The organism is Pseudarthrobacter cellobiosi (assembly GCF_023913755.1).
GTDB lineage: Bacteria > Actinomycetota > Actinomycetes > Actinomycetales > Micrococcaceae > Arthrobacter > Arthrobacter cellobiosi.
This window is the reverse complement of record NZ_JAMXBJ010000042.1, coordinates 1-55,701: the sequence shown is the minus strand read 5'-3', so window position 1 is coordinate 55,701 and position 55,701 is coordinate 1. Positions and strand designations below refer to the sequence as shown.

The following is a 55,701-nucleotide window of genomic DNA, read 5'->3' as shown; positions in this document are numbered from 1 at the left end:
TGACGATCCGCACGATGGCGTCGGTCGGATTCTGGATGACGGGGTCGGGCACATTCTCCACGCGCACGTCGCCGGCGCCATACATGATGGTTGCTCGCATTTTCGTTTCCTCATCACTTCGTCAGGGGCAGGAGCCCGGGTGTTCCTTCAATAGCCAACCGCACATTCCGCAAGTGTGGGAGTGGCTGTTGATACAGGTACCCGCAGTGCCTCCCAACTCAGACTTGCAGCTCAAACTCCGTGTGCCCGTGCCGGATCCCATTGATTTGCAGCTCCAGGGCGTGGACCCCCGCGCGGTGCACCCGGGTGGTCATCTGCCGGAAGGCATGACGCTTCGAGAGTGTGCGGGTCTCACCGGCGGCGAGGGTGAGCGCCGCGATCTTGAAGACCTTGGCCGATTGCGTGCCGTTGGCTTTGACGTAGTGGACCACGTAGTCCACCGCGAGGCGCGCATTGTAGTTCCCGGTGTTGGCGATCGCGAAGTCGAAAGCCAGTTCACCCGGTATGGCCACCGAGTTCCGGTCCAGCCGGGGCCCCGTGACAGCCACCGACGCCGGCGTGAACCCCTGCAGCGCGAGCGCACCGGGGTGGGCCTTCTTGATCAGGGTCCGCAGGCCATGCCTGACCACCCATGCGGTGTTGGCGTCCGGGGCGGCCAGCCAGCGAGCCGCCGTTGCCACCACCAGAGCGGGCGCGTGCCGCGCCACGTCGTTGAGGTGGTTCGCCACCGAGCGCCGCACGTACTCCGAAGGGTCCCGGTACAGGGCGTCCAGAATCGGGAGGGACGCCTCCGGATGAAGGACGACGGCGGGTACCCGCACCGCCCACGGGAGGTACGCCCGCGTCCCCTCGCTGGCCAGCCGACGGACATGCTCGTCCGGATGCCCGGTCCAGCCCTGGATGATCTTGAGGGAACGCTCCAGGTCCGCGGCCAGCAGCCGGCGGATGGCGAACTCGCCGGTGAGCCTCGGGGTCAGTTCGGCCAGGAGGGCCAGGCAGTCGTCAAAGTCAGGCGCGGCGCCAGATTCGAGGGCCAGCGTGACGGCCGTTTCGGATACCGGCCAGAGGATCCAACCTGTGAAACCGGCGCCGGAAAGTGCGCTCCGGAAGATGCGCGCCGCCGTCGGATATCCCGGATCCGGAAGTTGCCGCACATCCGCCAGCAGGGCGCTGCTCACCGCATCCGTCCGGCCGCGCAGGCTCAAGTCGTCCAACTGTGCGGCGGCAGCAGCGACGTGCGGCCAGTCCGATCCGGGAGCGGCCTCAGCCAGGATCCGGGCCAGTGTTTCCACGCCCTGCCGGTTGATCAGCTCATTCATCGCGCCCATTGAGTCAGGCTACCCCGGCGGGCTGACATGCCCGGCGGCAGGGGCCAACACCGCCCAGAAGGGATAATCTTCACCCTAAGCACTCTCCTTTACGGCGCACGGACGGAATCACAATGGCAGAGCAGGCACGCAAGAACAGTCTTTGGCGGACCTTCCATGACAAGTTCGTGGTGGAGGAACGCTTCATGGAACCGGCCGCGCGCAAAGCCCTGTACCGGACGGCGATGGTCCTTATCGCCGTGGGAGCCCTGCTGTTTATCGCCACGCTGGTGGGCGTCCTGCAGAGCAACACCGGCCCGTGGGGTCTCGACGAATCCATCCGCGACTGGCTGCTCTCGCTTCGGTCAGAGTCCCTCACCGCGGTGATGATCTTCCTCGCGGTGGTCTTCGGTCCCGTCGCCCTGCCCATCATCGTGCTGGTGGTGACGGTGGTCTGGGGGGTCGCGGCGAAACACGCCTGGCGGCCCATCGTGCTCGCCGCCGCGATGCTCACAGGCGTCGTGATATCGCAGATCATCCTGGCGATCGTCCAGCGCTCGCGGCCCCCGGTGGAACTGATGCTGTTCGGCGCCGACCACACGTTCTCGTTTCCGTCCGGCCATGTGCTGGGTGCCTGCGACTTCCTGCTGGTGACAACCTTCCTGGTGTTCTCGCGGCGGAAAAACCGGAGGACGGCCGCCATCGGCTTCGTTGGCGCGGGCATCGGCGTTGTTCTAGCTGCGCTGAGCCGCCTGTACCTCGGCTACCACTGGCTCAGCGACGCCATGGCCTCGGTCTCCCTCTCGCTGCTGATCCTCGGTGCCGTCATCGCCCTGGATACGTGGCGGACCGCCCGGATCCCCGGCGAACGGATCACCGGCGAGCTCTCCAAAGCGGACGCGCCGGGGGATTAGCCGCGATGGCAACCGAGGACGATGTGCGGCGGATGTGCCTGCCGCTGCCCGGTGTCACCGAACGCAGCAGCTGGGACCAGCCCGCGTGGTTCGCGAAGGCCCTGATGGCGCGCATGTGGGAGGACGGCGTGCTGACGGTGAAGACAACCGAGCGGGAGGCGCTGGCCGGTACGGAACCCGAGACGTATTCCTGGACTCCGCACCATGAGCGATCGCCGCAGCTGGTGCTGGTCCGGCTGGCCCGCATCGGCCGACGAACTCGGAGAACTGCTGGAGGATTCCTACCGGCTGGCGGGCGGTCTGGGGTCCGGACCAGCCGCAGGACACTAGAGCTCGGGGAGTGACCGCGCACGCTTGAGGGCACGGTGCAGCCTGGCGTTGGTGGCCTCAAGTTCCAGGACTTTTGCGATGCCGGCCAGGTTGAGTCCTTGCTCCAGCAGTTCCCCGATGTGCAGGAGTACGGCGATATCGGCATCACTGTACTGGCGGGTACCACCTGAGGTTCGGGCGGGCGTGAGCAGGCCCCGTGTCTCGTAGAGCCGGATGTTCTGCTGGCCTGTGCCCGTTAGCTGGGCCGCCACGGAGATGGCATACAGTGCCCGTCCGGCCGTGGGCAACGGTTCATGCCCTGAAGTGGGCCCTGTCACGTCAGCTCCAAATTTCCTCCAAAGTTGTCTTGCTTCAGCTTCCCACGAGTGCTATAAAAAATCTATATCCACCACCATAGATAAGTGGAGCGGTGGGTAATGCGATCAAAATCAACAACTTCACGCTGAAGGAGTGGGAAATGATGTTAATGCGCACGGATCCGTTCCGTGAGCTGGACCGGCTCACCCAGCAGGTCTTTGGAACGGCGGCACGGCCGGCAGCCATGCCCATGGACGCCTGGCAGGAAGACGGCGAATTCGTGGTCGCGTTCGACCTTCCGGGTGTCAAGGTGGACACCGTGGACCTGAACGTCGAGCGCAATGTCCTGACGGTCCGGGCGGAGCGCCTCGATCCGACCCAGCCCAACATTGAACTGGTGGCCTCCGAACGTCCCCGCGGGGTGTTCAGCCGCCAATTGATCCTGGGCGACACCCTGGACACGGACCACATCAAGGCCAGCTACGACCAGGGGGTCCTGACCCTGCGGATCCCGGTGGCGGAGCAGGCCAAGCCGCGCAAGATCGAGATCGAAACAAAGGGCCAGCTGCACGAAATCGGAGGCTAGCCCTTCCCCGGGGCGCCGGCAGCCTGCTACCGGCGCCCCGCGCCCATACCCATGAGTATTCCCGGAAGCCACCATGACCAGCCAGGCGGACTACTACGACGTGCTGCGGGTGGAGCCCGCTGCCAGCCAGCAGGAGATCTCCCGCGCCTATCGGGCGCTCATGCGCACCCATCATCCGGACCTTGGCGGCGGCGCACCAGACGGCGCAAAAGCTGGCGGCGACCTGTCCCGTGGCGAGCTGCTGCAGATCATGCAGGCATTCTTCGTCCTGCGCGACCCGGCGCGGCGCGCAGCCTACGACCGGAGCTGCACTGGCATAAGCGCGAGGGGCGCTGGTCCGATCGTAATCCCCGTCCGAAAGGTCAATAGCAGGGATGTTCCGGCTGGCAACACCATAAGAATCACGCCCGTGCGCTGGGAAAGCGGTCCGTGGACGTAGGCCCGAAAGACGACAGCCATCAACCGCGAGGAGGCGGACAACAATGACCGAGTGGCGCCGCTACGATTCCCACCTGATCCCCGCGTTCCACGAACGCTTCGAGCAACGCTGGGGCAAGGGCACCGCGCCGTTCCTGAACCCTGAAGCCCACGAAGAGCCGTTGCCCAGGGCCCAATGGATCAACCCCGTCACCGGCGCGGCCCTGGCCGTTGTGCCCGTGTGGACCGCAGAAGAGGAACAGCAGCGGTCCTTCGGAGTGTTCTACCTTCCGCCCGCCGGCGATATCTGGGTGCTCCGGCCCGGATACACCGGCTACCTGGAGCCGGCCGAAGACGACACGGAGCAACTCGTCACGCTCCGGAACGATGCCTACCGGAAGGCTGTTGCCCACGCCAAGGAATTTCTGTTCGGCTCACAATGAGTCGGCTCATCCTGCGAGGCCTGGTCCCGGGATGCCGGACGTTGGCATACCAGGCCCGGGAAACCCGGCCCTGGAAATCCGGGCCCCGGGAATCCCGGCGAACCGGCCGCGTCCGTGCCGCTGCCCAGCAGGCTGCGGGTGAGGGTTTCGGCGTCGGCCATCAGGTCCTCCACGGCGGCCGCCAGGTGCGAATCGGACACCGGCGCGTCATCCAGCGCCGCAGCCACCACGGCCCGCCGGACCAGTTCCCGGGCGAAGGATGCGGTGGTTCCCGCCGTCCGTTCCGCGGCGGCATCAAATGCCGCCGGGCTGAACGCCACCAGGCGGCCGTACAGTCCCAGCAGCCTGACCCGCTCGGCATGGGCCGGCAGCGGGATCTCCACCGCGAGGTCCACCCGGCCCGGGCGCTGCGCCAGCGCCCGCTCCAGCATGTCCGGCCGGTTGGTGGTGAGCACGAACGCGACGTCGGCGTCGTTATCCAGGCCATCCATGGCGTCGAGCACCTCAAACAGCAGCGGCTGCGGCCCGTGCCCGAAACTCCGGTCCTCGGCGATGAGATCGCAATCCTCCAGCACTACGATCGAGGGCTGCAGCGCCCGCGCCATGCGTGCCGCCTCCGAGATCCTGGCGAGGGAACCGCCCGAGAGGAGGATCGCCGTCGAACCTTCACTCTGGCTCAGCAGGTGGCGCACGGTGTGCGTCTTGCCGGTCCCCGGCCGGCCGTACAGCAGGATGCCGCGTTTGAGGTGCTGGCCGTGCTGTTTGAGGGACGCCCGGTGCGTGGCGATGCCCACGGTGTGGTCCGCGACCTTCTGCAGCAGGCCGTCGGGCATGATCACGTCCGACGCCGGGAGGCTGGGGCGGTGGTGGAACGTCACCCCCGCGGTGCTCGGCCCGTACTCGGACATGACTAAGGAGATGACCTGTCCCTTGAGGACGCTGTTGTTGTCCATCCGGAGGCGGAACTCGGCCAGGAATCCGGTGGCTGCTTCCGGCCGGGCGGCCAGCACTTCCAAAGTGGCGGACTGACGCCCGGTATACGGGGCCGCGTCGCGCTGCAATACGGCCAGCCTGTGCCCTTCGCGGCTGAAGAGCCAGAGCCCTATGGCCACCGCTTGGCGCTGCTGGTCAGGCCCCACGGCAAGGTTCGTGTACTCGGGCTGGGACAGGGGAAACTGGGGAAACAGCTGCGAGTGCTGCACCATGTCGCTGAGCGACTGGTGGTGCCGCTGGCCGCCGCCGCCGATGCCCACCAGCCGGCTGTCCGGATCCTGACCGGCAAACTCCGCCATCAGGATGTCCGCGTCCACAAACCGGTGCGGCAGGATGTTCTCCACAACCACGGAGAGGCCTTCAGCCGACTCACCCGGGTGCTCCGTCAGCGCCTCAAGCAGCCGCTTGCCCGCCTGCTGCCGGTGGTTTCCGGCCTGCGTCAGCTGGACCAGCTCGGAAAAATCGTCGATGAACTTCCCCAGTTTTTCATCATGCTCAGATCTAGCAGCGACGCTCGTCAGCAGCCCTGCCGTGTGCCATTCTGGGACGTACCCGTTCCACGCTTTCTCGGTCATGAAGGACTGAATCCATGCACATTTCCGCCAAGGACCTGGCCGCCCTCATCCCTGCGGACTTCACGCTGGGCGTGGCCACGGCGGCCTTCCAGATCGAGGGAGCCCTTACTGAAGACGGCAGGGGCACGGCGGGCTGGGACGTGTTTTCGGCCAAGGAAGGTGCCATCGTGGGCGGGCACAGCCCGGCCGTAGCCTGCGACCACTACCACCGCATGCCCGGCGATGTTGCCCTTATGAAGCAGCTGGGTGTCGACTCGTACCGGTTCTCACTGTCCTGGCCCCGGATCCAGCCCAACGGCAGCGGCCCGGTGAACCCTGCCGGGCTGGCGTTCTATGACCGGCTTCTGGACGAACTCCTGGCCAACGGGATTTCGCCCATGGTCACCCTCTATCACTGGGACACTCCGCTGGCACTGGACGACGCCGGCGGCTGGATGAATCGCGATACCGCCTACCGCCTGGGGGAGTTCGCCGCGATTGCCGCTGCTGCGTACGGCGACCGCGTTGCCCGATGGGTCACCATCAACGAGCCCGCCACGGTCAGCACCAACGGCTACACCATGGGCCTGCACTCACCGGGCGAAGCACTTATGGTCAACGCGTTGCCTACCGTGCACCACCAGCTTCTGGGCCACGGGCTCGCGATGCAGGCATTGCGGGCGGCGGGGGTCCCAGGCGAGATCGGGATGACCAACGTGTACTCGCCTATGGTCCCGAACTCCATCAACCCCCTGGACTGGATGAGTGCGGGCCTGATGGACATCGCCCAGAACCGGCTGTACGCGGACCCCGTCCTCACTGGCCAATATCCGGATATCATCCGCGCCGCGAAGTTCTTCGGCTCATTCGAACATCCGGACGAGGACATGGAGATCATCTCCCAGCCGCTGGATTTCTACGGCCTGAACTACTACATGCCCACGAAGGTGGCTTTCGGTCCTGGTGAAGGGGCTGTGCCGGCGAGCATGGCGGAGGCCATGGGCAGTGACTTGAGTGCGGCAGGCAACGGCTCCACGCCGTTCCACGTCGAGGCCTGGCCCGAAGCGGACATCACCTCCTACGGCTGGCCGGTGAAGCCCGAGTACATGGGGGTGGCGTTGAAAGAGATGGCAGAGCGGTACCCGCATCTGCCGCCGGTGATCATCACCGAGGGCGGGGCGAGTTTCGAGGACATCATCGTCCGTGACAAGTCCACCAACACCACCTTCATCCCGGACGAGCGGCGGCTGAAATACCTGTCGGACCACATCGAGTCAGCGCTGAAGGCCACGGCCCCGGGCGGTGACGCAGAGGGCATCGACCTGCGGGGCTACTACGTGTGGTCGCTCCTGGACAATTTCGAATGGTCGGCAGGCTACAACCAGCCGTTCGGCCTGCTGCATGTTGATTTCGAGACCCTGGAGCGCACGCCGAAGGCGTCCTACTTCTGGCTTCAGGAGCTCATCGAGGAGCGGAACCTTGCCGCGACGGCGGGTGCCGCCGTCGCGCAGGCCGCCAGTGAGGAACCGGACACTGCCGCTGATCCCGAAACGGCGGTATCTCCCGACGACGGCGTGACCACCTCAGGTGCCACCGCCTAGTGTCCTGGGAACCTAGCCGGCGTGGTGCGCGTCCTCCGGGTCCTCGGGTGAGTCATCGCGACGTTCCTTCACCAGCTTGCTGGCACTCACCAGCCGTAGCGCGGTCACCAGCAGGACCCCGCCAAGCACATTAAAGACCACTACATAGGAAAACCAGCCGAGCCATTGAAGGTAGTTGATGTCAGCACCCGTGTGGATGGCACCGAAGATCAGCAGCGAGTCCAGGATCGAGTGGAAGAGCTGCAGCCCGTAGAGCAGGAAAGCGCCAACGACGGCGGCCGCGATCTTGCCGGTGACGCTGTCCGTCCCGTGCTGCATGCGGGTCATCAACGTGATGGTGCTCCCCGCCAACACGGCAAGACACACGGTTTTCCAGTTAAACCCGGCGTCGAGATAGTGGGTGGCTTCCTTCGTGATGGTCTCGCTCCACTGCGGGAACGCTGTCATGATCAATGCCATGAACAGCCAACCGCCCACCAGGTTAGCGATGAGTGTGCCGCCCCAGAGCTTCCCGAGCTGCGCGTAGCTTGCCTCCCGTGCGACGACCGCGGCAATGGGCACCAGGAAGCCTTCCGTGAACAGCTCGCTCTTGGCCAGCAGGAGGGCGATGAGGCCTGCACTGAACGCCAATCCCGCGAGAAGGTGGTTCTCGGTCTCATATAGAACGCCGAGGTACGCCATAATGCCAACGCCTATTTCAAACCCGCCGAACAAGCCGGTGATGAGCACGTCCCGAAAGGAGCGGTTCAGCCGCTGCGCGCCTTCCTCAACCGTGCGGTCGAAGGATTCCTCCACCTCCTCCTCAACCGGGCCTGGATTGTCGCCAAGTTCCCGCCGCCGCGCATCGCCGTCGGTGTCGCTCATGCGTGTCGCCTATCCGCCTGAAAGTGTGTGGTGATTGATCTAGAGGAGGTCCAGGACCTTGAGCTGCTTGGCCATCCCCGCGCCGTCCGGCGAATAGATCCAGGGCACCACAGAGGTGGTGTGGTCGCCGTTCTCGGAGTGCCCGCCGGCGAAGACGGACTCGCTGACGGAGAGCTGCCGGATGGCGATCGCGGCCACCTTGTCGGCGTTTTCCTGGGCGAAGCCTGAGTAGATCTGTTCGTCATGCTGGCCGTTGTCGCCGATCAGGAGCCACCGCATGTCCGGGAATTCCTTGGCGAGGCGCTCCAGGTTGCGGTGCTTATGCTCCTGCCCGCTGCGGAACCAGCGGTCCTGGGTCAGGCCCCAGTCGGTGAGCAGGAGGGCGCCGGATGGATACATGTTCCGGCCCAGGAACCGCGCCAGGGTGGGGGCAGCATTCCACGGACCCGTGGACAGGTAGATAACGGGCGCGTCCGGGTGTTCAATGGTGAGCCTTTCCAGCAGGACCGCCATCCCCGGCGTCGCCATCCGGGCCCGTTCGCTGAGGACAAACGTGTTCCACAGGGCCAGGAATGGCCTCGGCAGGGCGGTGACCATCACGGTGTCGTCGATGTCGGACACGATGCCGAACTTCGCATCGGCATCGATCACCTGGATCAGCGTCTCCACGGGTTCGGTCCCGTCAGCCTGCAGGATGGCGGTGTGCCAGCCCGGCGGGAGCTGCACGTCCACCACGGTGTCGATCAGGCCGCCCCGGTCCGCCCGGACCCGGGTGGTGACGCCGCCGATGGTAATTTCCACCTCGATGAACTGCAGGGGGACGCTGGTGAAGGCCCGCCAGCCGCGGACGTTTTGCGTGCCGTTGCGGGCCGCCTGCTCGGCCCGGCTGCCCGGGGCCGGATTCTTGGTCAACAGGACGCGGCCGAGCACGCGTACCCAGCCGGTTGAACCGTAGCCCTGGTACGCGATGGTCTTCGGTGCGAAATTCCAGCCCTTGGCGAGCTGGATTCGGACGGCGTTGACGACGGCGGAGATCCGGTGCGCCAGGCGTAAAAGCTGGGTGCCGGACAGCGGTGCGGGGTGCGGAGTGTTCTGCGGTGAATTCTGAGGAGCCCTGTCCATGTCTCCACTCTGCCACAGCGCAGCCGCTCGCCCGGCACGTCCGGCGGTCCCGCCGTCGTACGTGACGTCAGCCCTCAATCAGGAACCCGGAGTGCCCACCCAACCCCGTCGGCAATCCTTGTGGCAGTGTATGGGAATGGCGCGCATTGAAGATTATGCAGTAGTTGGCGACCTCCACACCGGCGCCCTGGTCAGCACCGAGGGCTCCATCGACTGGCTTTGCCTGCCGCGCTTCGACTCCCCGGCATGTTTCAACGCGCTCCTGGATACGCCGGAGGCCGGACGCTGGCTACTGGCACCCGAGAGCGGCGGCACCTGCACCAGGCGCGGCTACCGGGAGGGGACCCTGATCCTGGAAACAGAATGGGAAACCCCGGAGGGCACCGTCAGGGTTATTGACTTTATGCCACCACGTGATGAGGTGGCGGACATCGTGCGGATCGTCGAGGGCGTGAGCGGAAGCGTCAGGATGCACGGCGAACTGGCGCTGAGGTTCGACTACGGGCATATCGTTCCCTGGGTGCGGCGCGACAGGCACGGCCTGCATGCCATCGCCGGCCCGGACTCCGTCTACTTCGTCACCAAGGCGCCGCTTCACGGCGAGAACATGCACTCCGTCAGTGACTTCACAGTCCACGCGGGGGAGCGCATCCCCTTTGTCCTGACGTGGGCGCCCAGCCACGTTCCCCGCCCGCACACGGTGGACGCCGAGGTAGTGCTGGGCACCACCCTGGCCTTCTGGCGCGGCTGGGCTTCCCAATTCACCGTCCAAGGCAAGTACCAGGACGCCGTGCTCCGTTCACTGGTGACCCTGAAAGCCCTGACCTACGCTCCCACCGGCGGCATCGTCGCGGCCGTGACAACGTCCCTCCCGGAACAGCTCGGCGGTCCTCGCAACTGGGATTACCGCTACTGCTGGCTGCGGGACGCCACCATGACGCTGCAGGCGCTGCTGGCCGCCGGCTATACCACCGAGGCAGCCGCCTGGCGTGACTGGCTCCTCCGCGCAGTGGCGGGCGATCCGGCCGACCTGCAGATCATGTACGGGATCCACGGCGAACGCAGGCTTCCGGAGATGGAACTGCCTTGGCTTGCGGGCTATGAGAATTCCAAACCCGTGCGGACCGGCAACGGCGCGGCGGAGCAGCTTCAGCTGGACGTCTGGGGCGAGGTGCTGGATTGCCTTGCGCTGACCAGGAACTCCCTGCTGAAGCACACGGACGAATCCTGGGATGTGCAGGTTGCCCTGATGCAGCACTTGGAGACCATCTGGGACCAGCCGGACAACGGACTCTGGGAGATGCGCGGGCCGCGGCGTCATTTCACCCATTCCAAGGTGATGGCTTGGGTGGCCGCAGACCGGATGGTTAAGGGTGTCCGCGATTTCGGCCTGCCCGGCCCCGTGGAACGCTGGGAGGCCCTTCGCGACACCATCCACCGGGACGTCATGGCCAACGGCTTCGACCCCGTCCGCAACACTTTTGTGCAGGCGTATGGCAGGCCCGAACTGGATGCCAGCCTGCTGTTGATCCCGCGGGTGGGCTTCCTGTCGCCGGATGATCCCCGGGTGCTGGGGACCATTGACGCGATCCAGCGGGAGCTCACCGAAGACGGTTTTGTGCTCCGCTACCGTCCCGCCGACAGCGACGACGGCCTCCCGGGAGACGAAGGGGTGTTCCTGGCCTGCTCGTTCTGGTTGGTGGAGGCCCTGCTGGGCGCGGGACGCACCGAGGAGTCCACCGAACTCTTCGAGCGGTTGCTCGAACTCCGCAACGATGTGGGCCTGCTCAGCGAGGAATGGGGCGTCAGGGCAGGGCGGCAGCTGGGCAATACGCCCCAGGCCTTCAGTCACTTCGCGCTTGTGACAAGCGCTCTTGAGCTTCATCAGGATACGGTTCGCCGCAGTGACACACCTATTCCCCCGGAGACAGACAGGTAGGGCAATGAGGGCCTGAGGGCCTGCCCCGCTCTTCACGTCCGGGAGAAAGGTAAGTATACTTACTAGACTTGCGGAGCGCTCCTAATGGGGCTCAGCGCCGCGACTGAACGAGGGGTGGTTGTAATGGCCGGACATTTTGAGCTGGTGGATGCGCCTGACGGCGGCTACAGGGTACGGATGTTGGATGGTTCAGGAAGCCTGATGGCTATCTCGGTGACCTTCCCAACGAAGCGCGCAGCGGTGGCCGGCATTGCGATGGCCCGCGAGATTGCCGGCACAGGCCTGATCAGGGACTTCAGCAACAACGGTGCCGGAACCGTGATCCGGGATCGGATTGGCCCCACGTCATCCCCGAAGGATAGCGCCGCCCGCGGCAAGAAGCTGTCCGGGGCCGCTCGCGCTGTAGTCGGGTGATCACCCAGAGCCACGCCCTGGTCCGCGGGCGGCGATGGGGCGTCTTGTTTGACGTTGATGGGACCCTGGTGGACTCCGCCTACATCCACACGCTCGCGTGGTGGCAGGCGTTCCGACAGCACCAGCATGACGTCCCCATGGCCGCCATTCACCGGTGCGTCGGGATGGGTGGCGATCGTTTGGTGGACACGCTTCTTCCTGCTGGCCGGGACCGCGAGGCCGACGCCGACATCCTGGCCAGCCATGCGGCAGTCTTCGCGCAGAGCTGGCCGTCGCTGCGACCGTTCGACGGCGCCAAGGAGCTGCTTGCGCAGTGTCACGCCGGGGGACTCGCCGTCGCCCTGGCATCATCGGCACGAACGCAGGATCTGAAGGCCACCCGCAAAGCCCTTGGTGCGGACTCGTTCATCCATGCCGCCACCAGCGCGGACGATGCGAAGGCAAGCAAGCCGGCCCCGGACATCCTCGTGGCCGCGCTTGAAGCTGTTGGTGTGGCCGCGGCCGGAGCAGTCTATGTGGGGGATGCGGTGTGGGACATGCAAGCTGCTGCCGCGTTGGGAATCCCTGCCATCGGCGTCACCTGCGGCGGGACCAGCGCCGCCGAACTACGCGAGGCAGGCGCGGCCGAGGTCTACGACGGCCCCCGGGACCTCCTGGACAACCTGCAGGCAAGCGCCATCGGCAGGCTGCTGACGCTGGAATCGAACCCCGCTGGCGCCCAGTAGCGCGAGGGGACACTTGTGGCCCTCCGCGCGGGGGCTTAACTGTCCGTTCGCGCTGGTGCCGGGGCCGGTGGAGGGGTTAGAGGGGCAACAGGGCTGAGAGGTCCGCGCGCAGTCCGGAGGCGGACACTCTGCTCGCCGCGACAGCGTCCGTCCAGCTCAACTGGCCAGTCACCATGCCGAGCCAGGTGGCGGCGTCGCACTCGATCACGTTGGGCGGGGTTCCGCGGGTGTGCCGCGGTCCCTCCACGCACTGGGTGACGCCGAACGGCGGCACCCGCACTTCCACCGAGTTCCCCGGTGCCCGCGCGGTTACCTCCTCCAGCGTGTACCGCACGGCCGTTGCGGTGACGTTGCGGGGGAGCGGAACGTCCGACGGCGACGCGGCGGCTTCCTGCCATGCGGCCAGCGCCGCTGTGCCTTCCTCAATGCCGATCCGACGGCGCGCTACAGCCATGTCAGTCCAGGAGGGCGGACACGGCCGGACCCAGACGGATCTTGCCCACCTCGTGGCTGCCGCCCATCACCGGGGCAACCACTTTTTCGAGAACGCTTGAGACGCCGGGGATATCCACGGCGCCAACCGCGGCGAGGAGGGTCAGTCCCACCAGCGAAGTGGCGCGCAGGTTCCCGTCCAGCATCTTGATGGCCACCGAGACACCCTGGGGTGTGGCCATGGCCAGGACTCCCTCGGCGCCGATCTTGGCGATGATGCCCAGCTCGTCCATCACGATGGTGTTGGCCTCGCCGCGGCCCTGGACGGCCCACGGGTAGTCGAGCATGGAGGTGGTGATGGTGGCAGCGCGGGCGTTGGAGTTCTTGTCGCCAGGGGCCTTGGCCAGCATCGAATAGGCGCGGGCCAGCCCGGTCAGCGAAATAGCAGCAACTGGGGCACCGCAGCCGTCAATGCCCAGATGGGCGATGTGCTCGCCGCTGTATTCCTCGATCACGCTGCGGATGCGCTGCTGCAGGGGATGGTTGGGCTCGAGGTAGCTGTGGGTGTCCCAGCCGTTTTCCGTGCAGGCCCACAGGAAAGCGGCGTGCTTCCCGGAGCAGTTGAAGGCTAGCTTCGATTTGCCCTTTTCGGAACGGACCAGCCAGTTACGGGCCGTCTCGTCCTGCGGCCAGGCGGCGGGGCACTGGAGCTGGTCCTCCCGGACGCCGGCGGCCTTGAGCATCCCCTCCACCACATCCATATGGTCCAGGGAACCGACGTGGCTGCCGCAGGCCACTGCAACCTGCGCGCCGCGCAGGGGTACGCCGGACTGCATGGACGCCAGGGCCTGCAGCGGTTTGAGCGCGGAACGTGCGTACAGGGGAGTCCGGATGTCGCCGAGTTCGGTGACGACGGACCCGTCGGAGGACAGTACGACGGCGGAGCCAATATGCCGGGACTCCACAAAACCGCTTCGTTCAACAACGGCGAGTTCGACGGCGGAGTCCACGGTGAACGTGGCATGCGGGTTGTGCGGCATGTTGCCAGTCTAGGGGCGGAATCGTCGAATGCCGGGCTACTCCACGGTGACCATGACGGACTGCCAGCCGGAGGCGCCGTCGGGCACCGGATCGGCCCGCTGATCGGTCTGGACCTCGCCTGTTCCGTCGGTGGCGCGGACCTTGATGTAGTGCGGTCCGGGTGTGGCTTCCCAGTCGAAGGACCACTGGCGCCACGTGATGAGGGACGCCTCGGTGGACAGGACGGCCTCGGTCCAGGGGTTGTTGTCGATCTGGACTTCCACCTTGGTGATGCCGCGGGTCTGCGCCCATGCCGTGCCGCCGATCGCCACCCGGCCGGCGGGGACCTTGGCGAAGGACTTCGGGACTTCCACCCGGGCCATGGTCTTGATGGGGCCGCGCTCGGACCAGCCGCGCTGGGTCCAGTAGGCCTTGCTGTCCGCAAACCGCGTCACTTCCAGGTCCACCACCCACTTGGTGGCGGAGACAAAACCGTACAGCCCGGGCACCACCATCCGGACCGGATAGCCGTGCTCCAGCGGCAGGGGCTCACCGTTCATGCCGATCGCCAGCATGGCGTCGCGGTCATCCTGCAGGACCTCCAGCGGCGTGGAGGCGCTGAAGCCATCGATCGACGTCGACAGCACCATGTCCGCGCCGTCCTTGGGACGTGCCCTCTTGAGGACCTCGCGAATGGGAAGGCCGAGCCAGCGTGCGTTCCCGGCGAGGTTTCCGCCCACGGGATTGGAGACACAGGTGAGGGTCACGTGCGATTCGATGAGGTCGGCGTCGAGCAGGTCCTGGAACGTGAGACGGACTTCTTCCTCCACCAGCCCGTGCACGCGGAGCTCCCAGTCATCGGCATTGATTTCGGGGACGCTGAGGGCGGTATCGATCCGGTAGAAGTCCCCGTTGGGCGTGATCCAGGGTGTCACGCCGGCAGCGGGGGACTGGACGCCGGCGGGCACAGCCGCGGCGGCCTTTGCCGGGGCGGGCAGTTGCAGGGCATCGCGGGCCTTGGAGACGTTGCTGCGCGCGGCACTGAGCAGGCGTCCGCCCGTGGCCGCGATCCCGGCGCCGATCACGGTGATCCCGGCGGCGGCGAAGAAGCGGCGGCGGCTGGTGGCGGGACGGTCAGGTTCCTCAGCGCCCGTGTCGGCAGGCGCCTCAGGCCAGGACTTCAGCCGCCAGAGCGGGACGATCAGCAGCCGCAGCACTACCAGCCCGGCAATTGTGCCCAGCACGGTGGGGATGGCATCCAACGGCTTCACGCTGGCCCGCGTCACCACGCTGGCCACGATCACCGCGCCCATAAGCAGCACACCGGCCACGCCTAGCGCCCACTTGCGGTAGGCCACCACACCAAGCACGCAAGCCAGCAGGAAAATGGTCAGGCCCATCCCCACAAACAGCGCGGCTTTGTCATTGGTGCCAAACGTGGCGATGGCAAAGTCCTTCATCCACGGCGGTGTGAAGTCGATGAACGTGGACCCCAACGCGATCACCGGGGTTGCCCGGGCGGTAAAGAACGCTCCGATCAGCTCCGCAACGGAAAGTACGACGGCGGCAGCCGCCACGCCTGCCAGCGCGGCCATTGCGGCGGGACCCTTGAGCCACTTCAGAAGCTTCTTCATGCCTTGGATTCGTTGCGGCGGGCCGCAGGGATGGCCGGACGGGGACACTGCTTAGGAACACCCTTAGGAAACGGCAGGGTGCACAAAGTACCCTTGGGGACTGTGAAGGTACTCGTCATTGGCCCTGGAGGCCGCGAACACGCCATTGTCCGCTCCCTGCTCGCCGACCCCAACGTTTCCGAGGTCCATGCAGCTCCCGGCAACGCCGGCATCAGCAAACTGGTCCCCACCCACAACATTGACGGGAATGATCCCGACGCCGTCGCGGCACTGGCCACCAAGCTCGGCGTGGACCTCGTCGTGGTGGGCCCCGAGGCGCCGCTGGCTGCCGGGGTATCCGACGCCGTCCGCGACGCCGGCATTCCGGTCTTTGGCCCCAGCAAGGCCGCGGCCCAGCTGGAAGCCTCCAAAGCGTTCGCCAAGGAAGTCATGGCCGAAGCGGGAGTCCCCACAGCCATGGCGATGGTGGCCACAAACGCCGAGGAAGCCGCCGCGGCCCTCGACACCTTCGGCGCCCCCTACGTGGTGAAGGACGACGGCCTCGCGGCCGGCAAGGGCGTAGTGGTCACCAACAACCGCGACGAAGCCCTGGCCCACGCGCAGACGTGCTTCGACGCCGCCGGCACCGTGGTGATCGAGGAATTCCTCGATGGCCCCGAGGTGTCCGTTTTTGTCCTGTGCGACGGCCGCAACACCGTGGCGCTGTCCCCGGCGCAGGACTTCAAGCGCATCTTCGACAACGACGAAGGCCCCAACACCGGCGGCATGGGTGCCTACACGCCGCTGGAATGGGCTCCCGCCGGACTGGTCCAGGAAGTCATCGACCGGGTGGCCCAGCCCACGGTCAACGAGATGGCGAACCGCGGCACCCCGTTCGTGGGTGTGCTATTTGTTGGCTTGGCGCTGACTACGCGCGGCACCCGCGTCATCGAATTCAACGTCCGCTTCGGCGACCCCGAGACGCAGGCCGTGCTGGCCCGGCTCAAAACCCCCCTGGGTGCGCTGCTGCTGGCAGCCGCCAAGGGCGAACTGGACAAGGCAGACGAGCTGCGCTGGTCCAAGGAGACTGCCGTCGCCGTCGTCGTCGCGTCCGAAAACTACCCGGACTCCCCGCGCACCGGTGACCGCATCCGCGGACTCAAGAAGGTGGATGAGCTCGACGGCGTGCACGTGATCCACGCAGGCACCGCGCTCGACGACGACGGCAAGGTTATCTCCGCCGGCGGCCGGGTGCTCGCCGTCGTTGCTCTCGGCAGCGACCTGGTGGAGGCCCGGGAACGGGCCTACGACGGCGTGGAGCTGGTTCAGCTGGAAGGCTCCCAGTTCCGGACGGACATCGGCCGCAAGGCCGCCCGCGGCGAAATCAAGGTAACGGCCTTGGCCACCGGATCTGCCACCGGATCGCTCCCTGTCACGAAGGCGAAGGCGAAGGCATAACATGACCGAGAATTCCGCCCAGGAACCACAGCAGCCCCGCGGCTTCAGCACCGAAACCCTGGACCTGCCGGGCTGGACGCACGTTTACTCCGGCAAGGTCCGCGACCTCTACGAACCGGCGGACGAAGCCATCCGCCAGCAGGTGGGACAGGACTGCGTCCTGGTGGTGGCAAGCGACCGCATCAGCGCCTTCGACCACGTGCTGGCCAGCGAAATCCCGGACAAGGGCCGCATCCTCACGCAGTTGAGCCTGTGGTGGTTCGACCAGCTTGACGTGGTCCACCACGTGCTGGCATCCACCGTGGAAGACGGCGTTCCCGCGGCCGTGGAAGGCCGCGCGATGATCTGCAGGAAGCTGGACATGTTCCCCGTGGAATGCATCGCCCGCGGCTACCTCACCGGCACGGGACTGCTGGAGTACAAGGCCAGGGGGACCGTCTGCGAGATTCCGCTGCCGCCGGGCCTGGTGGACGGGTCCCGGCTGGAACAGGCCATCTTCACACCGTCTGCCAAGGCCGAAGTGGGCGAGCATGACGAGAACATCTCCTACAACGATGTTGTGGCCATGGTGGGGGACGACATCGCCGCACGCCTGAGCGAGCTGACCCTCAAGATCTACACCGGCGCCGAGAAGATCGCCCGCGAACGCGGCATCATCCTCGCCGACACCAAGGTGGAGTTCGGCTACGATGCCGTGTCCGGGGCCATCACCCTGGGCGATGAGGTCCTGACGCCGGATTCCTCGCGTTTCTGGGATGCGGCCACGTATGAGCCGGGCAAGGCGCAGCCTTCCTATGACAAGCAGTATGTGCGCGACTGGCTCACGTCGGCCGAATCCGGCTGGGACAAGAACTCCGACGAGGCACCGCCCGCCCTGCCGGCGGACGTCGTGGCCCGGACGCGCAGCCGCTACGTCGAGGCCTACGAGAAGATCACCGGCAGGACGTTCGCCTAGCACACCTTTGACGGGCCCGGCTTCCGGCAGGGCCCGGTCCTAGCTTGCCTTGGAGTTCTTCGCTGCTGCGGTGGCCCGCTGCTGGGCAAGCCTGATCTCAAGGACCGCGTCCAGTGCCTGCTGGACGCGGTCCGAGGCTCCCGCGGCACTGAAGGCCTTCTGCGCCTCTTCGAGGTAGACCAGGGCTTCGTCGGACTCGCCGGCGGCCTTCAGGGACTTCCCAAGCAGGAGTGAAACTTCGCCTGCCGTGTGCTTGGCCAGAGCCCCTACTTCCGAGTGGATCTCGCGGAGCTTGTTGATGGCAGCCACGATGTCGCCCGTGAGATACAGCCAGCGGGCGCGGATGAATGCAACTTCCAGCTGGTCGCTCTTGTTGCCGCCCACAATGGACAGTGCCAGTTCGGCACGCTCGATGCTGGAGAGTGTTTCCGGCTCTACGATTCCGGAGGACAGCCGGACAGCGGCCGAGGCTTTGTTGAAACGGGCCCACAGATCAATGTCGTTGGCGGGGGACAGCATCCTGGCGGCGCGCTCGTGGTACTTGATGCCCTCGGGGTAGTCGTGCCGCATAAAGGCCACGTTGCCGATCACCCAGGCAACCTCACCGGCGAGCTGGGACATGGAGTGCTCGTCCATCTGGTCATTCATGGCCTGGCAGTATTTCCAGGCCTCGTCCAGGCGGCCGCTTTCCGCCAGCGCCCCGATCAGGGCGCGGTAGGCGCCGATGATCAGGGTGGATCCGTTGGGCAGCTGGCCGCAGAGTTGTACGGCCGCCAGCGCATGTTCCACGGCATTGCTTAGCTGGCCCTGTCCCTGGCAGATAGCGGCGAGCATCTGACGGGCACGGACGGCGAGGCCGGCAGATTCCGTGGCCATCGGGTGCTCCAGGAGGTGCTGCATGATCTTTTGGCATTCCTGCCAGTTGCCCTGTTTGATCAGGCATTCGGCCTGCATGTAGGTCATGTTCCACCACGCGCTGGTGTTCTTGCCCTCCAGGGCTATCTGGGCCGCGGTGGCTGCGTGGGTGGCGGCCAGCGGGTAGTCCCTGAGGTCCCACGCCTGGCGTGCGTAGAGGCCGGCCAGGACGTACTCAGCGTCGCTGACTGTGATGGGTTGGCTCCAGGCTTCCAGCGCCTTGGGCGCCAGCTCCAGCCTGCGGGCGAGCTCCTTGATCACTTCGGCCGTCGGCTCGCGGCGGCCGGTTTCGAGGAGGGAGATATAACTGGGGGAATACAGGTCCTTGCCCAGTTCAGCCTGTGTCAGCCCACGTTCGAGTCGCTCCGCACGGAGCTTCTCCCCGAATCCGTTGCCCACGGGATTTCCTCCTAATTCTGGACAGTCTTTGTACTCAATGCTTGACAGTCCCTGTGGAAAACATTTTACAATGTATGTCAACAAGGACAGTGCTGACTTTGTAACGAATCCGACTCGTATTGAGGAACTTATATGTTGAAGAAGATTGCGGCCGCTGGCGTACTCGCTGCGGCCTTGGCATTTTCTGCGGCGGCTCCGGCTGTCCTGTCGGCAGGTTCCATCGCCGACACCACCGGCGTATCCGTAGCCGTTGGCAATTGGCCCGATCCCATGTCCAAGCCCGTCAAGGACAAGAGCGGCAACTAAACCACCAACGTTGGCAACTGGCCGACCCGATGTAAGGAATCCTCTCAGGAGGCGCGGCCCCGGGGCATGGTAATCATGCCTCGGGGCTACTTCTTTGCCCGGACACCGGCCGGTTCTGGCCGGGTACTTGACCGCCGGGAGACACAAAAGAGGGCCTCCCCTGGGGGAGACCCTCTTTGAATTGGTCGGGATGACAGGATTTGAACCTGCGACCTCGTCGTCCCGAACGACGCGCGCTACCAAGCTGCGCCACATCCCGATCCGCTGCAAAAGCAACTTTACAAGAATAGCCGACGCCGGGCCCGGATGCGAAATCGGCGGCCGCTGGGTTCCCCCAGGTTTGCCCAGGTGTGCCGAGTGTCCCGCCGTAACAGGCTGGCGTCGCTGCTCAAAGCCGGGGAAACCCAGCTGCCGTACGCAACCAGATCCCTAGACCAGGGAGTCCTTCCAGGCGCCATGGAGATCTGCGAAGCGTCCGCCGCCGCCGATGAGTTCTGCAGGGGTGCCGTCCTCGACCACGCGGCCGTCGTGGACCACCAGGACGCGGTCGGCAGTTTCAACGGTGGAGAGGCGGTGCGCGATGATCAGCGCCGTCCGGCCGCCGCCCGCAGCAGCTGAGCCCTCGGTCGCAGACCTCGCACCAGACGAGCCCTGGGCACCTGCCGGGCTGCCGGCGTCGGACGTTGCCCGCAGAAGGCGCGCCAGCCCGCTCTGGACGAGCCGCTCCGAGGGGATGTCCAGCGACGAGGTGGCCTCGTCCAGGATCAGCACCGCCGGCCGGGCCAGGAACGCCCGGGCGAAGCTGATCAGCTGCCGTTGCCCGGAGGAAACCCGGCCGCCGCGCTTGTTGACATCGGTGTCATAGCCTTCAGGGAGTTCGGTAATGAACTCGTGGGCGCCCACGGCCCGGGCAGCATCCTCGATCTCATCACGGGAAGCCTCCGGCCGGCCCAGCGCGATGTTGTCCGCCACGGAGCCGCTGAACAGGAACGCCTCCTGGGTGACCATCACGATGTTCCGGCGCAGGTCCGTGGTGGTGAGGCTGCGCAGGTCCACTCCGTCCAAGGTCAGGGAGCCTGAGGAGACGTCGTAGAAGCGGGCGATCAGCTTGGCCAGCGTGGATTTCCCGGCGCCGGTCTGCCCAACGAGGGCCACGGTCTGGCCGGCGGGGATGTGCAGGTCCATGGTGGGGATGACCACAGGGCCGTCGCCGTAGCGGAACTCCACACCCTTGAAGTCGATGGTGCCCCGGGCATCGCGGAGCGCCACAGCGTTCTTGGGCGGGCGGACCGTCGGAACCTCCTCCAGCAGGCCGGACACCTTCTCCAGGGCCGCCTGGGCACTCTGGAAGGAGTTGTAGAACATGGCCATCTGGTCCACCGGCTGGAAAAAGCGTTTGGTGGAAAGGATCAGTGCCAGCAGCACGCCCACGGCAAGATCCCCGCCCAGGACACGGAACCCGCCGAACAGGAGCACCACGGCCACGCAGACGTTGCCGATCAGCACCAGGCCGGGCTGGAAAACGCCGTTGAGGTTGATGGAGCGCACAGTGACCAGCCGGTAGTCCTCGGACAGCTGGCCGTACGTCTCGGCGTTTTCAGTTTCCTTGCGGAAGGCCTTCACGGCGCGGATCCCGGTCATCGTCTCCACAAAGTGCACAATCAGCCGGGCGGACACCACCCGGGATTCGCGGAACACGATCTGGGAGTGCTTCTGGTACCAGCGCGACAGGAAGTACATCGGGAAGCCGGCGGCCAGCACGATCAGCCCGCTGCGCCAGTCCAATGCAAACACCGTCACAGCAGTGAAGACCATAAACAGCAGGCCCGAGGCCAAAGAGCTGACACCGGAGTCGAGGAGTTCCCGCAGCGCCTCCAGGTCCGAGGTCTGCCGGGCGATGATCCGGCCGGACGTGTACTTTTCGTGGAATTCCAGGCTCAGGCGCTGCGTGTGCCGGAAGACCCGGACACGCAAGTCCAGCAGCATCGCCTGGCTGAGCCGCGCGGTGGAGGTGACGTAGAGGGCGGTGAGTCCCGCCGTCGCGATTGCTGCGAGCAGGTAGGCGACGCCCGTGAACACCAGCGGGAGGTTGTCGCCCGCCTGCAACGACGGGAGCGCGTGGTCGATGCCGAACGCGATCAGTGCAGGCCCGGCTACGCGCGCGGCCTGGGACAGGACCACGGTGGCGATGGTCAGCCAGAACCTGAGCCGCACGGGACGGATCAGGGTTGCCAAAAGGGCGAGCGACCGCCGTCGTACGGTTTTACTGTCCGTCTTGCTGAGGTGGGTGTTGTCCTCGTTGGCGGTGCCGAAGGTTACGCTACTCATCGGATGCTGTCCTCTGACTCGTCCTCAAGCTCCGACAGTTCCGAATCCAGGTCCCGTGGTTCCTGGTCCAGGCTGGCGATGACATAGCGGTAATGGGGGTTGTGCGCCAGCAGTTCCGTGTGGGTTCCGACGGCGGCGATCCGGCCGTCCTCGAGCAATGCCACCCGGTCGGCCAGCGCCACGGTGGATGGACGGTGCGCGACGATCAGCGTGGTGGTGTCCTTCAGGACCGCGCGGAGCCGGGTTTCCACGAGCTCCTCGGTGTGCACGTCCAGGGCCGAGAGCGGATCGTCCAGCACCAGGACCCGGGGCCGCGCGGCGATGGCCCGGGCCAGGGCAATCCGCTGCCGCTGCCCGCCGGAAAGGCTCAGGCCCTCCTCGCCGATGAGCGTATCCACGCCTTCCGGCAGCGAGTACGCGAAGTGCGCCTGCGCCACATCCAGGGCTTCGTCCAGGGCTTCCTCGGTCCGGTCCGGCGCCCCGAGAAGCACGTTGTCGCGGACCGAACTGGAGAACAGCGTGGTGTCTTCGAACGCGACGCCCACTACCCGACGCAGCCCGTCGACGTCGAACTCGCGCAGGTCCACGCCGTCGATGGTGATGGAGCCGTCTGTGACGTCGTACAGGCGCGGGACCAGCTGGATCAGCGCGCTCTTGCCGCTGCCGGTGATGCCCACCAGTGCCATGGTTTCGCCCGGCCGGACGTCCAGGTTGATGTTCTTGAGGATGGGCTTGTCCGGTGCGTCCTCGAACGCGAATGTGGCGTTCTTGAAGCTGAGGGCGCCCTTCAGCTGCGATGGGGTGCGGGGCTCCGGGGGACTGGTGATGGTGTTGACCGAATCCATGACCTCGAAGTGGCGGTCGACGGCGGACTTGGCGGTGAGTGCCATGGCCAGCAGCATGCCGGAGAATTCCACCGGCGTTGCGATGACGGCGGCGGTGGCGAAGAAGGCCACCAGGGCGCCGATGCTCAGCTGGCCGCTGGCGCAGAGCATCACGCCCACCACCAGCCCGGCGCCGAGCGCGAGTTCCGGCAGCAGCGTGACCACCATGGTGAAGGTGGCCTGGTGCTTCGCCTTCATGATCTCGGTCTGGCGGAGTTCCTCGGCCTGTTCGTTGAAGTTCTCCAGGGCCTCGCGGCTGCGGCCGAAGGCCTTTAGGACGCGGATGCCGTGGACGGATTCCTCCACAGTGGTGGCGAGGTCGCCTGCCTGGTCCTGGCTACGCCGCGCCACCTTGCTGAAACGCGTCCGGAACCGGAACCCGTAGGCCATGATGGGCACCGCGGCGGCCAGGAAGATCACGGCCAGCTGCCAGCTCATGGAGAACATGACCACAATGCCGATGACCACCGTGAGTGTGGTGACCACCAGCATGATGGCACCGAACGCCATCCAGCGGCGCAGGAAGTTCAGGTCCGTCATGGCACGCGACAGCAGCTGGCCGGAGCCCCAGCGGTCGTGGAAGGACACCGTCAGGTCCTGCAGGTGCCCGTAGAGCGAGACCCTCATCTGGGTTTCCACGGTGGTGGCCGGGTTGATCACAAACTGCCGGCGGAGCGCCACGAGTCCCGCCTCGGCGATGCCCAGGACCAGGATGACGACGGCGGCAGTCCAGACGGCGTCCGACGCGCCACCGGGTTTGAGGGACTCATTGACGAGGACCCGCAGCACCTGCGGGATGGTCAGCGCCACGACGCTGGCCAGGAGTGCGCAGAGGAGTCCCATCACCAGCCGGGGGATGATCGGCCTCACGTGAGGGTAAAGACGGCTGATGGATCTGAAAAATGAGGTCTGCTTGGCCATGCCCGCTTCTCAAGCTCTAAATCGAATGTAGTTTCCCTTAGCAACTACCCTATGCCATGGCGTGAGAAGGTTCACACGTCCACATCCCCGTTGCTCTATCACGTACGGTCGCCAACGCCCTTGGTTAGGAGCTGTAAGTGATAGGGCAACGGGGCTATTCGGGGGAGGTCAGCGTCAGCAGGACAGCCTCGGGTTTGCAGGCGATACGGATGGGAGCGAACCGGGAAGTGCCGATGCCGCCTGAGACGTTGACCGGCGTCGTACGTCCGTTGCTTTCCCAGTTGTTGAGTCCCTTGGCCCGCCACGTGGGGAGGTCGCAGTTGGACACCAGGGCGCCGTAGCCGGGGATGCAGAGCTGGCCGCCATGGGTGTGGCCCGCCAGCAGCAGGTCCGCGCCGTCCTGCGTGAAGTGGTCCAGGACCCGCTGGTACGGGGCGTGGATGACCGCAACCCGGAGGTGCGCGTTCTTGTCCTGGTCTCGGGTGCCGCGGGGCCAGCCCGCGTAGCGCTCCCGGCCCAAGTGCGGATCGTCCACGCCGGAGAAGTCGAAACGGATGCCCTTCAGCACCACCGATTGGTGCCGGTTGGTGAGGTCCACCCAGCCGCCCATGCCGAAGCCGGACCGCAGCCGCGGCCAGTCCAATTCGGTTTGTTTGGGCTTGGTCTTGGACGGTCCCAGCAGGTAGGACGCGGGGTTTTTGAAGCTCGGGCCGTAGTAGTCGTTGGACCCCGGGACGAATACGCCGGGAAACTCCAGTAGCGGGCGCAGTGCCTTAAGCAGGGGCTCCACTGCCTTGACGTGGCTGAGGTTGTCCCCGGTATTGACCACCAGGTCAGGTTCCAGCGACGCCAGCGACTCAAGCCAACGCGCCTTGGTGTCCTGGCCCGGGACGAAGTGGATGTCGCTCAGGTGCAGGACGCGGAAGGGCGCGTGCCCTGCGGGCAGGATGGGCAGTGCCTCCTCGCGCAGGACAAACTGGTTCTTCTCCCACAGCCCGTATCCGAAGGCGGCGAGACCCGCTGCGGTGCCCGCGCCGGCGGTGACGGCAAAGCCGCGCCCGATGTTCCGGACGCGGCTGGCCAATGCTGGGCTGACTGCCATGGGAGGCTAGTTCTTCTTGTCGCTGTTGCCCGGTGCGGGGTCCGCGGCCGGCGGGGTGGCCGGTGCCGTGGCCGGCGCGGTGGCCTGCGTTGACGGCGTAGTCCGGGCAGGCGTTCCGCTCACCATGTTGGTGGGCGGGGCCGTGAACGGGTTGGTGCCGTACGCCGGAGCGACCTGGGCCATGTACTTGGAGAACATGGGACCGGCGATCATGTAACCGTCGATCGCCTTGTAGAACTTTCCATTGACCGTGAGGTTACGGCCCTCACGGCTCTGGTCACCCAGCGGGTCACCGAACCATGCGGCGGTGGCCACGCCGGTGGTGAAACCAACCACCCAAGTGGAGCCGTTGGTGTCGTTGGTGCCAGTCTTGGCAGCCACCGGGAAGTTGGTCTTCGTGGAGAGTCGCGGCTGGATGAGGGATCCGGAACCCTCATCCAGGACCTTCTGCAAGGCATACGCAACGCCCCGGGCGACCTCCGGTTTGACGGCATCCCGGCAGCTCGTGGCCTGTGCCGGGAGCTGCGCGCCGGTCTGGTCCGTGACAGAGGTGATAGCGATGGGCTCGCAGTACTTGCCGTCATTGGCGAACGTGGCAAATGCGGAGGCCATGGACAGCGGGGCGGTCTGCGTGGAACCGATCAGGTTGGCCAAAGTGGTCATCTTGACCTTCGGGTTGGGATCTTCAGCCGAGGGCAGGCCACCGTGGATTCCGACCGCATCCACGATCTTCTGGATACCGCAGAGGTCAACCTGTGCCGCCGAGGCGAAGGTGGCCGTGTTGATCGAGTTCTGCAGGCCGTACAGGATCGTCATGTTCCGGTAATAGCCGTCGTCGGAGTTCTGCAGGTCAAAGCTGCCGGGAATCCTGGCGTCGTACCAGCCCACGGTGGGGTCCGGGCAGGTGTTCTTCCAGGGGAAGTTCTGCGGGTACTTGCGCACGGAGGCGTTGATGTTGGTGTTCATGGACTTGCCCTCGTTCAGCCATTGGGCGAACGTGAAGGGCTTCATGGTGGAGCCGGGCTGGAATCCACCCAGGCCGTTGAGGTCGTTGCCGTCCTTGTCCAGCTTGTCCACGTTGAAGTTCTGCGTCTGGTTGAACTTGCCTTCGGTGGGCAGGAACGACGTGTTCTGCGCCATGTTCAGGATCTTGCCGGTGTTGGGCTGCACGGAGACGATGGACGCACCCCAGTTGTCCGGATTGACGCCGGCGGCTGCATCAGACTCGGCCTGGGCAACGTTTTGGGCGTTGACGTCCAGCGTGGTGGTGATGGTCAGGCCGCCGCGGAAGATCTTCTGCTCGCGCTCTTTTGCGTCCGCACCGTAGGCCGGGTTGTTCAGCAGCAGGTGAAGCACGTAGTTGCAGAAATAGGGTGCCGTGGTGGCGTATGCGCAGCCCTGGCGTGACTCTGTGATCTTCGGTTCCACCGGGGTGGCCACGGCGGCGTCGTGATCGACCTGGGTGATCTTTCCCTGGTCCAGCATGAGGCCCAGCACCAGGTCCCGGCGCTGTTTGGCGTTCTCCGGGTTGGTGATGGGGTCAAACGCTGACGGGCTGTTCACGAGGCCAGCCAGGAGTGCTGCCTGCGGGAGGGTCAGATCCTTGGCGGTGGTGCTGAAGAAGAATTTGGACGCGGCCTCGATGCCGTAGGCGTCGCGGTTGAAGAAGACGATGTTGAGGTAACCCTCGAGGATCTGTTCCTTGGAGAATTCCTTCTCCAGGGCGATCGCGAGCTTCATTTCGCGAAGCTTGTCTCCCACGCCCTTGTTGACACCGTTGAGCTTGATGTCCTCAGTGTTTCCCTCGGCAGCGAGGTTGGAGTTGAGCACGTTGTTCACGTACTGCTGGGTGATGGTGGAGGCACCCTGTTTGTTGCCACGGGCTGTGCTGACCATGGCGCGGAGGATGCCGGTGGTGTCCACACCGCCATGCTCGTAGAACCGGCTGTCCTCGACAGCGATGATGGCTTCCTTCACGAACGGCGAGATCTGGTCGAGGGCAACCTTGGTCCGGTTTTCCTCGTAGAGGTTCGCGATCAGGCTGCCGTCCGCGGCGAGGATCCGGGTGGACTGGCTGGGCGGGTCCACCTGCAGCTCTGCCGGGAGGGTATCGAAGAACTCTATGGAACCGCTTGCCGCGCTGCCGGAAACGGCCGCAGCCGGAACCAGCAGGCCCGCCACCAGGACACCACAAATCGCGCTCACACCGAGGAAACCAAATATCTTTCCGAGGGTAGTGGCCGTGTCGAAAATGGGGTTCTTACGAGTCACCATGTTTTCCACTTTACCGGCAAGGACTAGTCTTTAGCTCATGACCAAATGGGAGTACGCGACGATTCCGCTCATTATTCACGCTACCAAGCAGATCCTGGACCAGTGGGGAGAGGACGGCTGGGAGCTCGTCCAGGTAATCACTGGACCGGACGGCAACGGCCTGGTTGCCTACCTCAAGAGGGAGAAGCAGTAGCGATGAGCATCCCCGCAGAGACTACGTCCGGCCCTGTATCCGCGCCGGAAAACGCGTCTGCTTCAGCGCCGGTTTCCGCCGTCGAGCAGCGCCTCGCCGAGCTGGGACTGACCCTCCCCGAGGTGGCCGCGCCCGTCGCCGCCTACGTGCCGGCCGTCATCACCGGCAGCCATGTTTACACCTCCGGCCAGCTGCCCTTTATTAACGGCAAACTCGAAGCAACCGGCAAGGTCTCCACCGGCACAGAGGGCGCTTCCGACGAGCCCACAGTGTCCCCGGAGGACGCCAAGGCCTACGCCGCTGTCTGCGCCATCAACGCGCTGGCGGCCATCAAGAGCGTCATCGGCGATCTGGACCGCATCACCCGCATCGTCAAGGTGGTGGGCTTTGTGTCCTCCGATCCGGCCTTTACGGGACAGCCGGGCGTCATCAACGGCGCGTCCGAGCTCCTCGGCCAGGTCTTTGGTGACGCAGGCCGGCACGCCCGCTCCGCCGTCGGCGTGTCGGTCCTTCCGCTCGACTCTCCCGTCGAGGTCGAACTGATCGCTGAATTCAGCTAAGGACCCGGTTCACTCAATTGCCTCAGCTCGCCCGACGCTTGTTTGCCCTTCCTCCGGATCTTGAAGGGGCTGCCCAAAGCTGGCTCGAACACGGCGAGCGGACCCCGCGTGCCGCCCGCTACGCATCGTCCGTGGTGCTTCTGCGGGACTCGCCCACCGGCCTGGAGACGTGGCTGGGCTACCGGCCCGGCTCCTCGCCGCTGGGCGTCCTCGCCTTCCCCGGAGGTTCCCTGGAGGCGTCCGACGACGACGCCGTCGGCTGGCTGGGCCCCTCACCCCAGCATTGGGCCGAGCAGATGGGGACGGACGACGTCGGGCTGGCGCGCCGCCACGTGGTGGGCGCCATCCGCGAACTCTTTGAGGAAGCCGGCGTACTCCTGGCCGGGACGGACATGTCCACCACCGTGGAAAACACGTCAACGCAGGACTGGATGCGGGCCCGCGTGGCCGTTGCCGACCAGGAGAAGACCTTCACGGAGCTCCTCGCCAAGCGGGGACTCTCGCTACGGACCGACCTGCTGAAGCCGCTCGTCAACTGGCGCAGCCCGGACTTCGCGCACCGCCGCTTCGACACCCGCTATTTCGCCGCCACGGTCCCCATGAACCAGCAGCCCAGCCTGCTGGAGACCAAGGGCGTCTGGGGACGATGGGTGTGCGCCACCAAGGCCATCGCCGCGCGCAGCACCACTGCCCTGGGCGACGAAGTGGGCCAGGAGAACACCGTGGGCCTCACCCTTGGCCAGCTCCTGGTGCCAGGCTCGGAGATCATGCTCGAGAAGATGGCCGCAGCGAACGGCTGCATCGCGTACCTCAGCTACAAACGCAAACCCCACGTGTATCAGGCCCGGCTCGTCGACGAAGAGGGCACGCTCATGCTCGAAGTCGAGGCCGCCAAAACCGTAGCCGGAGACCCCCAGCGCGAGCGCTAGCCTGTCCGCGATGCGCTCCTACGCGAAAGACCGCTGTCCCGCTCGAACGCTCTCTCACTTCCTGCGGGTTTTTGGGCAACGCTCTCTCACCTCAAACGCGAAAGGCCCGAGGTCCGGCATCCGGAAGCGTGCGTCAAAGCGACGAAGGAGCAGCACGCGGAGGATGCCGGCCTCGGGCCGGACGCAATTGGGACTACCGGGAGCGCTGGCGGAGGCGCTGCATGTCCAGGATCACTACGGCACGGGCTTCGAGGCGGAGCCAGCCGCGCTGGACGAACTCTGCCAGGGCCTTGTTGACCGTCTCGCGGGAGGCGCCTACCAGCTGGGCCAGTTCTTCCTGGGTGAGCTCGTGGGCTACCAGGACGCCGTCCGTTGCCGGGCGGCCGAAGCGGTCGGCCAGGTCGAGCAGGGCCTTGGCCACGCGGCCGGGAACGTCGGAGAACACCAGGTCCGAGAGTGAATCGTTGGTGCGGCGCAGGCGGCGGGCCAGGGCCTGCAGCAGCTGAGCCGAAACCTCCGGGCGCGTCCGCAGCAGGGCGTTGAGGCTTTCGTTCTTCAGGCCAGCCAGGCGGGTTTCAGAGACGGCCGTTGCCGTGGCCGTGCGGGGGCTGGGGTCAAAGAGTGCCATTTCGCCGAACAGTTCACCCGGGCCCAGGATGGCGAGCAGGGACTCCCTGCCATCGGGGGAGGTGCGGCCCAGCTTCACCTTGCCGGAGACGATGAAGTAGAGCTGGTCGCCCTGGTCGCCCTCGCGGAATACCGATGCACCGCGGGAGAGGTCCACCTCGGTAAGCTCGTCCGTCAGCAGGCGGAATGCTTCGTCGTCGAGCGTGGCAAATAGGGGTGCTCGGCGCAGTACCTCGATGTCCATGAAATCTCCTGAATAAAAAGTGTCGGCTGTGGCGCTTTTGCCATTGTTTCAGAATTTTCAAGGTTCTGTGACGTACTTGGCAGCGGAAACGCCGCTGACGGTGTCTAATGCGGGCACGATCCGGTGTTCGGCCCCACCCAGGCTGTGATTTTCACGACCGAACCTTGCCCCTAGGGGCGGGGGACTGGCGCCCACAGAACAATGTCAGCTTGCGCCACTAGAATTGGGTCTCAACCGTATTAGAGGAGCGTCAGTGTTTGGCTTGACCGTTCTGGACCTGGCGCTGATCCTGGCCCTGCTGTCTTACCTGATCTATGGCCTGCGCAACGGCTTCCTGGTCACGCTCGGCGGTATCGCCGGCTTCGCCGCGGGCGCGGTGGCCGCGTTCTTTGCCGTTCCACTGGTCAGCGGCTTCGTGGATGACTCCGGCTGGAGGCTGACCGCCATCGTGGCCGCCGCCGTCGTACTGATGGCCATGGGCCATGGCCTCGGGACCATGATCGGGCGCAAAATCCGCGGCGCCGTGCGGATCAAGCCGCTGCGTGCGGTGGACCGGCTGGTGGGCGGGGCCGTCAACGTGGTGGTCTCGGCCCTGGTGATGTCCATGCTCGCCTTCAGCGTCAGCGCCCTGGGCGTTCCGTTTGTGTCCCAGCAACTGGCCGAGTCCAAAGTCATCCGGTACATCGATGGGCTGACGCCTGTCCCGTTGAAGACCACCATGGCGCAGCTGCGGTCCACGGTGATCGGCAACGGAATCCCCACGCTGCTTGAAGGCCTGGACCAGGGGCAGCCGGTGGCGGTGCCCAATGCCAGTACCGATACGCCAGCGCTGAACCGGGCCGCGCAGTCAGTCCTGAAAATTGCCGGAACCGCCTACGAATGCGGCCAGAACCAGACCGGCACCGGCTTTGTGGTTTCCCCGGGCCGGGTTGTGACCAATGCCCATGTTGTGGCGGGCGTGTCGCAGCCGGTGGTTGAAATTCCCGACGGCGGCGCGCTGCCCGGCCGGGTGGTGTACTTCGATACGCGGCACGACCTCGCCGTCCTGGCCGTGGACGGGCTGCCGTCCGAACCGCTCACGCTGACGTCCGACCTCCCGAACGGCAGCCCGGCGGCCTTCGCGGGGTATCCCCACGGTGGCCCCTTCAAATCCAACCCTGCCACCGTCCAGGACATTACGTCGGTCCTGGTCCCCGATATCTATGGTGAAAACCCGGCCCCGGAACAGATCTACCGCCTGGCCGGCGACGTCCAGCCCGGGAACTCGGGCGGCCCGCTGCTGACCATGGAGGGCCTGGTGGCCGGCGTCATTTTTGCCAAGGCAACCTCGGACACCGAAATGGGGTTCGCCATCACCATGGATGACCTGTTCCCGGTCGCGTCCCAGGCCGCCGGCTTCAGCGCGCCCGTGTCCTCCGGCCAGTGCATCCAGAAGTAGCCGGGCGGCCTAAGTCGCCGGGACCCGGCTACAGCGTTTCGGCCAGGTAATCGATGGCCAGCTTGTAGCCGAACACGCCAGCTCCCACGATCACCGCGGCGCACACCGGGGACAGGAAGGAGTGGTGCCGGAAGTCCTCACGCTGGTGCACGTTGGTGATGTGGACCTCGACGGCGGGAAGCTGCACCGCTGCCAGAGCGTCGCGTAGGGCCACGGACGTGTGGGTGAAGGCGCCGGCGTTCAGCACAATCCCGACGGCGGTGCCGCGGGCTGCGTGGATGACGTCCAGGAGCACGCCCTCATGGTTGGACTGGACGCACTCCACCGTGAAGCCGTGGGCCTGCGCCGCGGTGGCTGCCAGCTGCTCCACGTCCGCAAGGGTGGAGGTGCCGTACTTCTCCGGCTCACGGGTGCCCAACAGGTTGAGGTTGGGGCCGTTGATCACGAGGATGGTGCCGCGTCCGGCAGCCGAGGCAGATGCGGAGTCAGGGGAGGAAACGTCAGTCATAGATCCAATCTACCTGCCGGATTCTGCACCATCATTCGGCGCCGGGCGATTCCACCAGGCCGGATTTCCGGCGGCCGTGGACCGCGGCAGGTGAATGATGGTACAGAATTCGTCGCAAAGGACCCTAGGCGACGACGTTGACGTTCCACGGACGACACTTACTTTTCGCACAGCTGGTGGGCCGGCCGCGCTGCCAAGAGGGCCATTCGCTGGCCGGCGCTCGCTACTTCCGGCTGTCCGCTGTCGCCGCTCACCCGAGTCCGCGCCAAAGGGGGCGTGCTCTGCTGCCTTGATCCATCACGTATGTATGCTCGGCACATGAACATCTTCGAAGAAGCATCAGCATCAAAGGTTCTTGGAACACATGCGTGCTGGAGATCCCTTCGGTCCGCTTCAGTCGGTCGACTGGCGGTGATTGGCACCAACGGACCTGAAATCTTTCCCGTGAACTACCTGCCGGAGGATGGATCACTGTTTTTCCGGACAGGTCCGGGAACCAAACTGGACGCTTTGCTGGAAGGGGGAGCGGTCGCACTGGAGGCTGACGGCCTCAACCCCTACGGAACCATTGCGTGGAGCGTCGTGGTGAAAGGCCGTCCTGAAGCTGTCCCGGACAACGAACTTGATCAGGACCAGGTGGATCAGAGCCTGTCTCCCTGGGAGCCGGGGGCTAAGGATCAGCTTTTCCGCATTACGCCGACGGAAATTACTGGACGCCAGTTTGCCATCAACCCGTCCGCACGATGGTGGTCACCACGGGAGCCCTGAGGTTCCGGCAAGGGAGTCGGGGCGAGTTCCGTGGGGCCGGCCTGCTGACTCCAGGCTGAGCGCCGTTCAGGGGGTCGGTCACTGTTGGATGGATTTGTCGGCATCAGTGCCCTGTGCTGGCGAGTAGTGAGTGGATTCCACTACGTGCCGCGCAGCGAAGCCAGTCAGGGCACCCACAGTGACCGCCATGAGCATGCCGGCCACTAAATATGACCCCAACAGGGCAGGAAGTGCTGTGTTCTCGTCAATGAACGGAGACGGCGCGAATGTCCAGAGGATGCCAACGGCCCAAGCACCGGCGTTGACAGGGATCCACCAGGAGGCCCGCCGGACTACCCGGCGTAAGACAAGCCACTGCAAGGTCGGAATCGAAGCCAGAAGCACCGCCGCCCCGACGACAATGAGGGCAAGAGCGGACGGCGAAGCGAAATCGACACCGCCGATCGTACTCGGCAGCATACCGATGGACCACGCGACTGCGGCACCCCCGCCAGTGGCGGTAATCCAGGCGGCACGAGGGATCCCAAAAGAGCCAAAGCCGATGGACTGTCCCAACCCAAGGAGGATGCCTTCGCATGCTCCGGCGGCGATCATCAACGGATAGACAACGGAAGCGGGCGCGGCGGCGAAAGTCAACGCTCCACCAACAGCGGCCGGGATAATGAATCCAACGGTCTCCCCGGCCGTAACCGCAAGCACCCACCGACGCATGAAAGTGCGTCTCATGTCTGTGGCCCTCCCGCCCATGTAGCCGATACTACGCGCCATGCCACCTCAAAACGGCATGGGTTCGTTTTGTAAGATCGACGGGCCCCGAAAGGGTAAGGATGGCCCAACCGGCGCAACCTTGGAAGACAACACAATTGACCGACAAACCCCCGGTAGGGACAAGGAAACCAACATGATTGAATCAAGCCCGCTATTTGGCCGAACGCAATGACGCACACCCCGACACGGAGAATCTGACCATGCCGAGCAAGAAGTCCGGGACTTGGAGCGATCTGACAAGCGGGCAGCAGGCTGTGGTCCTGGCCTTGTCCTCAGTGCAGTTGTCGCTGGCCGCCACCGCTAGGACGGATCTGGCCACCCGCCCCGCCCCGCAGGTCAACGGCCGCAAGAGTGTGTGGGCGGCGGTCATTGCCCTGAACTTCTTGGGCCCCGTGCTGTACTTCACGCACGGAGTCCGCCGCTGAACCCGGCTCCGCCACCGGGAGGGTGCAGTCAGCCGGCCGGCCTCGTCCTTAGCGCGGGGCAGCGGGGTGGGGACCCTAGAGCGCCGTGAACCTCAGGACCAGGGCGTGTTCCGGGTTGAGGATGGGCATGGGCAGGCCCACTTCGGCCAGGAAGCGGCCGCCAGCAACGGCCCCGTCTGCCAGCCAGGCCGGGGGCTGGACCTGGGTGAACGTGTGGGCGTAGTCGGCGTCTCCGGGCGCCGGGAAGATGGCTTCCACCCGGTAGGTGCGGTCCGGTTCCAGGCCGGGGATGGTGATCCGGCCGATCTGTTCCGCGAACGCGGTGCCGGTGCTGACCAGGGCGAACAGCGCCGCCGTCGTGCCCTGCGCGGCACCGCTGGGGGCCACCACACCGTGCAGCATCAGGGAATCATCGGGCACGTCAGCGCGGACCATGCGCCCGGAGTGGATCAGGCCGCGGTGTTCCTTGTAGAGGGCGATGAAGCGTTTGAGTTCCTCGCGCTCGGCGCCCTGGACCCCGCGGACATCCCACTCCATGCCGAAGTGGCCGAACAGCGCCGTGATGGCGCGGAAGGACAGATCGTGGGTGCGGGCTGTGGTGTGCGAGGTGGTGGGGCCGACGTGCCCGCCCACGAGCTCCGGCGGGACCACCAGCCCGGTCCAGCGCTGGATGGTCTGCCGTTCGAGGGCGTCGTTGCAGTCCGAGGCCCAGATGCGGTCGGTGCGTTCCAGGATGCCCAGGTCCACCCGGGCGCCGCCGGATGAGCAGCTCTCAATCTCGACGCCGGGGTGGGACTTCTTGAGCTCGTCAAAGAGCCGGTAAGCGGCCAGGGTCTGTTCGTGGACCGAGGAGCGGCCGGCGTGGCCGTGCTCCAGCTGGTCCCGGTTCTGATCCCATTTGAGGTAGCTGATGTTGTTCTCGCGCAGCAGGGAGTCCACGCGGTCGAAAATGTACTGCCACGCGTCAGGGTTCACCAGGTCGATCACATGCTGGTTCCGCCATTCGATCGGCAGGCGGCCGCCGTCCTTGTAGCTCTGGACGGAAGGACCAACAATCCATTCGGGGTGCGCGCGGACAATATCGGAGTCCAGGTTGACCATTTCCGGTTCCACCCAGAGCCCGAATTCCATCCCGCGGGATGTCACGGCATCGATCAGCGGAGTGAGGCCGTCGGGCCAGAGTGATTCGTCGACGTACCAGTCGCCCAGGCCGGCGTGGTCGTCGCGGCGGCCGCGGAACCAGCCGTCGTCGAGCACAAATCGCTCAACGCCCAGTTCGGCGGCGGAGTCAGCCAGCTCGATCAGGGTGGACAGGTTGTGGTCGAAGTAGACCGCTTCCCAGGTGTTGAGGACAACGGGACGGGGCTTGCCCGGATGTGTTGCGGTGCCCTTCTTTCCATCGGCTGTGGGGAGAACGTGGTGGGGGCGGGACCGGAACCAGCTGTAGAACGCCTCGCTGATGCCGTCCAGGCCGCGGTCCGAGTACGCGGCAAAGAGCGCCGGCGTGGTGTAGCTGGCGTCGGGTGCGAGGATGACCTCGGCCGGGCCCAGAAGCTCGGAGCCGCCGATCATGGTGCGGCCATCGCCGATGCTGTCGGCGAACTGTTCGTGGTTGCCGCTCCAGGCCAGGTGCGTGGCCCAGACCTTCCCGTGGCGGTTGCCGAACCCGGCGGTGCCCGCGGCGAAGAGCAGCGAGGAATCGTGCCCGGTGCGGCCATGCCGGCCGGTGCGGACCCAGGTGCCCTGCTGGATGGGGCGGCGCTGCGGGTGGCGTTCCCGGCACCAGCGCCCTGTCAGGTCAAGGAGTTCAACGGCGTCCGGCGCCACCGGGAGGACGGTGGCCAGCTCGTCGAGCTGATAGGGCGTGGTTCCGTCGTTGGTGAGGGTGTGGCGCAGCTCCAGCAGGCCGCCGTCGTGCAGTGTCAGCGCGGATGAGACGGTGAGCCCGGCACCGGAATCGGCCTGGACGATGACGGCAGAGTTGCCCTCGGCGCTCGCTGTCATGACGCGGAGGCAGGCCGAGAAGTCAAGGCCGGAGACGCCGTCGGCGACGCGGTGGCCACGGAGGGCGGGACGGCCGCGCCAGCTGGAGGATGCCTGCGGCAGGAGGCCGGCGGGCACGGTGGCGTCGATGGCGGAGTGGGGGATCGGTTCGCCGAGAATGGCGAGGTCCGGCAGGGGGGTGCCGCCCAAATCGGCGCCCCAATGGATAATCTCGGCCTCCCCGCTGTTGAAGCTGATCACCAGGCTGGTGCCGGCGGTACGGAGGTGGAGGGGGTCCATAAAGATCTCTTTCGGTATTCACGGGGTGCACGGGTCATCGGCCCAAACAGCAGGCCAGCACCTCCCCCGCCAGCGGTGGAAGTGGTGACCTGCTGAGTCAGGTAGCTGTGTCCTGACGATACTTCCTGACAGTTACTCCTTGACAGGGATCGACTGGGACTTCAGGGATTCGATGGTCTTCTTCTCGCCCGTCTTCAGGGCGTCCAGGAGGGTGCCGTCGCCTCCCGTGGCCTTACCGAACCCGTCCGAGACGTCGGTGTAGGTCTGGGTCATGGTCGGGCCCCAGGTGAAGTTGGGGTCGACGTTCGAGGATGCCTCGGCGAAGACTTCGTAGATCTTCTGCCCGCCGAAGTACTCGACGCCGCCGGTGAACGCGTCGAGGTCCGTTGCCGACTTCGCTGCCGGGTAGAGCCCGCCCAGTTCGTTGGCCAGGGCCAGTGCTTCAGGATCGGTGTTCAGCCACAGGGCGAACTTTGCGGCTTCATACGGGTGGTCGGACCCTTTCAGTACCGCTGTGGAGGAGCCTCCCCAGTTGCCTGCGGCTTTTCCGTTGCCCTCCCACTGGGGCATGGGAGCGACGGCCCACTTTCCGGCCGTGTCGGGCGCGCCGCTGGCCAGCGTCGAGGCACCCCACACGGCGGAGACCCAGGTCCACTGCTGGCCCTCGTTGAAGGAGGCGTTCCATTCATCGGAGAAGGAGGGCAGCGTTGAGACCTGGTCCTTGCTGAGCAGGTCCTGCCAGTAGCTGGCAACCTTCTCCGACTCCGTGCCGGTCAGGTTTACCTCCCACTGGTCGTTGTCACTGGAGAACCACTGTCCGCCGGCCTGCCAGACGTTGCCGGCGAACCAGTTGACGTCGCCGCGGGGGAAGTTGGTGATGTAGGAACCGCGGGCCTTGATCTGTTCGGCGGCCGCTGCGTATTCGTCCCAGGTTGTGGGGACCTTGATACCTGCCTCCTTGAAGAGGTCCGCGCGGTAGAACATTGCCATCGGGCCGCTGTCCTGCGGGACGGCGTAGACGGCGCCTTCCTCGCCGAAGGTCACCTGGCCCCAGGTCCAGTCGACGAACTTGTCCTGGGCGCCGGCTACTCCCTCGCAGGCGGCGATGTTCTCAAGGCCATCCTGGACGCGGAAGTTCGGCAGGGCGTCGTATTCGATCTGGCCAAGGTCTGGCGCGTTGCCGGCCTGCAGCTGGTTGAAGAAGTTCTGGTAGGTGCCAGAGTTGCCGTTGGGGCCGGTCTGCACCTTGACCTGGATGTTCTCGTTTTCTTTGTTCCAGAGGTCAACTACCTTGTCCATGCCCGGTACCCAGGTGGTGAAGGTGAGCTCGACCGGCCCGGACGACGGTTCGCAGGAGCCGGCGGCCGCAGTGGACGTACTGCTTTCGCCGCCGCCTGAGCAGCCGGCGAGGGTGAGCGCCGAGACAATGGCAAAGGCTGCGGTGGCTTTTCCGTAATGCGCGCGCATTTCTATTCCTATCGGTGGGGGTGTGTGCCGTGGCGGGCGCCGCGGGACGGTTGGGTGGAGGAGTGGCAGCCGGGAGCTATTTGACGCTTCCGGCGCCCAGCCCGCTGCTCCAGAAGCGTTGGAGCGCAAGGAACGCTCCGATGAGCGGGAGGATGGACACGAGGGCTCCGACGATCACGAGGATGCGGAGTTCGGGGATCTGGCTGATCTGGCTGTTCCACGCGTAGAGGCCGAGCGTGACGGGGAACAGCACCTGGTCACGGAGCATGATCAGGGGAAGGAAGAAGTTGTTCCAGATGGCCACGAACTGGAACAGGAAGATGGTCACAAGCGCCGGCGCCATGAGGCGGGTTGAGACTGTGAAGAACGTCCTGACTTCCGAGGATCCATCGAGGCGGGCAGCCTCCAGTAGCTCCCCGGGAACGCTCGCCGCGGCGTAGATGCGGGCAAGGTACACGCCGAAGGGGCTGACCAGGCTTGGCAGGAATACTGCCCAGAGGGTGTTTGTCAGCTTCACTTCGCTGAAGATCAGGAACAGTGGAAGAGCGAGGGCCGTTGCAGGGACCAGCACGCCGCTGAGCACGATGTTGAAGAGGGCTTCCCGGCCGCGGAACTCGTACTTGGCAAGCGCGTAGCCGCACATCGCGGCGATGACGGTACCGAGTAGGGCGCCCACTCCTGCGTACAGGGCGCTGTTGGCGAGCCAGCGGCCGAAGACCCCGTCACTGTAAGTGAAGAGCTTTCCCAGGTTGGCAAAGAACGTGGGGATGGAATCCATCGTGAACCACAGTGGCGCTGTGCCGGTGATCTGTCCGCCGGTCTTCGTGGAGGAGACCAGCAGCCACCAGATGGGGGTGAGGAAGTAAAGCGTGAACACGCCCATGATGAGCATCGCTCCGCTGCGGGACATGATGCTGTGCCGCGGCCCGCGGGGTGTTTTTGCTCCGGGGCCGGACTTGCTTGCCTGCCCTGTTGCCGTTGCTGCGCTCACTGGGTGACCTTCCGCTGGGTTGCCTTGAGGAAGACGAAGGAAAGAATGAACGTTGCCAGTGCCAGCACCACGGAGAACGCTGCGGCAAGGTTGTAGTTGGGGACGGAAGCCGTGGTGTACACCGCGAGGTTCGGGGTGAACGTGCTGCTGATCGCCGAGCTGAAGCTTCGAAGCGTCTGGGGCTCGGCAAGGAGCTGGAGCGTGCCGATGATGGAGAACACGCCGGTGAGGATGATGGCCGGGACCACCAAGGGGATCTTGATGCGCCAGGCGATCTGGAGGTTGCTGGCACCGTCCAGCCGTGCTGCCTCATAGATTTCGGTGGGGATGGCCAGCAGGGATGAGTAGATGATCAGCATGTTGTAGCCGACGTACACCCAGGTGACGATGTTCGCGACAGCCCACAGCACCAGGTCGGCCGAGAGGAAGTTCACTTCTGACGTGATGGCATCGAAGGGGGAGAGCGACGGCGAGTACAGGAAGCCCCACATGATGGCGGCGATGACACCGGGGACGGCGTAGGGGGCGAAGAATGCGAGCCGGAAGAACCTCTTGCCCTTCAGCAGCGGCGAGTCGAGCAGCAGGGCAAACAGCAGGGCCAGGCCCAGCATGATGGGAACCTGCACCGCTCCGAAGAGGAGCACCCGTCCGACTGACTCCCAGAATTCGCTGTTTTGGAAGACCTGCTGGTACTGGACGAATCCTCCGAAGACCTGCTTTGGGGGGCCGAAAGTTCCCTTGCGCTCCACCGTGAGCAGCGACTGCACCACCGCGAAGATGATGGGGATGGCGTAGAAGGCAAGGAACAGGACGCCGAACGGCGCGATGAACAGGAAGACGGCGCGGCGCTGGGCGGCGCCGGTCTTGGTTTTTCGGGTTTTCGGCGCCCCCAGCGCCGAAGCAGTTCTTGAACTAGTCACTTTCAACATCCTTTGGGCCGGTAGTGCGGCCAGTGGTCTGGGGTAGTGGTCTGGAGGTGCGGACGACGCGCACGGCGCCTGCTGGAACCGCGACGACGCTGGAGACGTCCTCGCCGACAATCAGCTCGTGGCCCTGCACCGCGTATTTGTGCTCTTCTTCTGAGTGGTTGATGAGGAAGACATAGCTGTTGTCCGTGCCGGCGCGAACAACGGCTTCAAGGCCCTCCGGGGAAGCCAGGCCGGTGATCCCGGCCCCGCCGGCGGCTTCGGTCACAACATCGCGCAGGGCTGCAGGATTAAGGGCGGTGCCGATGTACCAGGCGTGGCCGGAGCCGTGGCGGTTGCGCGTGACTGCGGCGGTGCCGGTGAGATGCCCCTCAACGAAGCACACCTTGGCCTCGGCCCCTTCAAGACGCAGCGCCTCGGTCCACAAGGCGGCTGCGGAGCCGTTGTCCAAGGCCAGGGCCTGCCCCGGTGCCAGGGGGAAGAACTCCTCGGTACGGATGCCGAGCAGGCTGCGGAATGCCCCAGGGTAGCCGCCGGCAAGCACGCGCTCGTTCTCATCGACGATGCCGCTGAAGTAGGTAACGACGGCGTGGCCCCCCTTCCTGACATACTCGGCCAGTACGCCCGCCTCCCGTTCCCGGACGAGGTAAAGTCCGGGCACGACAGCGAGCTTGTAGCCGGAGAGATCGGCGCCGGGGGCAACGACGTCGACAGTGATTCCCGCCTCCCACAGGGCCTTGTAGATGGCGTGGACCTGATCGAGGTAGCGGACGTCCGAGGAGGGGTGGGATTCCTGGTCGTAGGCCCACCACGCCTCCCAACTGAAAACTAGGGCGGCCTCGGCCTGGACGGTGGTGCCCCCGACCTCCGCGAGTTTGTCCAGGATGCCGCCCAGTTCGACTACCTCGCGCCAGATGCGTGAATCCGTTCCGGAGTGGGGAAGCATCGCCGAGTGGAATTTCTCACTGCCCTGGACTGAAGCGCGCCACTGGAAGAAGCAGAGACCGTCGGCGCCGCGGGCGAGGTGTGCGAGGGAGTTGCGGAGCATTTCGCCGGGACCCTTGGCGATGTTGCGGGGCTGCCAGTTCACTGCCGAGGTGGAGTGTTCCATCAGCAGCCACGGCTGGCCGTTGGCCAGCCCGCGGGTGGTGTCGGCGGCGAAAGCCAGTTCCATGGTGGGGGAGTCAAGCCGGTGGTCGAGGTAGTGATCGTTGGCGATAACGTCCATGTGGGGTGCCCAGGACCAGTAGTCCTGGTTGCGGACGTGCGCGGCGACCATGAAGTTGGTGGTGACCGGAATGGAGCTGTGCTGCCGCAGGACCTCGGCCTCGGACTGGTAGTAGCCAAGAAGTTCATCGGAGCTGAAGCGGTGGAAGTCCAGCACTTGCATGGGGTTGTTGGTGGAGACGGTGACGCGGGGAGGCAAGAGCTGCTGCCAGTCGGAGTACCGCTGCGACCAGAATGTTGTGCCCCACGCCTTGTTGAGCGCATCGAGGCTGCCATACCGGTCAATGAGCCAGCCGCGGAACGCCGCGGCGGAGACATCGCAGTAACACAGGGCGTTGTGGCAGCCGAGCTCATTGGACACATGCCACAGCCGGACGGCAGGATGGCCGCCGTATCGGCGGGCGACCTCCTGGACGAGCCGGAGCGCGTGTTCCCTGTAGAGCGGGGAACTGGGGCACCAGGCCTGGCGCCCGCCCGGCCAGGCGCGGGTTCCGGACGCTGACTGGGGGAGGATCTCCGGGTGCAGGGTGGTGAGCCACGCAGGGGTCGAGGAAGTTCCGGTGCCGAGGTTGACTGCGATGCCGTTGGCATGAAGCAGGCCAAGAATCTCGTCGAGCCGTTCGAAGGAGTAGGTTCCCGGCGAACCCTCAAGCTCGGCCCAGCCGAAGATGTTCACTGCCACAAGGTTGACGCCGGCCTGCCTCATGAGGAGGACGTCCTCCTGCCAAACCTCGCGGTCCCACTGTTCGGGGTTGTAATCGCAGCCATAGACGAGCTTTCCATTTCCGGATAGCGCGGTGACTGGCGTTGTGCTCGGGCTCAACCCTGCTCCTTCAACGTGGGGGTTCGTTAAGGCTCAGGAGAGGCCCTGTGCTCTTGAACGATGTTGTCGATCTTCTGTGAACGTTCCCAGAACGCGCACCTAAACGGCGCATCAGGCTTCTGGGAACGTTCACAGAGTAACAAGGCTCACACGGGCTGTCAATGGATTAATGTGAGCCGGGGCACCCTGAAGCTCGGATACAGTACAGATATGTCCCTGACACGAGCCCGTGCCCGCCGCGCCACCATCAACGATGTCGCGGATGCTGCAGGGCTTTCCCGCGGCACCGTTTCGCGGGTGGTCAACGGGGAGAAATATGTTTCCGCCGAAGCCAGGCTGGCGGTGGAGGAAGCCATTGCCCGGGTGGGGTATGTCCGGAACAGTGCGGCCCGCAACCTGGTCACCCGGGAGTCCCGCGCCATCGGCCTGATCATCCACGAACCCCACTCCCTCCTGTTCGAGGATCCCAACATCGGCTCGATTCTGCTGGGGGCCAACGAGGTGCTTTCCAAGGCGGACTATCAGCTGGTTTCCCTCATTATTGACTCCGACCGGGACAGCCGGAGGGTTGCGGACTACCTGCGGGGTGGACTGGTTGACGGTGCCGTCATTGTCTCAGCACGCGCCTCGGACCCGATCGCGGCCGCCGTCGCCGAGATCGGGCTACCCGCTGCCTTCGTTGGCCATCCCGATGGCACTCCGGACCTGCCGTACGCCGCCATCGACAACGTCGAGGCGGCACGCAGCATCACCAGCAGGCTGCTGGACACCGGCCGGCAGCAGGTGGGCATGATCGTCAGCGCGCTGGACCGGGATTCCGGCCAGGACCGCCTCGCCGGGTTCCGGGCCGCCATGGGAGAGCGTTTCGATCCGCGGATGGTTGTGGAGTACCCCCTGTACACCTACGCGGCGGGGCTGGAGGGAATGCAGGAGCTGCTGCGCCGTTTTCCCGGTATCGACGGCGTTTTCGCCGCCTCCGATGCGGTGGCCGCAGGAGCAATGACCGCGCTGCAGGAGGCCGGGCGACGGGTCCCCGAGGACGTCGGGATCGTCGGTTTCGATGACAGCAGCTGGGCCGTGCGGTGCAGGCCGCAGCTCTCCACAGTGCGGCAGCCTGCGGACCTTCTGGGAAGCACGGCCGCGGAACTTGTCCTGATGCAGATCAGGGGGCTGCCCAGCCCGCCGCGGGTCCTTGAGACCGTGGTCGTATGGCGAGGCTCGGCCTGACACCGCTCCCCGCCGGGGCGCCTTTAGTCCGGGACAATCCGGAGCCTGGTCGCTTCGCCGAGGATTCGCTGGGCTTCGAGGCCCAATCCGGCGTCGCTGATGACCTCATCGGCCGCGTCCAAGGGGGCGATGGTGCTGATGCCCAGGAGCCCCCACTTGGTGTGGTCGGCGAGGACCACGGTTTTCCGGGCGGCGGCGACGAACGCGCGGTCCGTCTCGGCCTCCAACAGGTTGGGTGTGGTGAAGCCGGCGTCGGTGTCCATGCCGTGCACGCCCAGGAACAGCACATCCAGGTGCAGCTGCTTGAGTGCCGCCGTCGCGATGGGCCCCACCAATGCGTCCGACGGCGTCCGCTCGCCGCCGATCAGGATCACGGTTGACACGAAGCGGGCCGCGCCGCCGGACGCCGCGTGGTGGAAGAGGTCAGCAATGCGCACGGAATTGGTCACCACCGTGATGCGCGGACCGTTGACCAGTTCCTTGGCAAGGGCCCACGTGGTGGTCCCGGCGCTGAGACCGACAGCCATGCCCTCCTGCACCAGGCTGGCAGCCTCCAGCGCGATGGCGCGTTTCTCCGCGGTCAACTGGGTGGACTTGAGCTCGAAGCCAGGCTCATGCGTGCTGATATCCCCCAGGACCTTGGCGCCGCCATGGATGCGCTCCAGCCGGCCGCCGTCCTCCAGCAGTTCGATGTCACGCCGCACCGTCATCAGCGAAACGCCCAACTGCTGGGCCAAGTCGGACACGCGAACAACCCGCTCACGCTGCACAGCGTCCACAATCGCCTGATGACGTGCAGCGGGGAGCATCTAAAGCAATCCTTAAAGCCGGGGGACAGAACTGCACCAAGCATACGGCGACGGCGCCGCCCAAGATGGTGAGCGGCGCCGTCGACTCACCCCGCTCGCCACGCGCTTACTTTCTAAGGGACGCCGCGATCTGGGCCATGACGGTGGTATCGGCCAGGGTGGTGGCGTCGCCGGATTCGCGGCCCTCGGCGATGTCCTTGAGCAGGCGGCGGACGATCTTGCCCGAGCGGGTTTTGGGCAGTTCCGGGACCACGAGGATGATTTTGGGCTTGGCGATGGGCCCGATTTCCTTGCCCACGTGGTTGCGGAGTTCCTGGATAGTGGCGTCGCCCTTGTCCACGGCGTCGCCGCGCAGGATCACGAACGCGACGACGGCCTGGCCGGTGGTCTCGTCTGCCGCGCCCACAACGGCGGCTTCAGCCACTGACGGGTGCGATACCAGGGCGGACTCGATCTCGGTGGTGGAGAGCCGGTGTCCGGAGATGTTCATGACGTCATCTACCCGGCCCAGGAGCCAGATGTCGCCGTCTTCGTCCTTCTTGGCGCCGTCGCCGGCGAAGTACATGCCTTCGAAACGGGACCAGTAGGTCTCCTTGAACCGCTCGGGGTCGCCCCAGATGCCGCGGAGCATGGCGGGCCAGGGTTCCCGGATCACCAGGAAGCCGCCGTGGCCGTCCGGCACGGATTCGCCCTGCTCATCGACGACGTCCACCGCGATGCCGGGCAGCGGCACCTGCGCGGAGCCGGGCTTCGTGGCGGTGACGCCGGGCAGCGGGGCGATCATCTGGGCGCCGGTTTCGGTCTGCCACCAGGTGTCAACGATCGGTGCCTTGTTGCCGCCGATGACATCGCGGTACCACATCCAGGCCTCGGGATTGATGGATTCGCCCACGGAACCAAGGACCCGGAGGGAGGACAGGTCGTACTTGTCCGGGATCTCCCGGCCCCACTTCATGAACGTACGGATGGCCGTAGGGGCGGTGTACAAGATGGAGACCTTGTATTTCTCGATGATCTCCCACCAGCGGCCCTGGTGCGGGGCATCCGGGGTGCCCTCGTACATGACCTGGGTGGCGCCGTTGATGAGCGGGGCGTAGGCGACGTACGTATGGCCGGTGACCCAGCCGACGTCGGCCGTGCACCAGTAGACATCCGTTTCGGGGTGCAGGTCGAAGACGGCCTTGTGGGTGTAGGCGCCCTGGGTGAGGTAGCCGCCGGTGGTGTGCAGGATGCCCTTGGGCTTGCCGGTGGTGCCGGAGGTGTACAGGATGAACAGGGGGTGCTCGGAGTCGTGTCCCACGGCCTTGTGCTCGGCGGAGGCCAGCTCAACGGTGTCCGCCCACCAGTGGTCCCGGCCTTCGTGCCAGTCCACGTTCTGGCCGTTGCGCTTGACCACCACAACGTTCTGGACCGTGTGCCCGTCGGCGGAGAGGGCGTCGTCCACGGCGGTCTTGAGCGCGCTGGGCTTGCCGCGGCGGTAGGTGCCGTCGGCGGTGACAACGAGTTTGGCTTCGGCGTCCTCGATCCGGGAGCGCAGGGCGTCGGCGGAGAACCCGCCGAACACCACGGAGTGCACGGCCCCGATGCGGGCGCAGGCCAGCAGCGTGATGACGGCTTCGGGGATCATGGGCAGGTAGACGGCCACCCGGTCTCCCTTGCCAACGCCGAGGGACTCGAAGGCGTTCGCAGCCTTCTTCACTTCTTCGGTGAGCTGGGCGTACGTGTACGTGCGGGTGTCGCCGGGTTCGCCCTCGAAGTAGATGGCCACCCGGTCCCCGAGTCCGTTCTCCACGTGGCGGTCCAGCGCGTTGTACGCGGCATTGACTTCGCCGCCCACGAACCACTTGGCGAACGGCGGGTTGGACCAGTCCAGTGCCTGGTCGAAGTCTTTGCTCCAGGTGAGCAGCTCGCGGGCCTGCTTCGCCCAGAAAGCCGGGCGGCCGGCGTCGGCCTCTGCGTAATCAGCTGCGGTGACAACGGCGTCGGCAGCGAATTCGGGGCTGGGGGCGAAAGTGCGGTTTTCGTGCAGCAGGTTTTCAAAGGCGTCGCCCTGCTGGTCGGTCTGCACGGAAGCTGCGGGGGCGGTGGCCGTGGAGCCGGGAGTGTCCTGAGACATGGTGAACCTCATCATTCATCGGTCTTTTCAGCGGCTGCCGTCGCCCGGCCGTGCTCCGCCGCTTTGCGCGGCATTGGGCAGCGGCCGATCACGGACATTCCGCAAAGAGCTGTTCCGGAATCAAGCCTAATACGCGCCGGGGCCGCGATGTGTTCGCTGTCACAAAGGCGCCCGCGAACGGCATTTATTTAGCGGTGAATGGTTAAAGGACCCTGATCGCTGGCGTCCCGCCGCTGCGGATGAGCTAGTGATCGGCCATGCGGTTGGCTAGGCTGAGATTGAATTGTGACTTTCTACGGAGCTGTCGGATCCGGTGCATCACTGCCGGGCCTGGCCGTTGCCGCCGTTTCGGACGGCACAGTTTTTGGGACGGAACCGTCCCGGTGCCGCCACGCTAAGGAGTACAGAATGAACCAGCAAAGCTTCGGCCAGAAATTTGGCCGCGCAACCGAGGCAGGGCCTGGCACCACCCCGGGGGAGGGCTCGGCGAAGGGCGTGCAGAAGCCGGCCGGCGCCAAGCCAGGCACCACCAATCAGGCCGTGATGGGTCCGTTCACGCTGCGGGACCTGACGGTTTTCGCCGCCACCCTCATTCTCCTGGTCGCCTCGCTGCTGCCCATCTTCTTCGGCCGGTTTAATCTCTGGAATGCAGGCAGCCTGTTCTTCCTGGGCCTCGGCATTGTGCTGCCGCTGATTGTCACGGCACTCTTTGTTGCCCGCCGGCTCGCTCCCGCCACGAAGGTCCGCATCGGCTCGCTGTCCGTAGACCAGTTCGCGTCTGTGGTGGCTTCCTTCTCGCTGGCGTTCTTCTTCGTTTCCACGGCCGCTGCCTATGTGCCCAGCCTGTTGGTGGGCCTGGTCGGTTCCGTCGTGCTGTTCGCGGGGACCGTGCTGAGCCGGTTCATTCCGTACTTCGCCGGCGACTTCCTGAGGCGCGACGAAACCCCGGCCCACGTGATGGCGCGCGACTCGGCCGTCCCGCTGCCCAGGCCGCACACGCCCAAGGAACCGAAGCCCACGGCCGCGCCCGTCCCGGCGGCTTCCGCGCCTGCGGCCACTTCTGCAGCAACTTCTGCGCGTGCCGCCACCCCCGCCGCTTCGGCCGGGGCCTTTTCCGCCCAGACTGCCTCCGCGTCTGCCTCCTCTCCGGCCGCCACCTCCTCTCCGGCCGCCACCTCCTCTCCGGCCGCCACCTCCTCTCCGGCTGCGTCAGCAGCCGTCTCCTCCGCCCCGGAGGTCAACGAGTGGACCGCTGCCGGCGACCCCAGCCCCGCAACCCAGGCGGCCGACGTCGTGCCTTCCCCTTCAGCGACGGGCACCTCCGCGGCGCCCGCCGTTGCGGAGACTACTGCGGGTGACATCCCGACGGCGGCTCCTGCTGCATCTTCGCCGGCCGCTGCAGCGTCCGCCCCCGCTGCCCCTGAAGCGGCAACCCACGACGCCGGCACAGGCGTCCCTGCCTCGGCACGCCAGTCTGCCGCGGAACCTGCAGCGACGGCCGTGCATCAGCAGGTGCGCCGCGTGGAGCCCATCGGCGCCACCGTGGATCCGGCTTCCAGGCCGGAAGAATCGTACGAAGAGCCGGCGCATGAGGCGTTCTGGTTTGCCGTGGCCCAGCACCGGACCGCGGTGGACCCCCAGACCGGCGCCCCCGCCTTTGTGATTGAACCGGGCGGCTGGGTGCTGGCCCTGGAAGACCGGGGCCACGAATTCCTGGTCCAGCACACCGACGGACGGGTGGGCGTGCTGCGCGACCTCAGCAACATCGAGCGCGGCTAGCCGGCCCCGTGGCCACGTCCCGTAGACCCGGATCCGGTCCGGCCACAACAGCCCCGGAGTCTTTGCTGGCGTTGAAGCGCCGGGCGCGGCGGATCAACAAGGCCCTGGCGGAGAAGTATCCCTATGCCCACGCGGAGCTGGATTTCCGGAACCCGTTCGAGCTGGTCGTGGCCACCGTGCTGTCGGCCCAGACCACCGATGTGCTGGTCAACCAGGTCACCAAGATCCTGTTTGCACGGTACCCGGACGCCCGGGCCATGTCAGAGGCCGATCCCGCCGAGCTGGAAGCGATCCTGCAGCCCACCGGCTTTTTCCGGGCCAAAACGAAGAACGTGCTGGCACTGAGCACGCGCCTGGTGGACGAGTACGACGGCGTGGTCCCCGGCCGGCTGGAGGACCTGGTGACGCTGCCGGGAGTGGGGCGTAAGACCGCCAACGTGGTGCTCGGCAACGCCTTCGGCGTCCCAGGGATCACTGTGGATACCCACTTCGGCCGGCTCGCACGGCGCTTCGGCTGGACCACGTCCGAGGACCCGGTACAGGTCGAATTCGACGTCGCTGAACTGTTTGAGCCCAAGGACTGGACCATGCTCTCGCATCGGGTGGTGTTCCACGGGCGGCGGGTGTGCCACTCACGGAAGCCAGCCTGCGGCGCGTGTCCGGTAGCGAACTGGTGCCCCAGCTATGGGTTGGGCGAGACCGACCCCGTCAAAGCTGCCAAACTCCTTAAATACGAGTTGGCGCCCGGGAGCGAGAGCCTACTGGAACGGTTGCTGGCCGAGACGCACCGTGCCGCTGAAATCCGGATGGAATCGCAGAGGCGGCTCCCGTGAGCGCGCGCCAGGACCTGATCGACCTGGTGCGCAGATCGGACAGCGGCGACGTCACGGCGCCAAACACTGCCTGGGCGGCCCTGACCGTGGATGAAACCATAGCCCGCAAGGCGGCAGTCCTGATGCTTTTTGGTGTGCTGGACGACGTTCCTGCAGCCTCCGGCAAGCCCCTGGCCGCGGCGGATCTTGATGTCCTGCTGCTGGAACGCGCGCACACCCTGGATTCCCATCCCGGCCAGGTCGCCTTTCCCGGAGGTTCCATCGACGGGGACGAAACCCCGGTTGCCGCAGCCCTCCGGGAAGCCGAAGAGGAGACCGGGCTGGACTCCGCCGGGGTGGAGATCCTGGGCGTGCTGCAGGAGCTTGGCCTGGCGCGCAGCAATTTCCTGGTGACGCCGGTGCTCGGATGGTGGGCATCGCCGTCGCCGGTGCACGTGGTGGACTACGCCGAATCCGCCCAGGTTTTCCGGATCCCCGTCCGGGACCTGCTGGACCCGGCCAACCGGGTAACAGCCACGGTCAGCCGCGATGGCAGGACCTTCAGCAGCCCCGCCTTCGCGGTCAGCGGCGTGCTGGTCTGGGGCTTCACCGGGATCATTCTGGATGGACTCTTTGAGCAGCTGGGCTGGGCCGTGCCGTGGGACCGGACCCGGCTCCACGAGGTGGTCTTCTAGACGATAGAGCTCGTATGGTCGGTGTGGCCCTGCGGGACTGAGCCCGCCGGGCTTGCACATGCGTGTGCGCCGGCTGAGCTGGCGCACACCGGCTCAGCTGGCGAGCGGCTGCTGCCGAAGATCAACAACAATGCCGGTGGCCGCGTTTTCACGGAGTGCATTGATGCCGTCCTTCAATGCACCGAGATGCTTGAAGTCGGGCGAAACCGCCACGGTATTCCCGTTTGAGTCGGTGAGCCTCAGCCGATAGCACTCGTCACTTACACGATATATTTCAAATCTGCCCGCCATATGCCGGACCTCCCCTGATATGCCTCTTTGCATGAATAGCTGAACCGTCTGCTTCAGTCCTGCTCTGATGTAACCATGGTCACAGCGCTTCGACCAGCTACTCCCGGGTAGGTTTCTTCCTGCTACCCGTGGGCCGTTGCTACTTTGCGTTGTCGTAGGAGTCCACGACGGCCACGCTGACAGGGAATTCCACCGGGATGGGGCCGAACAGCAGTTCCTTCGCGGCGGCGGCAGCCTCCTCGATGGCCCGGATGCAGGCCTGGACGCCGGCCTCGGGGGCGTGGACCATCACCTCGTCATGCAGGAAGAACACCAGCTCCGCCTGAACGGAACCGTCGGCACGCAAGGCCCGCAGCCGCCGTCGTAATTCCGCCAGCCAGCACGCCGCCCAGTCAGCGGCGGATCCCTGCACCACAAAGTTGCGGGTGAAGCGGCCGCGGGAACGGGCAATTGATTCTGCCCTGCGCTGCTCCTCTGCGGTGGCCGACTGCTGGCTCCGGAACCACCCTTCCGGCGGGGGCGGGCTGCTCCGGCCGAGCCGGGTGGTCACGGTGCCGCCGGCCTCGCCGTCGCGTGCCGCCTGCTCCACAAATCCGACGGCGCGGGGGTAGGTCCGTGCCAGCTGCGGCATCAGGCGCCCGGATTCGCCCGTGGTGGCGCCGTAAATGGCGCCGAGGAGGGCGACCTTCGCCTTGGCGCGGTCGCCGCCGAAACCCTGGGCGGCGATACCGGCGTACAGGTCCTTGTCGCGCGCTGCTTCCGCCATTTTGGAGTCCTGTGCCAGCGCCACCAGCACACGGGGTTCCAGCTGGGAGGCGTCCGCGACGATGAGCTTGTGGCCGGGATCCGCATGGACCGCGCCGCGGATCTGCCGCGGGATCTGCAGGGCCCCGCCGCCCCGCGAGGCCCAGCGGCCGGAGACCACGCCGCCCACAACATACTCGGGCTGGAAGCGGCCGTTGGCTATCCACGCGTCCAGCCAGGCCCAGCCGTTGGCGGTGTGCAGGCGGGACAGTTTCTTGTAGGCGAGGAGCGGTTCGATGGCGGGGTGGCTGGACTCCATCAGCTCCCACTGCCGCGTGCTTTTCACCTCGATGCCGTTGCGGTGCAGGGCGCGCATCAGTTCCTGCGGCGAGTCCGGGTTCAGCCCGGGCGAGTTGAGCAGCCCCCGCAGTTCTGTGTTCAGGGCCTCCAGCTTCGCGGGGCGGTGACCGGACGGAGGGCGCGGCCCGAGGTGGTCGGCCAGGATCTTCTCGTGCAGGTCCTCGCGCCAAGGGACGCCGGTGTGCTGCATCTCCGCGGCGATCATGGCGCCGGCGGACTCGGCGGCCAGCAGGAGCTGGAGCCGCTTCCGCTTGTTTTCTGCCGGAGGCGCATCGGCCAGGGCCGCCTGCTGCGCGGCATATTCGGCGCGGAGCTCCGCCAGGGTGTGACGCGGTGTCCGCTGGCGGACGTCGTCAAAGAGCGCTCCTTGGTCCGCCGGCGGGGGCGGCGGCTGCAGGGCGCGGGGCAGCTCCTGGGGATCGTCCAACGATTCCTTGTCGGCGTTCCGGGCGTACTCCGTGTGGGCGGTGAACTGCGAATACGCCAGGATACTGCCGCACAGGCTGAGGTCATAGCAGCGGTCCACCTCCACGCCCGCCGCCAGCAGCGCGGGGTACCAGTCCTGGGTCCGGTGCCAGATCCACCGGGGCGGCGCCTCGCGGGGCCGGTTTTCCAACTGGCGTACGACGCCGGCCAGCTCGCTTGCGCTGATGAGGCGAGGTTCGGGGCGGTCGGGGTGGGGGTCGCCCGCCTGGGTGACCTGCTGGAGGGCTGCGCCGTGGGCGTGGGCGGCGAGCAGCAGATACATAGGTCCAATTCTGCCCTGTGGTGGGGGCGCGAGTGGACCGATGGGGTGGGGCGTGTGCCGTGGTGTGGCTGTAGTGCGGGCTGTGACGTCAGCGCCATCGATTTGGCGGCACGTCAACATATGTTGACGTGCCTTCCAGTGTCAATTAAAGTTGACGAATGGAGGTAGAGCGGATGAAAGCGCTGGTCGCATCAATGGACGGGAAAGGCCCCGCTGAAGCGCTGTACGCAGTGGCGGAACTGCAGAAGGAGGTCGGCCGCACCGAAGCAGCTCTGGTCCGCAAGGCGAGGCAGACCGGTCTGTCGTGGGAGGCCATTGCCCTGTGCCTTGGGGTCAGCAAGCAGGCCGTCCACCGCAAATACGGGAAGCAGTAACCGCTCCGGCCGTTCGGCCACGTCTTTCTGTCCGGCCTTTCGGCCACGTCTTTCTGTCCGGCCTTTCGGCCGGGTGGGGGAGTTGTCCACATACGGTGGCATGGCCCTGTTTCTCCCCCTTGAGTTCGGTGGAGAGTTGCTGCATGAGCAGGCACCAGCTATCGCCACCCCCTTCCGAGCGGCCTTCCACCCAGCTGTCCCGTGCCCGGCCCTCCCCTCCCCAAGGATCTGAATCCGGTGGTTCCCAGGCCCGTGGTTCCATGTCCCGGGCGCCTGCCTCGGCACAGGCCGCGGGAGCCTGGCTGCCGGACCCCGCTGGTGCCGAGGTTCTCCTGGTCACCGGCTACGACTTTCTGCAACGCGAAGTGGAGCGGATTGTGGCTGCCGCTGGCGGCCAGCTGCGGGTGGTGGCGGACGTGGCTGATGCCGCCAAGTACTGGGACGCCGCGGCCGCAGTATTGGTGGGGAGCGATGTCCGCGAGCTGCCGCCGCGGCGACGGGCCCCTGCCGTGTTAGTGGGCCTGAACGGGGAGGGGGACAGTCTCTGGCACCTGGCCACAGCCCTGGGAGCGGAGCGGGTAGCGGTGCTTCCGGATGCCGCGGCCTGGCTGGCGGAGTACCTGAGCCTGTCGCGTTCGCCGGAAGCGGGAGGGCTGGTCCTCGGGATAACAGGCGGCTGCGGCGGTGCCGGTGCCACCACCGCCGCAATCTGGATCGCCCAGGCGGCCGCCGGGCTGGGTGTTCGCGTATTGCTGGTTGATGGGGACCCGTGGGGTGGTGGGATGGAACTGGCGCTGGCGGCTGAGGAGACGCCTGGGCTGCGCTGGCCTGACCTGTCGGACGCGAGCGGAAGCATCGATCCCGGGCAGCTGGCCGATTCACTGCCGGTCGCCGGTGGGTTTTCCTTCCTGTCCTGGCCCGGCAGCCGCGACCGTCAGGCACCGGTGGATGCCGCCACCACCGGCAGCGTACTGGATGCGGCCCGGCGGGGCTATGAACTGGTGGTGGTGGACATCGGTCGGGGCGCCGAACCCGTGCGCATGTTTGCGTGGGACTGTGACCGCATCCTGGTGGTTGTGCCGGCGCAGCTGAAGGCCGCGGTGGCCACGGCCCGGCTGCTTCACGAACTTCCGCCGGTTGAGGCAGCCCTCCTGATCCGGGGCAAGGCCGGTGCCGCGCTGGACGCCGGACTCATTGCGGACGCCGTCGGGCTGCCCGTCCAGGGCCGCGTACCGGAGCTGCGCGGCGTTACGGCGGCCGGGGAAAACGGACGGCTCCTTGACGTTGGCAAACGGCGGAGCGTCAGGCATTTCGCCGCCTCAGTGCTCGATCTGCTGGACGGCGACATTCCCGTCGGAGACCTGCCGTGAGCGCGCGGCAGCCAGTCCCGCCGCCGTCGCCCCCGGACCAGCGGACCGGGGCACGCCGTCGGCAGGCCCGCGTCTTGGATCCGCGCTTTTTGGATTCGGCGCTGTTGGAAACGGTCCGTGAATCCGTCATGGCTGACGCCGGACCTGTCACCCCTTCCCGGGTGGCCGCCGCCGTCCAGGCCACCGGGCGGCTGCTGGGGACCGCCGGCTCCCTCGCCGCCGTGGAACGGATCAGCGCCGAGCTGAACGGGCTTGGCCCGCTCCAGGAACTGACGCGGGATGTCCACGTCACCGATATCTTCGTCAACGCCCCGGACTCGGTGTGGATCGACCGGGGTCAGGGCATCGAACCGGCAGGGGTTTCATTTTCCGGCGAGGCACAGGTGCGGGCTCTGGCATCGCGGCTCGTGGCCGCCGGCGGCAGGCGGCTGGACGACGGGTCCCCGTGCGTTGATGTCAGGCTCGACGGCGGCTACCGCGTCCACGCCGTCCTTCCGCCCATTTCCACAGCCGGCACCCTGGTGAGCGTCCGCATCCGGCGGGAGCAGGTCTTCTCCATGGACGAACTCCGTGCCGGCGGCATGTTCGGCAGCGTGGTCCAGGAGGTCCTTGAACGGGTTGTTGAGCAGCGGCTGAGTTTCCTGATCAGCGGGGCCACGGGTTCCGGGAAGACCACGTTGCTCTCCACCCTGCTGGGGCTGTGCTCCCCGGCTGAACGGCTGGTCCTGATCGAGGACGCGTCCGAACTGAACCCCGTCCATCCGCACATTGTGTCGCTCGAGTCCCGACACGGAAACCTCGAAGGCGGCGGCGAAGTGGACCTCGGCGAACTCGTCCGGCAGGCACTGCGGATGCGGCCGGACCGGCTGGTTGTGGGGGAATGCCGTGGTGCCGAGGTGCGGGAACTCCTGACCGCCATGAACACAGGCCACACTGGCGGGGGAGGGACCATCCATGCGAACGCTGCCACCGCTGTCCCGGCCCGCCTGACAGCTTTGGGAGCTCTGGCAGGCATGGGCCAGGACGCGGTCCGGCTGCAGGTAGCCAGCGCCTTGGACGTTGTGGTCCACGTGGAGCGGTCCGGCCACGGGCGGCATGTCGCCTGCGTTGGCGTGGTGCAGGACGGTCCCGGCGGACTTACCGTGGTTCCGGCGTTGGAGACCAGGCGCGGCCAGCTCGGCACCGGTCCTGCCTGGGAGGCGCTGAGCTCACGGCTGGGGCTGTCCGCCGAGGCGGGTGCCGCCGCATGACACTTCTGCTGGTCGTTGTCCTCGGGCTGGCGGCCGTGCTGCTCTTCAGCCCGCCCGGCGGTGCCTCAGGCCGTTTCCGGCGGGCCGTGGGGAACGCAGGACAAGGCCTCGCCCGTTGGGTTCGCTCCGGGGCTGGTGGCACCAGAACGGGCGGCTCGTGGCGCAAGGTGCTCCGTGCCGGACCGGAACGGAATGACCTGTCACTGACCTTTGTGGTGCAGCAGCTTGCTGCGCTGCTGAAGGGCGGCCGCACTCCGGCACGGCTATGGGATGAACTTTGGCTGGTCCACGGCGGCCGTCCGGAGCCAGGTTCCGCAAAAACGGACGCAGGCTCACGCGCGTCGCGGGACGTTGCCGGAAGGGCTGGACCATCCCGTGGGGCAGCGGACGGGCGCAGCGGTCCGAGCCTCAGCGCAGGTTCCCTGGTGATGCTTGGCGCCGTTCGGGCGGCAGCGTTCCGGGGCGCACCGGTGTCTGAGGCGATCAGGAAGGCCGCGCAATCGGAGTTTTCGCGCGCCGACGGCAGGGAGCCACGGATCTGGTGTGAGCTGGCCGCCTGCTTTGACATTGCCGAAGCCAGCGGCTGTCCGCTGGCGGATGTTCTGGCGAGGTTTGCGGCCCAACTGGAAGTGGAAGACGATGCCGAGGCCGCACGGCAGACAGCCCTCGCCGGACCCAAGGCCACGGTCAGTCTTCTGACGTGGCTCCCGCTGATGGGACTGGGCCTGGGAATAGCGTTGGGTGTGGATCCCCTGGCAATCCTGATCGGAACCCCGCTGGGACTGGCGGCGCTCGCAGCGGGCGTGGGCCTCACCATCGCCGGAAGAATCTGGTCCGCCCGCCTGGTCGGTGCTGCCGCCGGGGCCGGTGTGCCATGACGGACTTTCTTGTGCCGGGGCTTGCCTTGGCCGTTGTTCTGGCTGCTGCCGCTTGCCTTGCTCTTTCGCAGCCAAGCCGGGTCCGAAAGCGATTGCTCAGACTGCGAGGGGACGTGGGTGCCGGGCCGCATGGGACCGATGAAGCACTCACTCAAGGCGGCCCTCTTCACGGATTGCGTGACACGGCCATGATGCTTGAGCTCGTGGCCGCGATGCTGGACGCGGGGTCTGGCATTGGCCGGTCCCTGGAACTCGTGGCGGCCTCGGCCTCCACGGACTACGGCAAGGCGCTGCGTCCGGTGGTGTCTGCGCTCGCCATCGGAGCCGACTGGGAGACAGCCTGGCGCAGTTCCGAAGTCCGGCTTCCTGAAATCCTGGAATTGCGTGACGCACTGGGATTCGCCGCCCTGACCGGAGCGCCGTCGTCGGCCATCCTTTACGCGCAGGCTGCCAGGCTACGCCGGGAGAGGTTCCGCGCTGCGGAGAAACGGGCGGCCTCGCTCGGCGTGAAGCTGGTCATTCCCCTAGGCCTGTGCTCGCTCCCGGCCTTCATCTGCCTGGGCGTAGTCCCGGTCCTGCTGGCACTGGTGCCGTCCGGGTCCTGACCGTGGGATTTGCGCTACGGTCCATTCCTCCACACCCCGTCCCGTCCTCCACAATTCACTCAAGGTGGCGCTTATCCACTTACGGGATGTTTGCACTTACTGACATCTGCGGAGCCGGGAAGAGTCGAATCAGCCGGCAACTCGGCCGGAGCACAGAAGGGAAACCGTCACCATGACCATCATCCAAAACAGCCTTTTCTCCGCCCTTGCGCCGGAGCTCAGTACGGGAGTTGCTGGTACCCCAGCAGGGGACTCCTTAGCCTCGATCCACCGATCCGCCTGGGCGGATGAGCTGAATTCGGTTTCGGCTCGTTGTGCGGGCGAAGGGCGTGCTGGGGTGCCGGGCCTCGCTG

At 66.1% G+C, this 55,701-nt stretch carries 54 protein-coding genes and 1 tRNA gene (1 of these 55 only partly in view); 28 read left to right on the top strand and 27 right to left on the bottom strand.

The genetic code is table 11. The annotated features are described in order from the left end of the window. Together NG696_RS09020 and NG696_RS09015 are read right to left on the bottom strand one after the other, a co-directional pair. Positions 1-100 carry the start of an alcohol dehydrogenase catalytic domain-containing protein gene (locus tag NG696_RS09020; protein ID WP_252575218.1) on the bottom strand. It extends 863 nt beyond the left edge of the window, so the window shows 100 of its 963 coding nt (coding positions 1-100); it begins with the start codon at positions 98-100; the stop codon falls past the left edge of the window. Positions 101-218: 118 nt separating this feature from the next. Beyond that, a complete protein-coding gene (locus NG696_RS09015) occupies positions 219-1,328 on the bottom strand; it encodes a DNA alkylation repair protein (protein WP_252570431.1) in 1,110 nt (369 codons plus the stop codon). Positions 1,329-1,441: 113 nt separating this feature from the next. On the opposite strand from NG696_RS09015, the gene NG696_RS09010 reads away from it, so the two are divergent. Both NG696_RS09010 and NG696_RS09005 read left to right on the top strand, forming a co-directional pair. Then, positions 1,442-2,221 carry a phosphatase PAP2 family protein gene (locus tag NG696_RS09010; RefSeq protein WP_252570429.1) on the top strand — a complete coding sequence of 260 codons (780 nt, stop codon included), beginning with the start codon at positions 1,442-1,444 and terminating at the stop codon, positions 2,219-2,221. A 5-nt stretch (positions 2,222-2,226) separates the two neighbouring features. After that, on the top strand, positions 2,227-2,565 hold the full coding sequence (locus tag NG696_RS09005) for an MmcQ/YjbR family DNA-binding protein (protein ID WP_252570427.1): 339 nt from the start codon (positions 2,227-2,229) through the stop codon (positions 2,563-2,565). Here NG696_RS09005 and NG696_RS09000 read toward each other — a convergent pair. Next, positions 2,548-2,868: a MerR family transcriptional regulator gene (locus NG696_RS09000; protein ID WP_252570426.1), complete on the bottom strand. Its 321-nt coding sequence runs from the start codon at positions 2,866-2,868 to the stop codon at positions 2,548-2,550. The genes NG696_RS09005 and NG696_RS09000 overlap by 18 nt on opposite strands. Before the next feature lie 143 nt (positions 2,869-3,011). On the opposite strand from NG696_RS09000, the gene NG696_RS08995 reads away from it, so the two are divergent. From NG696_RS08995 to NG696_RS08985, 3 genes are all read left to right on the top strand, one after another. After that, entirely contained in the window at positions 3,012-3,434 is a 423-nt protein-coding gene (locus tag NG696_RS08995; protein WP_252570598.1) for an Hsp20/alpha crystallin family protein, read from the top strand. 73 nt (positions 3,435-3,507) lie between these two features. Further along, positions 3,508-3,873: a J domain-containing protein gene (locus NG696_RS08990; RefSeq protein WP_252570424.1), complete on the top strand. Its 366-nt coding sequence runs from the start codon at positions 3,508-3,510 to the stop codon at positions 3,871-3,873. A gap of 43 nt (positions 3,874-3,916) precedes the next feature. Then, positions 3,917-4,294, top strand: coding sequence for a hypothetical protein (locus tag NG696_RS08985; protein WP_252570422.1), 378 nt, complete (start codon positions 3,917-3,919; stop codon positions 4,292-4,294). On the opposite strand, the gene NG696_RS08980 is transcribed toward NG696_RS08985, so the two are convergent. Further along, the gene (locus NG696_RS08980; protein ID WP_252570420.1) at positions 4,243-5,862 is read right to left on the bottom strand and encodes an AAA family ATPase; all 1,620 of its coding nucleotides are present in this window, start codon (positions 5,860-5,862) and stop codon (positions 4,243-4,245) included. The genes NG696_RS08985 and NG696_RS08980 overlap by 52 nt on opposite strands. Before the next feature lie 14 nt (positions 5,863-5,876). Here NG696_RS08980 and NG696_RS08975 point away from each other — a divergent pair, with 14 nt between their 5' ends. Further along, the gene (locus tag NG696_RS08975; protein WP_252570418.1) at positions 5,877-7,442 is read left to right on the top strand and encodes a glycoside hydrolase family 1 protein; all 1,566 of its coding nucleotides are present in this window, start codon (positions 5,877-5,879) and stop codon (positions 7,440-7,442) included. A gap of 12 nt (positions 7,443-7,454) precedes the next feature. Here the strand turns inward: NG696_RS08975 and NG696_RS08970 are convergent, their stop codons facing one another. Further along, positions 7,455-8,306 carry a formate/nitrite transporter family protein gene (locus NG696_RS08970; protein ID WP_252575216.1) on the bottom strand — a complete coding sequence of 284 codons (852 nt, stop codon included), beginning with the start codon at positions 8,304-8,306 and terminating at the stop codon, positions 7,455-7,457. Between the two features lie 39 nt (positions 8,307-8,345). Next, positions 8,346-9,428: an App1 family protein phosphatidate phosphatase gene (locus NG696_RS08965; RefSeq protein WP_252575214.1), complete on the bottom strand. Its 1,083-nt coding sequence runs from the start codon at positions 9,426-9,428 to the stop codon at positions 8,346-8,348. A gap of 136 nt (positions 9,429-9,564) precedes the next feature. Between NG696_RS08965 and NG696_RS08960 the strand changes: the two genes are divergently transcribed. The 3 genes from NG696_RS08960 to NG696_RS08950 all read left to right on the top strand — a co-directional run bounded on the left by NG696_RS08960 (position 9,565) and on the right by NG696_RS08950 (position 12,506). Next, positions 9,565-11,367: a glycoside hydrolase family 15 protein gene (locus NG696_RS08960; RefSeq protein ID WP_252575212.1), complete on the top strand. Its 1,803-nt coding sequence runs from the start codon at positions 9,565-9,567 to the stop codon at positions 11,365-11,367. A 123-nt stretch (positions 11,368-11,490) separates the two neighbouring features. Further along, positions 11,491-11,781: a YegP family protein gene (locus NG696_RS08955; RefSeq protein ID WP_252570412.1), complete on the top strand. Its 291-nt coding sequence runs from the start codon at positions 11,491-11,493 to the stop codon at positions 11,779-11,781. Positions 11,782-11,825: 44 nt separating this feature from the next. Further along, positions 11,826-12,506 (top strand): HAD family hydrolase, encoded by a 681-nt coding sequence (locus NG696_RS08950; protein WP_252575210.1) that lies wholly within the window; start codon positions 11,826-11,828, stop codon positions 12,504-12,506. A gap of 76 nt (positions 12,507-12,582) precedes the next feature. On the opposite strand, the gene NG696_RS08945 is transcribed toward NG696_RS08950, so the two are convergent. From NG696_RS08945 to NG696_RS08935, 3 genes are read right to left on the bottom strand one after another with little or no spacing between them, the layout of a single operon-like run. Further along, positions 12,583-12,960 (bottom strand): sterol carrier family protein, encoded by a 378-nt coding sequence (locus NG696_RS08945; RefSeq protein ID WP_252575208.1) that lies wholly within the window; start codon positions 12,958-12,960, stop codon positions 12,583-12,585. Position 12,961: 1 nt separating this feature from the next. Next, positions 12,962-13,978, bottom strand: a complete 1,017-nt coding sequence (locus NG696_RS08940; RefSeq protein WP_252575206.1) for an asparaginase — start codon at positions 13,976-13,978, stop codon at positions 12,962-12,964. A 36-nt stretch (positions 13,979-14,014) separates the two neighbouring features. Continuing rightward, positions 14,015-15,592 (bottom strand): molybdopterin-dependent oxidoreductase, encoded by a 1,578-nt coding sequence (locus NG696_RS08935; protein ID WP_252575204.1) that lies wholly within the window; start codon positions 15,590-15,592, stop codon positions 14,015-14,017. 102 nt (positions 15,593-15,694) lie between these two features. On the opposite strand from NG696_RS08935, the gene purD reads away from it, so the two are divergent. Both purD and NG696_RS08925 read left to right on the top strand, forming a co-directional pair. After that, positions 15,695-17,029 (top strand): phosphoribosylamine--glycine ligase, encoded by a 1,335-nt coding sequence (gene purD / locus NG696_RS08930; RefSeq protein WP_252570596.1) that lies wholly within the window; start codon positions 15,695-15,697, stop codon positions 17,027-17,029. A 1-nt stretch (position 17,030) separates the two neighbouring features. Continuing rightward, complete coding sequence (locus NG696_RS08925) at positions 17,031-17,984, top strand: phosphoribosylaminoimidazolesuccinocarboxamide synthase (protein ID WP_252575202.1); 954 nt, start codon at positions 17,031-17,033, stop codon at positions 17,982-17,984. 39 nt (positions 17,985-18,023) lie between these two features. On the opposite strand, the gene NG696_RS08920 is transcribed toward NG696_RS08925, so the two are convergent. Further along, positions 18,024-19,298, bottom strand: coding sequence for a helix-turn-helix domain-containing protein (locus tag NG696_RS08920; protein WP_252575200.1), 1,275 nt, complete (start codon positions 19,296-19,298; stop codon positions 18,024-18,026). A gap of 132 nt (positions 19,299-19,430) precedes the next feature. Between NG696_RS08920 and NG696_RS08915 the strand changes: the two genes are divergently transcribed. After that, complete coding sequence (locus NG696_RS08915; RefSeq protein ID WP_252575196.1) at positions 19,431-19,604, top strand: hypothetical protein; 174 nt, start codon at positions 19,431-19,433, stop codon at positions 19,602-19,604. A gap of 182 nt (positions 19,605-19,786) precedes the next feature. On the opposite strand, the gene NG696_RS08910 is transcribed toward NG696_RS08915, so the two are convergent. The 5 genes from NG696_RS08910 to NG696_RS08890 all read right to left on the bottom strand — a co-directional run bounded on the left by NG696_RS08910 (position 19,787) and on the right by NG696_RS08890 (position 27,113). Beyond that, positions 19,787-19,863, bottom strand: a tRNA-Pro gene (locus NG696_RS08910). A gap of 170 nt (positions 19,864-20,033) precedes the next feature. Then, on the bottom strand, positions 20,034-21,932 hold the full coding sequence (locus tag NG696_RS08905) for an ABC transporter ATP-binding protein (RefSeq protein ID WP_252575194.1): 1,899 nt from the start codon (positions 21,930-21,932) through the stop codon (positions 20,034-20,036). Then, positions 21,929-23,737 (bottom strand): ABC transporter ATP-binding protein, encoded by a 1,809-nt coding sequence (locus NG696_RS08900; protein WP_252575192.1) that lies wholly within the window; start codon positions 23,735-23,737, stop codon positions 21,929-21,931. The genes NG696_RS08905 and NG696_RS08900 overlap by 4 nt, the downstream gene beginning before the upstream one ends. 154 nt (positions 23,738-23,891) lie before the next feature. After that, complete coding sequence (locus NG696_RS08895; RefSeq protein ID WP_252570394.1) at positions 23,892-24,839, bottom strand: metallophosphoesterase; 948 nt, start codon at positions 24,837-24,839, stop codon at positions 23,892-23,894. Positions 24,840-24,845: 6 nt separating this feature from the next. Continuing rightward, positions 24,846-27,113 (bottom strand): transglycosylase domain-containing protein, encoded by a 2,268-nt coding sequence (locus NG696_RS08890; protein ID WP_252570392.1) that lies wholly within the window; start codon positions 27,111-27,113, stop codon positions 24,846-24,848. 37 nt (positions 27,114-27,150) lie between these two features. Between NG696_RS08890 and sp36 the strand changes: the two genes are divergently transcribed. Genes sp36 through NG696_RS08875 form a run of 3 tightly spaced genes read left to right on the top strand, consistent with a single transcriptional unit; the run spans position 27,151 to position 28,795 of the window. After that, on the top strand, positions 27,151-27,306 hold the full coding sequence (sp36, locus tag NG696_RS08885) for a Sp36 family protein (protein WP_099093395.1): 156 nt from the start codon (positions 27,151-27,153) through the stop codon (positions 27,304-27,306). 2 nt (positions 27,307-27,308) lie between these two features. Further along, on the top strand, positions 27,309-27,866 hold the full coding sequence (locus NG696_RS08880; protein WP_252570390.1) for a RidA family protein: 558 nt from the start codon (positions 27,309-27,311) through the stop codon (positions 27,864-27,866). Positions 27,867-27,883: 17 nt separating this feature from the next. Beyond that, the gene (locus NG696_RS08875) at positions 27,884-28,795 is read left to right on the top strand and encodes an NUDIX hydrolase (RefSeq protein ID WP_252575190.1); all 912 of its coding nucleotides are present in this window, start codon (positions 27,884-27,886) and stop codon (positions 28,793-28,795) included. 193 nt (positions 28,796-28,988) lie between these two features. Here the strand turns inward: NG696_RS08875 and NG696_RS08870 are convergent, their stop codons facing one another. Beyond that, positions 28,989-29,666: a Crp/Fnr family transcriptional regulator gene (locus NG696_RS08870; RefSeq protein WP_011693220.1), complete on the bottom strand. Its 678-nt coding sequence runs from the start codon at positions 29,664-29,666 to the stop codon at positions 28,989-28,991. Positions 29,667-29,919: 253 nt separating this feature from the next. On the opposite strand from NG696_RS08870, the gene NG696_RS08865 reads away from it, so the two are divergent. Further along, complete coding sequence (locus NG696_RS08865; RefSeq protein ID WP_252570386.1) at positions 29,920-31,104, top strand: MarP family serine protease; 1,185 nt, start codon at positions 29,920-29,922, stop codon at positions 31,102-31,104. Between the two features lie 28 nt (positions 31,105-31,132). Here NG696_RS08865 and aroQ read toward each other — a convergent pair whose 3' ends face one another. Continuing rightward, the gene (aroQ, locus tag NG696_RS08860; RefSeq protein ID WP_252575188.1) at positions 31,133-31,612 is read right to left on the bottom strand and encodes a type II 3-dehydroquinate dehydratase; all 480 of its coding nucleotides are present in this window, start codon (positions 31,610-31,612) and stop codon (positions 31,133-31,135) included. 318 nt (positions 31,613-31,930) lie between these two features. Here aroQ and NG696_RS08855 point away from each other — a divergent pair, with 318 nt between their 5' ends. Continuing rightward, complete coding sequence (locus tag NG696_RS08855) at positions 31,931-32,380, top strand: pyridoxamine 5'-phosphate oxidase family protein (RefSeq protein ID WP_252570382.1); 450 nt, start codon at positions 31,931-31,933, stop codon at positions 32,378-32,380. A 78-nt stretch (positions 32,381-32,458) separates the two neighbouring features. On the opposite strand, the gene NG696_RS08850 is transcribed toward NG696_RS08855, so the two are convergent. Then, positions 32,459-33,106, bottom strand: a complete 648-nt coding sequence (locus NG696_RS08850; RefSeq protein ID WP_252575187.1) for a hypothetical protein — start codon at positions 33,104-33,106, stop codon at positions 32,459-32,461. Between the two features lie 242 nt (positions 33,107-33,348). Here NG696_RS08850 and NG696_RS08845 point away from each other — a divergent pair, with 242 nt between their 5' ends. Then, positions 33,349-33,573 (top strand): hypothetical protein, encoded by a 225-nt coding sequence (locus NG696_RS08845; RefSeq protein WP_252570378.1) that lies wholly within the window; start codon positions 33,349-33,351, stop codon positions 33,571-33,573. 75 nt (positions 33,574-33,648) lie between these two features. Here NG696_RS08845 and NG696_RS08840 read toward each other — a convergent pair whose 3' ends face one another. The 5 genes from NG696_RS08840 to NG696_RS08820 all read right to left on the bottom strand — a co-directional run bounded on the left by NG696_RS08840 (position 33,649) and on the right by NG696_RS08820 (position 41,290). Then, positions 33,649-35,856: an alpha-galactosidase gene (locus tag NG696_RS08840; RefSeq protein WP_252575185.1), complete on the bottom strand. Its 2,208-nt coding sequence runs from the start codon at positions 35,854-35,856 to the stop codon at positions 33,649-33,651. Positions 35,857-35,988: 132 nt separating this feature from the next. Then, positions 35,989-37,323: an ABC transporter substrate-binding protein gene (locus NG696_RS08835; RefSeq protein ID WP_252570374.1), complete on the bottom strand. Its 1,335-nt coding sequence runs from the start codon at positions 37,321-37,323 to the stop codon at positions 35,989-35,991. A gap of 76 nt (positions 37,324-37,399) precedes the next feature. Further along, positions 37,400-38,233: a carbohydrate ABC transporter permease gene (locus NG696_RS08830; RefSeq protein ID WP_252570594.1), complete on the bottom strand. Its 834-nt coding sequence runs from the start codon at positions 38,231-38,233 to the stop codon at positions 37,400-37,402. 77 nt (positions 38,234-38,310) lie between these two features. Further along, positions 38,311-39,243, bottom strand: a complete 933-nt coding sequence (locus NG696_RS08825) for a carbohydrate ABC transporter permease (protein WP_252570372.1) — start codon at positions 39,241-39,243, stop codon at positions 38,311-38,313. Next, the gene (locus NG696_RS08820; RefSeq protein WP_252570370.1) at positions 39,227-41,290 is read right to left on the bottom strand and encodes a beta-galactosidase; all 2,064 of its coding nucleotides are present in this window, start codon (positions 41,288-41,290) and stop codon (positions 39,227-39,229) included. Before NG696_RS08820 ends, NG696_RS08825 begins: the two co-directional genes overlap by 17 nt. Before the next feature lie 210 nt (positions 41,291-41,500). On the opposite strand from NG696_RS08820, the gene NG696_RS08815 reads away from it, so the two are divergent. Further along, the gene (locus tag NG696_RS08815; protein WP_252570369.1) at positions 41,501-42,517 is read left to right on the top strand and encodes a LacI family DNA-binding transcriptional regulator; all 1,017 of its coding nucleotides are present in this window, start codon (positions 41,501-41,503) and stop codon (positions 42,515-42,517) included. 23 nt (positions 42,518-42,540) lie between these two features. Here NG696_RS08815 and NG696_RS08810 read toward each other — a convergent pair whose 3' ends face one another. Both NG696_RS08810 and acs read right to left on the bottom strand, forming a co-directional pair. Further along, positions 42,541-43,326 (bottom strand): DeoR/GlpR family DNA-binding transcription regulator, encoded by a 786-nt coding sequence (locus tag NG696_RS08810; protein ID WP_252570367.1) that lies wholly within the window; start codon positions 43,324-43,326, stop codon positions 42,541-42,543. A gap of 106 nt (positions 43,327-43,432) precedes the next feature. Further along, on the bottom strand, positions 43,433-45,442 hold the full coding sequence (gene acs, locus NG696_RS08805; protein ID WP_252575183.1) for an acetate--CoA ligase: 2,010 nt from the start codon (positions 45,440-45,442) through the stop codon (positions 43,433-43,435). A gap of 408 nt (positions 45,443-45,850) precedes the next feature. Here acs and NG696_RS08800 point away from each other — a divergent pair, with 408 nt between their 5' ends. The 3 genes from NG696_RS08800 to NG696_RS08790 are packed head-to-tail and all read left to right on the top strand — an operon-like array spanning position 45,851 to position 48,728. Then, positions 45,851-47,221: a hypothetical protein gene (locus NG696_RS08800; RefSeq protein ID WP_252575181.1), complete on the top strand. Its 1,371-nt coding sequence runs from the start codon at positions 45,851-45,853 to the stop codon at positions 47,219-47,221. An 8-nt stretch (positions 47,222-47,229) separates the two neighbouring features. Beyond that, positions 47,230-48,054, top strand: coding sequence for an endonuclease III (gene nth / locus NG696_RS08795; RefSeq protein WP_252570362.1), 825 nt, complete (start codon positions 47,230-47,232; stop codon positions 48,052-48,054). Further along, positions 48,051-48,728 (top strand): NUDIX hydrolase, encoded by a 678-nt coding sequence (locus tag NG696_RS08790; protein WP_252570360.1) that lies wholly within the window; start codon positions 48,051-48,053, stop codon positions 48,726-48,728. The genes nth and NG696_RS08790 overlap by 4 nt, the downstream gene beginning before the upstream one ends. A gap of 93 nt (positions 48,729-48,821) precedes the next feature. Here NG696_RS08790 and NG696_RS08785 read toward each other — a convergent pair whose 3' ends face one another. Together NG696_RS08785 and NG696_RS08780 are read right to left on the bottom strand one after the other, a co-directional pair. Then, complete coding sequence (locus NG696_RS08785) at positions 48,822-49,019, bottom strand: YegP family protein (protein WP_252570358.1); 198 nt, start codon at positions 49,017-49,019, stop codon at positions 48,822-48,824. 139 nt (positions 49,020-49,158) lie between these two features. Then, a complete protein-coding gene (locus tag NG696_RS08780; RefSeq protein ID WP_252575179.1) occupies positions 49,159-50,871 on the bottom strand; it encodes a bifunctional 3'-5' exonuclease/DNA polymerase in 1,713 nt (570 codons plus the stop codon). A 158-nt stretch (positions 50,872-51,029) separates the two neighbouring features. Here NG696_RS08780 and NG696_RS08775 point away from each other — a divergent pair, with 158 nt between their 5' ends. The 6 genes from NG696_RS08775 to NG696_RS08750 all read left to right on the top strand — a co-directional run. After that, positions 51,030-51,245: a death domain-containing protein gene (locus NG696_RS08775; RefSeq protein WP_252570354.1), complete on the top strand. Its 216-nt coding sequence runs from the start codon at positions 51,030-51,032 to the stop codon at positions 51,243-51,245. 260 nt (positions 51,246-51,505) lie between these two features. After that, positions 51,506-52,615: a septum site-determining protein Ssd gene (gene ssd, locus NG696_RS08770; RefSeq protein ID WP_374211205.1), complete on the top strand. Its 1,110-nt coding sequence runs from the start codon at positions 51,506-51,508 to the stop codon at positions 52,613-52,615. Next, the gene (locus NG696_RS08765) at positions 52,612-53,865 is read left to right on the top strand and encodes a TadA family conjugal transfer-associated ATPase (RefSeq protein ID WP_374208722.1); all 1,254 of its coding nucleotides are present in this window, start codon (positions 52,612-52,614) and stop codon (positions 53,863-53,865) included. Before ssd ends, NG696_RS08765 begins: the two co-directional genes overlap by 4 nt. Then, positions 53,862-54,743: a type II secretion system F family protein gene (locus tag NG696_RS08760; RefSeq protein WP_252570350.1), complete on the top strand. Its 882-nt coding sequence runs from the start codon at positions 53,862-53,864 to the stop codon at positions 54,741-54,743. Before NG696_RS08765 ends, NG696_RS08760 begins: the two co-directional genes overlap by 4 nt. Further along, entirely contained in the window at positions 54,740-55,348 is a 609-nt protein-coding gene (locus tag NG696_RS08755; protein ID WP_252570349.1) for a type II secretion system F family protein, read from the top strand. The genes NG696_RS08760 and NG696_RS08755 overlap by 4 nt, the downstream gene beginning before the upstream one ends. A 172-nt stretch (positions 55,349-55,520) precedes the next feature. Beyond that, positions 55,521-55,701: hypothetical protein (locus tag NG696_RS08750; protein ID WP_252575175.1), on the top strand; the 181-nt coding region annotated here is incomplete at its 3' end.

Bases quoted from the DNA above. Each gene is read 5' to 3' on its own strand.
- NG696_RS09015 (WP_252570431.1), bottom strand. From the start codon at position 1,328: ATGGGCGCGATGAATGAGCTGATCAACCGGCAGGGCGTGGAAACACTG.
- NG696_RS09010 (WP_252570429.1), top strand. From the start codon at position 1,442: ATGGCAGAGCAGGCACGCAAGAACAGTCTTTGGCGGACCTTCCATGAC.
- NG696_RS09005 (WP_252570427.1), top strand. From the start codon at position 2,227: ATGGCAACCGAGGACGATGTGCGGCGGATGTGCCTGCCGCTGCCCGGT.
- NG696_RS08995 (WP_252570598.1), top strand. From the start codon at position 3,012: ATGTTAATGCGCACGGATCCGTTCCGTGAGCTGGACCGGCTCACCCAG.
- NG696_RS08990 (WP_252570424.1), top strand. From the start codon at position 3,508: ATGACCAGCCAGGCGGACTACTACGACGTGCTGCGGGTGGAGCCCGCT.
- NG696_RS08985 (WP_252570422.1), top strand. From the start codon at position 3,917: ATGACCGAGTGGCGCCGCTACGATTCCCACCTGATCCCCGCGTTCCAC.
- NG696_RS08980 (WP_252570420.1), bottom strand. From the start codon at position 5,862: ATGACCGAGAAAGCGTGGAACGGGTACGTCCCAGAATGGCACACGGCA.
- NG696_RS08975 (WP_252570418.1), top strand. From the start codon at position 5,877: ATGCACATTTCCGCCAAGGACCTGGCCGCCCTCATCCCTGCGGACTTC.
- NG696_RS08970 (WP_252575216.1), bottom strand. From the start codon at position 8,306: ATGAGCGACACCGACGGCGATGCGCGGCGGCGGGAACTTGGCGACAAT.
- NG696_RS08965 (WP_252575214.1), bottom strand. From the start codon at position 9,428: ATGGACAGGGCTCCTCAGAATTCACCGCAGAACACTCCGCACCCCGCA.
- NG696_RS08960 (WP_252575212.1), top strand. From the start codon at position 9,565: ATGGCGCGCATTGAAGATTATGCAGTAGTTGGCGACCTCCACACCGGC.
- NG696_RS08955 (WP_252570412.1), top strand. From the start codon at position 11,491: ATGGCCGGACATTTTGAGCTGGTGGATGCGCCTGACGGCGGCTACAGG.
- NG696_RS08945 (WP_252575208.1), bottom strand. From the start codon at position 12,960: ATGGCTGTAGCGCGCCGTCGGATCGGCATTGAGGAAGGCACAGCGGCG.
- NG696_RS08940 (WP_252575206.1), bottom strand. From the start codon at position 13,978: ATGCCGCACAACCCGCATGCCACGTTCACCGTGGACTCCGCCGTCGAA.
- NG696_RS08935 (WP_252575204.1), bottom strand. From the start codon at position 15,592: ATGAAGAAGCTTCTGAAGTGGCTCAAGGGTCCCGCCGCAATGGCCGCG.
- NG696_RS08925 (WP_252575202.1), top strand. From the start codon at position 17,031: ATGACCGAGAATTCCGCCCAGGAACCACAGCAGCCCCGCGGCTTCAGC.
- NG696_RS08915 (WP_252575196.1), top strand. From the start codon at position 19,431: ATGTTGAAGAAGATTGCGGCCGCTGGCGTACTCGCTGCGGCCTTGGCA.
- NG696_RS08905 (WP_252575194.1), bottom strand. From the start codon at position 21,932: ATGAGTAGCGTAACCTTCGGCACCGCCAACGAGGACAACACCCACCTC.
- NG696_RS08900 (WP_252575192.1), bottom strand. From the start codon at position 23,737: ATGGCCAAGCAGACCTCATTTTTCAGATCCATCAGCCGTCTTTACCCT.
- NG696_RS08895 (WP_252570394.1), bottom strand. From the start codon at position 24,839: ATGGCAGTCAGCCCAGCATTGGCCAGCCGCGTCCGGAACATCGGGCGC.
- NG696_RS08890 (WP_252570392.1), bottom strand. From the start codon at position 27,113: ATGGTGACTCGTAAGAACCCCATTTTCGACACGGCCACTACCCTCGGA.
- sp36 (WP_099093395.1), top strand. From the start codon at position 27,151: ATGACCAAATGGGAGTACGCGACGATTCCGCTCATTATTCACGCTACC.
- NG696_RS08880 (WP_252570390.1), top strand. From the start codon at position 27,309: ATGAGCATCCCCGCAGAGACTACGTCCGGCCCTGTATCCGCGCCGGAA.
- NG696_RS08870 (WP_011693220.1), bottom strand. From the start codon at position 29,666: ATGGACATCGAGGTACTGCGCCGAGCACCCCTATTTGCCACGCTCGAC.
- aroQ (WP_252575188.1), bottom strand. From the start codon at position 31,612: ATGACTGACGTTTCCTCCCCTGACTCCGCATCTGCCTCGGCTGCCGGA.
- NG696_RS08855 (WP_252570382.1), top strand. From the start codon at position 31,931: ATGAACATCTTCGAAGAAGCATCAGCATCAAAGGTTCTTGGAACACAT.
- NG696_RS08850 (WP_252575187.1), bottom strand. From the start codon at position 33,106: ATGAGACGCACTTTCATGCGTCGGTGGGTGCTTGCGGTTACGGCCGGG.
- NG696_RS08845 (WP_252570378.1), top strand. From the start codon at position 33,349: ATGCCGAGCAAGAAGTCCGGGACTTGGAGCGATCTGACAAGCGGGCAG.
- NG696_RS08840 (WP_252575185.1), bottom strand. From the start codon at position 35,856: ATGGACCCCCTCCACCTCCGTACCGCCGGCACCAGCCTGGTGATCAGC.
- NG696_RS08835 (WP_252570374.1), bottom strand. From the start codon at position 37,323: ATGCGCGCGCATTACGGAAAAGCCACCGCAGCCTTTGCCATTGTCTCG.
- NG696_RS08830 (WP_252570594.1), bottom strand. From the start codon at position 38,233: ATGTCCCGCAGCGGAGCGATGCTCATCATGGGCGTGTTCACGCTTTAC.
- NG696_RS08825 (WP_252570372.1), bottom strand. From the start codon at position 39,243: ATGTTGAAAGTGACTAGTTCAAGAACTGCTTCGGCGCTGGGGGCGCCG.
- NG696_RS08815 (WP_252570369.1), top strand. From the start codon at position 41,501: ATGTCCCTGACACGAGCCCGTGCCCGCCGCGCCACCATCAACGATGTC.
- NG696_RS08810 (WP_252570367.1), bottom strand. From the start codon at position 43,326: ATGCTCCCCGCTGCACGTCATCAGGCGATTGTGGACGCTGTGCAGCGT.
- acs (WP_252575183.1), bottom strand. From the start codon at position 45,442: ATGTCTCAGGACACTCCCGGCTCCACGGCCACCGCCCCCGCAGCTTCC.
- NG696_RS08800 (WP_252575181.1), top strand. From the start codon at position 45,851: ATGAACCAGCAAAGCTTCGGCCAGAAATTTGGCCGCGCAACCGAGGCA.
- NG696_RS08785 (WP_252570358.1), bottom strand. From the start codon at position 49,019: ATGGCGGGCAGATTTGAAATATATCGTGTAAGTGACGAGTGCTATCGG.
- NG696_RS08780 (WP_252575179.1), bottom strand. From the start codon at position 50,871: ATGTATCTGCTGCTCGCCGCCCACGCCCACGGCGCAGCCCTCCAGCAG.
- NG696_RS08775 (WP_252570354.1), top strand. From the start codon at position 51,030: ATGGAGGTAGAGCGGATGAAAGCGCTGGTCGCATCAATGGACGGGAAA.
- ssd (WP_374211205.1), top strand. From the start codon at position 51,506: ATGTCCCGGGCGCCTGCCTCGGCACAGGCCGCGGGAGCCTGGCTGCCG.
- NG696_RS08760 (WP_252570350.1), top strand. From the start codon at position 53,862: ATGACACTTCTGCTGGTCGTTGTCCTCGGGCTGGCGGCCGTGCTGCTC.
- NG696_RS08755 (WP_252570349.1), top strand. From the start codon at position 54,740: ATGACGGACTTTCTTGTGCCGGGGCTTGCCTTGGCCGTTGTTCTGGCT.